General features: G+C 24.2%; 35 protein-coding genes, 1 tRNA gene and 1 pseudogene. 2 read left to right on the top strand and 35 right to left on the bottom strand.

Features of this window, described 5'->3' with window-relative positions:
* The 35 genes from AB668_RS03280 to AB668_RS03110 form a co-directional block, all read right to left on the bottom strand.
* Positions 1 to 1,506 (bottom strand): IS1634 family transposase (locus AB668_RS03280; RefSeq protein WP_050517606.1); only part of this gene is annotated, 1,506 nt, incomplete at its 3' end.
* 210 nt (positions 1,507 to 1,716) lie between these two features.
* Complete coding sequence (locus AB668_RS05835; protein WP_050517605.1) at positions 1,717 to 3,102, bottom strand: transposase; 1,386 nt, start codon at positions 3,100 to 3,102, stop codon at positions 1,717 to 1,719.
* A gap of 193 nt (positions 3,103 to 3,295) precedes the next feature.
* Positions 3,296 to 3,967 (bottom strand): 5'-methylthioadenosine/S-adenosylhomocysteine nucleosidase, encoded by a 672-nt coding sequence (gene mtnN / locus AB668_RS03270; protein WP_152908047.1) that lies wholly within the window; start codon positions 3,965 to 3,967, stop codon positions 3,296 to 3,298.
* Positions 3,960 to 5,066 (bottom strand): nicotinate-nucleotide adenylyltransferase, encoded by a 1,107-nt coding sequence (locus AB668_RS03265; RefSeq protein ID WP_050517604.1) that lies wholly within the window; start codon positions 5,064 to 5,066, stop codon positions 3,960 to 3,962. The genes mtnN and AB668_RS03265 overlap by 8 nt, the downstream gene beginning before the upstream one ends.
* A gap of 26 nt (positions 5,067 to 5,092) precedes the next feature.
* Positions 5,093 to 6,010, bottom strand: coding sequence for an MSC_0882 family membrane protein (locus AB668_RS03260; protein WP_152908046.1), 918 nt, complete (start codon positions 6,008 to 6,010; stop codon positions 5,093 to 5,095).
* Between the two features lie 3 nt (positions 6,011 to 6,013).
* Complete coding sequence (locus AB668_RS03255; protein ID WP_050517603.1) at positions 6,014 to 6,280, bottom strand: TIGR04561 family membrane protein; 267 nt, start codon at positions 6,278 to 6,280, stop codon at positions 6,014 to 6,016.
* 91 nt (positions 6,281 to 6,371) lie between these two features.
* Entirely contained in the window at positions 6,372 to 7,115 is a 744-nt protein-coding gene (nadE, locus tag AB668_RS03250) for an NAD(+) synthase (protein ID WP_050517602.1), read from the bottom strand.
* A 1-nt stretch (position 7,116) separates the two neighbouring features.
* Entirely contained in the window at positions 7,117 to 8,418 is a 1,302-nt protein-coding gene (gene obgE, locus AB668_RS03245; RefSeq protein WP_050517601.1) for a GTPase ObgE, read from the bottom strand.
* Positions 8,419 to 8,455: 37 nt separating this feature from the next.
* On the bottom strand, positions 8,456 to 8,767 hold the full coding sequence (locus tag AB668_RS03240; RefSeq protein ID WP_050517600.1) for a hypothetical protein: 312 nt from the start codon (positions 8,765 to 8,767) through the stop codon (positions 8,456 to 8,458).
* Positions 8,760 to 9,512: a DUF3196 family protein gene (locus tag AB668_RS03235; protein ID WP_050517599.1), complete on the bottom strand. Its 753-nt coding sequence runs from the start codon at positions 9,510 to 9,512 to the stop codon at positions 8,760 to 8,762. Before AB668_RS03235 ends, AB668_RS03240 begins: the two co-directional genes overlap by 8 nt.
* A gap of 55 nt (positions 9,513 to 9,567) precedes the next feature.
* Positions 9,568 to 9,644 (bottom strand) — tRNA-Arg (locus AB668_RS03230).
* Positions 9,645 to 9,698: 54 nt separating this feature from the next.
* Positions 9,699 to 11,309 carry a hypothetical protein gene (locus tag AB668_RS03225; RefSeq protein ID WP_050517598.1) on the bottom strand — a complete coding sequence of 537 codons (1,611 nt, stop codon included), beginning with the start codon at positions 11,307 to 11,309 and terminating at the stop codon, positions 9,699 to 9,701.
* 9 nt (positions 11,310 to 11,318) lie between these two features.
* Positions 11,319 to 12,656: a methylenetetrahydrofolate--tRNA-(uracil(54)-C(5))-methyltransferase (FADH(2)-oxidizing) TrmFO gene (trmFO, locus tag AB668_RS03220; protein ID WP_050517597.1), complete on the bottom strand. Its 1,338-nt coding sequence runs from the start codon at positions 12,654 to 12,656 to the stop codon at positions 11,319 to 11,321.
* Positions 12,656 to 14,500, bottom strand: a complete 1,845-nt coding sequence (locus tag AB668_RS03215) for an ABC transporter ATP-binding protein (RefSeq protein ID WP_050517596.1) — start codon at positions 14,498 to 14,500, stop codon at positions 12,656 to 12,658. Before AB668_RS03215 ends, trmFO begins: the two co-directional genes overlap by 1 nt.
* A 15-nt stretch (positions 14,501 to 14,515) precedes the next feature.
* Positions 14,516 to 16,387 (bottom strand): ABC transporter ATP-binding protein, encoded by a 1,872-nt coding sequence (locus AB668_RS03210; RefSeq protein ID WP_050517594.1) that lies wholly within the window; start codon positions 16,385 to 16,387, stop codon positions 14,516 to 14,518.
* A 119-nt stretch (positions 16,388 to 16,506) separates the two neighbouring features.
* Positions 16,507 to 17,280: a DNA-processing protein DprA gene (locus tag AB668_RS03205; RefSeq protein ID WP_050517593.1), complete on the bottom strand. Its 774-nt coding sequence runs from the start codon at positions 17,278 to 17,280 to the stop codon at positions 16,507 to 16,509.
* Positions 17,281 to 17,283: 3 nt separating this feature from the next.
* A complete protein-coding gene (locus AB668_RS03200) occupies positions 17,284 to 17,589 on the bottom strand; it encodes a single-stranded DNA-binding protein (protein ID WP_004427016.1) in 306 nt (101 codons plus the stop codon).
* A gap of 108 nt (positions 17,590 to 17,697) precedes the next feature.
* Positions 17,698 to 18,672 (bottom strand): Pr6Pr family membrane protein, encoded by a 975-nt coding sequence (locus AB668_RS03195; RefSeq protein ID WP_050517592.1) that lies wholly within the window; start codon positions 18,670 to 18,672, stop codon positions 17,698 to 17,700.
* Between the two features lie 110 nt (positions 18,673 to 18,782).
* The gene (locus AB668_RS03190; RefSeq protein ID WP_050517591.1) at positions 18,783 to 21,044 is read right to left on the bottom strand and encodes a RelA/SpoT family protein; all 2,262 of its coding nucleotides are present in this window, start codon (positions 21,042 to 21,044) and stop codon (positions 18,783 to 18,785) included.
* 59 nt (positions 21,045 to 21,103) lie between these two features.
* A complete protein-coding gene (locus tag AB668_RS03185; protein ID WP_050517590.1) occupies positions 21,104 to 21,616 on the bottom strand; it encodes an adenine phosphoribosyltransferase in 513 nt (170 codons plus the stop codon).
* Between the two features lie 15 nt (positions 21,617 to 21,631).
* Positions 21,632 to 25,723, bottom strand: coding sequence for a protein translocase SecDF, variant type (locus AB668_RS03180; protein WP_050517589.1), 4,092 nt, complete (start codon positions 25,721 to 25,723; stop codon positions 21,632 to 21,634).
* Between the two features lie 102 nt (positions 25,724 to 25,825).
* A complete protein-coding gene (locus tag AB668_RS03175; RefSeq protein ID WP_050517588.1) occupies positions 25,826 to 27,361 on the bottom strand; it encodes a YitT family ABC transporter in 1,536 nt (511 codons plus the stop codon).
* A gap of 87 nt (positions 27,362 to 27,448) precedes the next feature.
* Positions 27,449 to 28,819: a DEAD/DEAH box helicase gene (locus AB668_RS03170; protein WP_050517587.1), complete on the bottom strand. Its 1,371-nt coding sequence runs from the start codon at positions 28,817 to 28,819 to the stop codon at positions 27,449 to 27,451.
* A 2-nt stretch (positions 28,820 to 28,821) separates the two neighbouring features.
* Positions 28,822 to 29,613: a Nif3-like dinuclear metal center hexameric protein gene (locus tag AB668_RS03165; protein WP_050517586.1), complete on the bottom strand. Its 792-nt coding sequence runs from the start codon at positions 29,611 to 29,613 to the stop codon at positions 28,822 to 28,824.
* Positions 29,600 to 30,277 carry a tRNA (adenine(22)-N(1))-methyltransferase gene (locus AB668_RS03160; RefSeq protein ID WP_050517585.1) on the bottom strand — a complete coding sequence of 226 codons (678 nt, stop codon included), beginning with the start codon at positions 30,275 to 30,277 and terminating at the stop codon, positions 29,600 to 29,602. The genes AB668_RS03165 and AB668_RS03160 overlap by 14 nt, the downstream gene beginning before the upstream one ends.
* A gap of 2 nt (positions 30,278 to 30,279) precedes the next feature.
* Positions 30,280 to 31,713 (bottom strand): sigma-70 family RNA polymerase sigma factor, encoded by a 1,434-nt coding sequence (locus tag AB668_RS03155; RefSeq protein ID WP_050517584.1) that lies wholly within the window; start codon positions 31,711 to 31,713, stop codon positions 30,280 to 30,282.
* A 3-nt stretch (positions 31,714 to 31,716) separates the two neighbouring features.
* Positions 31,717 to 33,534, bottom strand: coding sequence for a DNA primase (dnaG, locus tag AB668_RS03150; protein WP_050517583.1), 1,818 nt, complete (start codon positions 33,532 to 33,534; stop codon positions 31,717 to 31,719).
* Between the two features lie 39 nt (positions 33,535 to 33,573).
* Positions 33,574 to 34,944, bottom strand: a complete 1,371-nt coding sequence (locus tag AB668_RS03145) for a glycine--tRNA ligase (RefSeq protein WP_050517582.1) — start codon at positions 34,942 to 34,944, stop codon at positions 33,574 to 33,576.
* A gap of 133 nt (positions 34,945 to 35,077) precedes the next feature.
* The gene (locus AB668_RS03140) at positions 35,078 to 35,668 is read right to left on the bottom strand and encodes a hypothetical protein (protein ID WP_050517581.1); all 591 of its coding nucleotides are present in this window, start codon (positions 35,666 to 35,668) and stop codon (positions 35,078 to 35,080) included.
* A 77-nt stretch (positions 35,669 to 35,745) separates the two neighbouring features.
* Positions 35,746 to 36,534, bottom strand: coding sequence for a DNA repair protein RecO (gene recO / locus AB668_RS03135; protein WP_050517580.1), 789 nt, complete (start codon positions 36,532 to 36,534; stop codon positions 35,746 to 35,748).
* Positions 36,534 to 37,439 (bottom strand): GTPase Era, encoded by a 906-nt coding sequence (gene era / locus AB668_RS03130; protein ID WP_050517579.1) that lies wholly within the window; start codon positions 37,437 to 37,439, stop codon positions 36,534 to 36,536. Before era ends, recO begins: the two co-directional genes overlap by 1 nt.
* Entirely contained in the window at positions 37,432 to 37,938 is a 507-nt protein-coding gene (gene ybeY / locus AB668_RS03125; protein WP_050517578.1) for an rRNA maturation RNase YbeY, read from the bottom strand. The genes era and ybeY overlap by 8 nt, the downstream gene beginning before the upstream one ends.
* Positions 37,939 to 37,963: 25 nt before the next feature.
* Complete coding sequence (locus tag AB668_RS03120; protein WP_050517577.1) at positions 37,964 to 39,793, bottom strand: cysteine peptidase family C39 domain-containing protein; 1,830 nt, start codon at positions 39,791 to 39,793, stop codon at positions 37,964 to 37,966.
* Between the two features lie 30 nt (positions 39,794 to 39,823).
* Positions 39,824 to 40,375, bottom strand: a complete 552-nt coding sequence (locus AB668_RS03115; protein ID WP_050517576.1) for a DJ-1 family glyoxalase III — start codon at positions 40,373 to 40,375, stop codon at positions 39,824 to 39,826.
* A 72-nt stretch (positions 40,376 to 40,447) separates the two neighbouring features.
* Positions 40,448 to 45,886 (bottom strand): ABC transporter permease, encoded by a 5,439-nt coding sequence (locus tag AB668_RS03110; RefSeq protein WP_050517575.1) that lies wholly within the window; start codon positions 45,884 to 45,886, stop codon positions 40,448 to 40,450.
* 214 nt (positions 45,887 to 46,100) lie between these two features.
* On the opposite strand from AB668_RS03110, the gene AB668_RS03105 reads away from it, so the two are divergent.
* Entirely contained in the window at positions 46,101 to 48,611 is a 2,511-nt protein-coding gene (locus tag AB668_RS03105) for an MOLPALP family lipoprotein (RefSeq protein ID WP_050517574.1), read from the top strand.
* A 164-nt stretch (positions 48,612 to 48,775) separates the two neighbouring features.
* Positions 48,776 to 49,202: pseudogene (locus AB668_RS03100) on the top strand (IS1634 family transposase); the annotation flags it as partial.

Genomic DNA, 49,202 nt, shown 5'->3' with positions numbered 1-49,202 from the left:
TCTATTTTTACCTTGTAATCCTAATCTAGAATTCAAAAGGTAAACTACATAATTTAAAAACACTAAAGATACAAAACATAAACAAATATATCCAACAATATGATTTCATGTTGATAGATACATTGGACGAAGTGACAATTTACCTTTTAACGTTTTAAAATTAGATTCAATTTGTCACTGTTTTGAATATAAATTTACAATATCAACTACAGATAAATCAGTTCTATTTGTTTCATAAACATAATATCCATCGTATTTTTCATCTTCATTTATTTTTGCTACATCCAATTCATAAAAAGCACCTTTATTTATAGGTTTAAAAAACTTATATTTTTTTGAACCAGCTAAATTGTCATAAGAAACTAAATTATCTTTATTCATCTTTTTAATAAAATTTTGAACCAAGATATCTCTATCATTTTTATCTTTTATTGCACGTTTTTTACTAAAAGTTATTATCTGTTTTCTGAAATGACCGTTTGGTCGTTTTTTATTGTAAAAAGAAGCTATATCACGAACTTTATATTTAAAAGAACCATCAGTTATATAATTTTTTTCATCTAAAACGTATTCTTTAAACTGTTTGCTACCAGCTTTCATCTTATAAGAAATTATATAGTTTCAATTTTTAGATTCTAAGAATCTAATATTTCTATTAACACTCATACATTTATCAGCAATAATAGTTACTGTGTTTATTTCATAAAGGCCTGCAATTTCAAGCATAAAGGGAATAAATGTATTTGAATCAGTGCTATTTCCAGGAAAAACTTTGTAATGTAATGGAATTCCGTTTTCATCGGTTGCCATTCCTATTACAATTTGATCTTCTTTGAATTTTCCATCCTTTGAATAACCAGGCTTTTTAAACCCTTCTCTTGAAAATGTTTCAAAATATGCGGTTGTTGCATCAAATCACAAAACATCGATTTTTCTATTTGTATTATCACAAATCTTTTTATTTAAATTTTTTAGGATTTCATCTTTGTTTTTAGCAATATAGTCTAACGATCTATAAAATGAATTTTTTGAATGAGTATCTATTCTTTCTTTTTTTATTGTTTTGTAAGTGTTAAATACGCTAATCGGATTTTTAATTCTTTGATAAATTAATTGCATAATAACATCTTTTAGTGTTGTTGATCTTGTAGTAGAACAATTATCAAAAATATCGAAATAATCAAAGAGTTTTTCAATAATCTCGTAACCTTTATACCTTTCTATAACCTCTTTTTTCAATGATTTTTTCTCTTTGAAGATTTCATCTAATTTTGTTTTAGCTTGTTCTTTTGTTCAAGATAGTGGGAAGTTTGCAATAATTGCTTTAATCACAGTTAGCGGATCATCGTGATATTCTTTCAATTCATGTAAATAACCATAACCAAATCTGAATTCATACCCCTTGTTATCTCTTCTCGACACCCCAATTGATAAATATTCACCCTTCTTAACTCTTGCTATTGATGTTCTTCATTGTCTTTTTGTATCTTTTCTTGACTTTTTCATATTTCTATTATATCATATTTAAGCATAAAAGTATAGATATTTATATTTTTTTAAAAAATATAGCTACTAAAAACGTGCTGTTTTTGTAACTAAGTGGGAAACGTAGGATAAGAGACAGATATTCTAATCGTGAAGATCAAATAGTGAGTTAAAAAAGGTGGAATTTTCTTTCTTTCCACCTTTTTGTTTATTTAAAACTTTCCCAAAAAATTAACTATATAAGACCTTGTTTATTATCTCTTCATTCTTTTTAGCAACTCTTGTTAAGTATCAAATATCAGGTTTATCTGGTATTTGAACTTTTTTATATTGTTTAAAAATTTTCATTATTTCTCTATATGTTTTAGTTTTAAATAAACCTGCATCTTCAAATTTATTTTTAATTCTATAACCAATAATTAATGTAAGCATATTGATAAATTCATCTGCATAAACACTTAAATCATCATGAACTTTAACTGAATCAAGTTCCAAAGTGTTTTTGTAAAAGTCATTAACAAGTTCAATTTCCCATCTTTGCTTATACATATTCAAGGCTTCTTGACATGCTATGTCTTGGTCAGAAACATATGCAATAGTGCCAAATTTGTGTTTCATTTTGTCATATCTTTCTTTTGAGAATTTTTTGCTTGACATAAAGTCGTGTTCTTCTTTGAATGCTCTTTTAACATCTCTAAAACAATAATAATATTTGTCTTCATAAAATACTTTTTTACATCATGTTGGATTCTCTTTATCGTCAAGTTTTTCTGACATATTATAAGCATCAATTTTATCTAAAATTTTCGAGGATCTTTTTAAAGGGTGTATAAAACCAATGTTTGCAAAGCGTTCATTATTCATTGCTTTGTCACCAATTACAATTCCTTTTGTTATACCTGTTTTTTCTAAGAAATAAGGAAAACTAGTGACATCTACACAATTTCCGGGATATGGAAGAGAACAAATTACATCTTTTGTCGATACATTGAAAGCAACTATAATGGATATGTTTTTACTGTTTTTAATTTTTGATTTGAAAGAAAAGTCATTTAAAGAATTAATTCTACTATTATTATTTTTTAACATCCCATCAATAGCAATTCTGTTATCATAATCAATTTTTTTAACTCTGTTTCTAATGAATAAAAGCGCTTTTCCATAATCAAGACCAACTGATCTTAGAAATTTAGAAATATTATTTTTACTTAGTTTTAAGTTTTGAAATTCATTAGAAATAAAAGATTCTTCGTATGTTTCTTCTAAGTTGCTATATGATATTTTTGGATTTATAGAACGTAATAATGAAATTGCATACAAGTGATTGGCAAAATCTGATGTATAAACTTCTTTTAGATCACTTAAAATATCTTGTGAAACCGATTTAGCTAATTCATAATCACCATAATATTTAAAGCTAATCTCCTTTTTAATTCCTTCTTTTTTAATAAACTCACCATCAATGATGTGTCCTATCACTTTACCCTCTTTTGGTTGGTTAGAACCGTTTTTTCTTACACAACCAACTCTTTCAATTACAGCTCATTTTGAACCAGATTTTTTAATTACAGTATTCTTTGGTCTTGGAACTTGTCGTATCTCTAGTGGTACTACCATGTTAACCTCCTATATAGTTAATTATATAGTTAAATTATAGCATAATTAAGTAAGATTTTAAAATATTTTTTATAAATTTCTGGAATAAAAAACGAGATATTTTAATTAAAATCTCATTTTTTATGCAATAACTGCTTTTTTATTATATTTTAAGATGTTTGTATAGTTAATTTATGCGGTAAACTTTTGTTTATTATAAAGTTATTTCCTTTATAAATTCTCAGATTAATTCTGAAGCTTTTTTAATAAAATCTTTGAATTGTAAAGAATTAGGTTTTTCTTCAAATAAAACATCACTAATAACTTTTACTGAAACAATATCTTTTTCAAATAGTCTTGCTGTGTGAAAAAAACCTGTACATTCCATATCAATAACATCAATATTTTCATCTATTTTGTTTATAAATAAATCAACGTGTTTTTTATTACATATAAAAATATCAGATGAGGCAATATTAACTTGACTAACAATTCTATTATTTTGTTTTACATGTTCAAATAGTTGATTGTTTTGTCCAAAAAATTCTTCCATTTTTGGAACTTGACCATATTTATACCCAAATGCAGTTGCATCAGCACAAGAATAAAATGCTTTTTTTACAATAACAAAATCTTGTTGTTTTAATGATTTATTTAATGAACCACAAGTTCCTATATTTAAAATTTGATCTATATGATATTTTGATAAAATGTATGATAATCCAACACTAGCATTAACTAACCCTATTCCTGTAATTGCAAATAATATATCGTTTGATTCATATAATTTAACAATTTCATTATTTTCTATTAATTTAGTTGATGAATGTAAAATAGATTGTTCTAATTCTTCATACATTGCACTTATTACTAATTTTTTACTCATTAATTTCACCTAAATAATGTTTAACTGTTTCTATTAATTTTAATCCTATACTATTAATTCCGTGCTTTTTAATAGCTACTTTATATTGATTTTCTAATAAAGTTTTGAAACCTTTTTCTAAATCTTCAAAACATAATTTACGAAGTTCTTCAACACCTTCATAATCTCGTTCGACACTTATTTTATCTGCACAAAATACAATCATATCTAACATAGACATATTTTTGCTTCCAACTGTGTGATTAAAAACAGCATTTAAAATTTCTTCATCTTTTATTAATCAATCGTATTTTAAATGTAAATACCCTGTATAAGAATGTCAAACCGGAAAAGGTTCATTTAATAACTCAGGTAAATACTTATTCAAATATTGTTCTTGTTTTTCTTTATCTCATCTTTTTGTTATATCATGTAAAGTTCCTGCTACCAATGCTTTTTGTGCATCTACATTTCATTTCTTAGCTAATTCATATGACATTTGTCCAACATTTTTACAATGAACATATCTTTTTTCATCCATATGTTTTTCTAATCTTTCATGCATATATAACAAGTTAAGATTTGTGTAATTATTTATTTCTGGTATTTGTTTATCTAGATTTATTAAGTTTCTAATATCAGTTGAAGATAAATTATTGTTTTTGAAATCAAACATCTCTAAATCGTATTTTAAAGCAATTTGTTTATTATAATTATCGCTTCTTTTAAAAACTTTAAATTTAATTAATTTAATTAACTCATCAAAATTATTTCATTCTTCGAATCGATCTAATTGATCAGATCCCATAATAAAACAAAATTCATATTCAGGATATTTTTCAATCATATACGAAACTGTTTCGTATGTTTGAACAGATCTGTTAGCTTTTATTTCATAATCATTTATAAAAATAAAATCATATTTATTTTTAATAATTTCTAACATAGCCATTCTATGTTCAACTGAACTATTTTGCTTTGATTTAAAAGGATTTAAAAAAGTTGGTATTAACCAAACTTGATCAAAACCTAATTTTTGATAACATGCTTTAGCTATATTTACATGATCTGTATGTATTGGATCAAAACTACCTCCAAATAATGCAATTTTCTTTTTCATCATTGATCACCTTTAAAATTAGTTATTTATTGTGTAAGAAAAGGAATTAAAGATAGTCTTTTTTTCTTTCTAATTAACATATAAGGAATAAATACTATAAATAATACAATAGCTAGTATTATAAAAAATACAATAAGACATTGTTTATTAGCTTGTTTTTTTGATTCTTTAATTTCTTCTGAAGATAAAATTTCATAACCATAATATGAAGAGATATTTCCTTTTCTTCATTTAATTGAGATTAATGAAAACACATGAAATAAAATTGTTGCTATTAAAATCACTCCAACAATAATAATTTCAGAAATAATTTGTTCTTTATTTTGACGTTTAAATATTTCATTAATTCCTATCATTATTCCAAGGGTTAATGATCCATATAAATAAATAGTTGAACATAATCAATTTATATAAATTGGTCCTTTAATTAAGTATCTATAATGTTTAATTAAAAAGAATGGTATAGTGTCTTTTCCTATTAATAAATTTGTTTTATAAGTTCTAACACCTAATAAAATTTGTCTATAATCAACTAAACCGATAATCAAAATAATTAAACCTATAAAACCAACAATTCCCATAAGAATAGGATTAGGAATATATGCTTTATCAATACCTAAAATATCAGTTTTTTCATTAGCTGTAAAATAAACTATTAAAAAAAATGCTGATATAAGAACTAGTAAAATCCCTATTAATTGAATACCTAAAATTCTATATTTTTCCATTCTAATTTCTTTTGCAATTTGATCAGGCATTTCGACATTATCTAATTCTTTTCTAGAAAATTTAGGAAGTAACAAAGGGTTTTTATTTTGTGATGAAGTTTGATCGGTTAAATTATGTTGTTGAGTATTAACTGCTTCTTTTAAACTTGTTTCAGTAAAATGATTCTCATTTAACAAATTAAAAGAATCTGTTTTTTTACTTGTAATATCATCCATAAACTAAACCCTTCTCTCTTCTTGTAATTGAGATTTTTCTTGTTTTATATTTTCTATAATAGAAACTATTTCATCATCAATGTAATTCAATTGTTTTTGAATTTCTGTTTTTTTTAATTTTGTATTACTTTTTCTTCTTCTAAATGAAACAAATAAGATTATTAAATAACCCATCAGTGTGAAACAACCTATAAAAATAAAAATAGATAAAATTGTTATAAAGTTTACATTAATACCAAAAATTTCAATACCTGAAGCATATAGTATCATGTAAATCACTTCCGTTTCTAAATTTATTTTAACATGTGAGAAAAGTTAATATTCTAATAGTGTTAATAGATTTCTAAAAAGACTAGTTCAACTAGTCTTTTCTATTGTATGGTTTAGGAGCTTTGGCAATATTTCTTTTATGCTCGCTAATTTTATGTAAATAATCTATTCTTTCTTTTAGTTTTGGATCTGAATTATTTCCTAGTAGATAACTATCAATTTGATCATAACTAAATCCAATTTCAGCTTCATCTGTTTGATTTTCTCATAATCCTGCTGTAGGTTGTCTTGTAATAATTGATTCTGGTACATTTAATAATTTTGCAGCTTGTTTAACTTCTGATTTTAATAAATGAATAATTGGAACAAGATCAACTCCGCCATCACCAAATTTTGTAAAGTATCCTATGTGTCATTCATCTAAATTATCAGTTCCTAAAACTAAATATTTTTTAGTTTGAGCTATTGTGTATAAAGTTGTCATTCTTAGTCTTGCTTTTGCATTTGACATAGATAGCAAATTAGGTTCTTGATCTAAGTTTGAAAAACTATTTTTAAATATATCAAATGTAGGTTTTAAATCAACTTCTACATTTTTTAAATCACATTGTTGAACTAATTCATTTGCACATTTATAGTCTTCATCACTTGAATAAATTGGCATCCATACAGTTAGATAGTTTTCAGGGAATGCTTTTTTAGCTAAATTAGCCACAACAGCTGAATCAATTCCACCACTAATTCCAACCACAACACCATCAGCTTTAGCTTCTTTTACAGATTGTTGGATAAATTCAACTAAATAATTTAAATAATTTTCTAATTTATTTGACATATTAATCCATTCACTCCAATTCATAATCAAACACTTTAACAAAATCACCTTTTTTTATTCCACGTTCTTCTAACGTTTTATAAACACCTGTGTTTTTTAATTTTTCATTAAACATTAATAAGTTATCATCGGTTCAAATAGGGAATTTTTGATATATTTTTAGAATAGTATCACCAGAAATTTCTCATTTTCCATTTCCTCTGTTGATTACTTGAATATCTGGTTTTTCTTCTTCTAGTGTATAAATTGCAATATCTTCATTTGATTCTTGATTTTCCATTTCTCATAAAGGAATATCTTTAGCATCTTTTAAAACATCATAAATCTTAAATAAGAATTGATCGATATTTTCTTTTTTTAATCCTGAAATTTGTACGGTGTTTTTATCTTTAAAATAATTAATAATTCTTTCATCTAACATGTTTATTTGAGCTTCATCTAAATCCATTTTATTTAGAACAATAATTTCAGGACGTTTTTCTAGATTTAGATTATATGCAGTAAGTTCTTCTTTAATTAATTCATAATTTTGAATTACATCTTCAGTTCCATAATTTCCTGACATATCTAAAACATGACAAATAACTCTACATCTTTCAATATGTTTTAAAAATTGATGTCCTAGTCCTTTTCCTAAACTGGCTCCTTGAATTAATCCAGGAAGGTCAGCTACAACAAATGTATCACCATTTTTAGTTCTAGCAACACCTAGTTGTGGGTTTAATGTAGTAAATGGATAATCTGCAACTTCAGGTTTTGAATTTGATATAGCTCTTAATAAAGTTGATTTTCCTGCATTTGGTTTTCCAACAAATCCAACATCAGCTAAAACTTTTAATTCTGCTTTGATTTCAAATTCTTGACCAGGTTCTCCTGCTTCAAAAATAGTTGGAGCTTTATTTCTAGAGTTTGCAAATCTTGCGTTTCCTCTTCCACCTTTTCCACCTTTAGCAATCATAACTAGTTTTTGATCTTTATTAATATCTGCTAAAATTTCACCAGTTTTTGAATCAAAAAGTACTGTACCAACTGGAACTTTAATGATTTTGTCATCACCTTTAGCTCCATGCATGTTCTTTATATCACCTTTTATACCGTCTTCAGCTTGATATTTTTTTTGTAATTTTAAATCAAGTAATGAATGTTTTCCTGAATCACCTTGAAAATAGACTGATCCACCATTTCCACCATCTCCACCATTAGGACCACCATTAGGAACAAAAAGAGCATGATGAAAACTAACCGCACCATCTCCACCTTTTCCAGCTTTAACAACAAAATTGGCAGTATCAATAAATTTCATTTTAAACACCTCTTTTTGCTTCTATTATCTACTATTTTTATTCTTTTTCTGTTAAATTGTTTCAACATTCTCAACATAAAAATGTTGCAATATCATTATTAAAATTTTGCTCTTCTAACGACTCTCATTTAATAATTTCTTCTTTTGCTATTTTTTCAACTTCTTTATCAGTTAAGTTACAGTTTTTATCTTTTAACAATCTTCCAAGTGGAGTTGGACTATTTTTAACAACAAATTCAATTTCTTGCTCATCACACAACGAACAAGTTATACCAAATGCTTGACTCATTACATAATTATAATCATTAAATTTCTTGTAATTATTAGAACTAAAGTTTATTTTACTCATCTATAAAAGCACCACTTTCTTTTATAACTTTTAAGATTAAATTTACTTTATCTTTATTAAATGATATCTTAGTTTTTATTTGTTCAAAATCTAAATTGATATTATTAATTTCGTATGTAGTATATAAAACTGCAACTGCTATTTCATTAATCTCATCTAAATCAATATTAGGAAAACTATTCAAAAAGTAAGAAAATAAAATTTGTTTTGACATTTCAATTAAACTAGGATTTTTATCAGTTATAAATTCAATTAATTTATTTTCTATTTTTTCTATTTTTCAATCAATTGACTGAACATCTATTTGACTTGGATTAATAATATATTCTTTATCTTTTAAGACTTTAAAATCAATATTAATGTCTTGTTCTGATAAGGCTAGTAGTAAAAACGTTTTATTATCGTTGCTATTATTTTTAGAGATTAAATATTTTTCTACATCTTCTAATAGTAATCTTATATTAACTGAAGCTAAATTCTTTATCGCTATCATTTGTTGAATAGTATCTTTTGAATTTAACATTTCTCTAATTTTATCAATATTAAAATTTCTATTATTTTCAAACAAGTTTTTGTTTTGTTCGGTTCTAATTATTTTTAAATATTTTAATAAATCAGATTCAACATTTTCAGGAATATAAGGCATAGAAAGTTCAGTATTTATTAATTTTAATGCATTTTCAAAATCATTATCATCAATAGCTTTTTTGATATCACTTAATAACTCATCGTAAAAGTTGCTCATATAATCTCCTTATATAAAAAAATTCATGCCTAAGCATGAATGTTTGTTTTCGAAGTGGTGCCCACGAGAAGGCTCGAACTTCCGACCTCACGCTTAGAAGGCGCGTGCTCTATCCAACTGAGCTACATGGGCAATTACATATATGAATATACCACATTCATATATGAAGTCAAATATATTTTTAAATTAATTTTTAAAATTTTCTAATTTATTTAAAATGAACAGTGTGTCTATGAAATTTTCATTATTTTTATTTCTATTATAAGCATTTAATAGCTTGCTAACTTGAATTCTTATACTATCAATATCTTTTTTATTATAAACAGCGACCTGTTTTTTATATGGACCAAACGTAATAATATAATACTTCAATAGCATCTCTCATGAATAGTTAAATCTTTTCGCAGTTTTAGGAGCAAGCACTAACATTAGTGAAATTATTTTTAACATAGTAACTAATTGAGATTTTTTATTACTTAAATCATTAAGTGAATAATCTTTTTTAGTCATTTCTTTAAAAACTTTACCATTTAAATCAATATTATCAATACTATTTAATAGATCTGTTTTTTCATATAATTCATCTTGGTTTTTTTGATATAAATTTAAAGTTTTAACTAGTGAGATTTTTTTTCTTTCAATTAAAAATTCACCAATTTCATAACTATCTTTTTTTAGCATTTCTATCATTTTTAAATAATTAATAGCATATAAAGCTTGACTTAAAAAATCAACTATTCTATCAGTATCACACACAAACTTAGAATAATCTTTTAATTTAGAAATGTGTTCACCAATCTTAAATGGATTATAATCTTTAAAATTTACAGGCGATAGAAATTGATCAGGTTCATCTTCTTCTAAAGTTTCAATAAATGTTTGATTTGAAGTTTGTTCATCTGAAACATTAGCTGAATCTTTTTTTAAAAATAAGTACATGTAATTATATAAACTGTAAAATAGATCTTTTCCATCATCTAAACTACATAATGATTTAATTTTTTCTTTTAAAAATAACGCTGTAAATTTTGATAATTGAAATAATAATTTATATTTTTTATCTAATGAGAATGTTGTTCAATTAGATTGTTTAAAGTTAATTAAAAATGCATTAAACTCTTCATCAAATTTTAAGTTTTCAATATCAGATTTGTAGTAATTGTATTCTTCTGGTGATAAAGGTCTTCCTTTGTTAAATGTTTTTGATATTCGTTCTTTAGTATAAAAACTTTTAATATTATTAAACATTTCACTTTCATTTGTAATATCAATAATTATCATTGTTACAAATAAAGGATAAGCTGCACCAAAATAAACAATTTTTTCATTACTATCTATTAAGTTATAAATAAATTTATATTTTTTAGCAAGTTCTATTAAAACTAATGATAAAGAGTAATTGTTGTTATTTAAAACATTAGAATTTATAAATGAGTTGTTTTTAATGTAAGGTAGTGCTATGTTTGAAATAATGTAAAAAATCTCTTCTTTATCTTGAGTTGATAATTCTTCTTTATATAAACTTTTTTTCTTTGTTTCAGAATTAATGTATTTAAAAAATAATAAGTAATTTTCAGTTATATATTTAGATATTTCACTTATTTCTGATAATTCAATATCATTTAAAGTTTTAGATTTTAAATTTTGATAGTTAAATAAACCAAAATATGTGATTTCAAAAATTTCATCAATTTTTTCTTTCATAGACATATTAGGGTTTTTAAAATTATTGTTTTGTAATAGTTTATTTTCTTCATTAAAGTATGTTCAATATATTGAATAACTTTTAACAGCCATAAAGATCACCTATTCTTCGATTTTTTTAATATATATTTGCATATTTTCTAAAGCTCTATCTGAATATAATTTCTTTTTATTTTCTTTGATTTGTTTTTTAGTCATATTAGAAACTTCTAAATCTTTTAAGATACCTCAGTTGGCTTTCATTGGTTGGAAGTTAATTGGTGAAGTATTATGAATATAATGTAATAATGCTCCTGTTACAGTTGTATCATCTGGAATAATTAGTTCTTTATTTTCTAATAATCTAGAGATATTAATACCAGCAATTAAACCACTTACACAAGATTCAACATAACCCTCAACACCAGTGATTTGTCCTGCAAAAAAGATATTAGGATTAGATTTTAATTGTAAAAATTCATTTAAGACTTTGGGAGAATTAATAAAGTTGTTTTTATGCATAACACCATATCTTATAAATGTAGCGTTTTCTAGTCCTGGTATCATTGAAAATACTCTTTTTTGTTCAAGTCATTTTAAATTAGTTTGAAAACCTACTATATTATATAAACTATCTTTAGCATCATCTTGACGAAGTTGAACAACAGCATAAGGTTTAACTCCATCTGGTCTAGTTAATCCTTGTGGTTTTAAAGGACCAAATAATAAAGTTTGTTCTCCTCTTTTTGCCATACCCTCAACTGGCATACAACCTTCAAAATATTTTAATTTACTTTCTTCTTCTAAGTGTCCTATAGCAATTTCAGCATTAATTAATTCATTGTAGAATTTTTCATACTCTTCTTTAGTCATCGGACAGTTTATATAATCTTGACTATCACCTTTGTCGTATCTATTTTGTCTAAATGCAATATTCATATCAATAGAATCTTTTGTAACAATAGGTGCAACTGCATCAAAAAAGTAAAAGTCATCTTTTCCTACAAGTTCATTAATTTGATTTTGTAAACCCTCTGTTGTTAAAGGTCCTGAACAAATTAAAACTATTTGATCTTTAAATTCTTTTAAATCGGTTACTTCTTTGTCATAAATAGTAACGTTTTTATTTTGTTTTAAAGTATTAGTAATAAATGATGAAAATTTTTCTCTATCTACTGCTAAACTACCACCAGCTGGAACTCTTGCAAGCTCTGCTGATTTTATAATTAAAGAATCTAACATTCTCATTTCTTGTTTTAAAGTTCCAACAGCATTATTTAAATCATCACTTCTTAGTGAGTTAGAGCATACTAGTTCAGCAAAATCATCTAAAACTTGTACTGAATTTTTCTTTACTTTTTTAACTTCATAAAGATTTACTTTATATCCTCTTTTTAATAATTGATAAGTAGCTTCGCAACCTGATAATCCAGCTCCAATAATATTTATAATTTTATTCATTATTCCATCAATCCCGCTTCATATAAATTTCTAAAATGACCAGCTTGTTTTTTAAGTTGATCAAATGTTCCTTGTTGAACTATTCCACTACCATTAGGACCTAGTACATAAATTTGATCAACGTTTTTAATTGTTGTTAGTCTATGAGCAATTGTAATACACATTCTTCCTTTTATCAACTCATCTAGTTTTGATTGAATTTCTTTTTCAACAACATTATCTAATGCACTTGTTGCTTCATCTAAAATAATAAGATCAGGGTTTTTTAAAAATACTCTAGCTATAACTAGTCTTTGTTTTTGACCACCACTTAGTATAAATCCTCTTTGTCCTAAAACAGTGTTATATTGATCAGGTAAACTCATAATAAAATCATGAAGTTCTGCTTTTTTACATGCTTCAATAACTTCATCATCAGTTGCATCAAATTTAGAATATTTAATATTATCAAAAAATGTTCCAAATAGAATTTGAGGATCTTGTTCAACATAACCAACTTTATCTAGATATGCTGGTAAATTTATTTTATCTAAATCATATTTTTCATTAATTAAAATTTTACCTTGACTAGGTGAATAAAATCTTAAAAGTAATTTTGCAATTGTGGATTTTCCTGCTCCTGTTTGACCAACAAATGCATAACTTTTACCCTTTTCAAATTTTAAACTCATTTTTGGTAAAACTATTTGTTTAGGTTTTTTAGGATATGAAAATGCTATATCTTCAAAAGTTATACTATCAATTTTTGATATTTTATAACTTTTTTTATTTGGAGATATACTTGGTTTTGGATCAGTTAGTTCACTTATTCTATCAGCGGCATTAGCTGCAGCTGTTGCCGTTTTTAAGCTTGGAATTAACATTGAAACTGCTCCAATTAATGATGAAAGTAATGGGAATGCTAAAGAAACAGAAACTTCTAGATCGTGATTTTGAATTGAACTATTTAAAAACTTAATACCTAAAATTATAAATACAAGAGGCATTAATAATCTAATACTAAATCCTAATCATGTACTTAAAGTTGCGTTTGAATAATTAACTTTTGTTAATTTTTCTTCATAATTTTTATCTTTTTCATCTAATCTATTAATTTCATATTCTTCAGTACCAGAAGATTTTATTAAAGAAATATTATTTACTCGATCAGTCATGTCTGAGTCATTTTCTCTTTTGGCATCAAATGAAAGAATCATTTTTCTTCTCATATCAATGAAAAATCCAACACCTAAAACATTAACTACTAATAAATAAATTAATGAAATTGTAGCAACTAAATGCTGTTGTTCAATAAATAGAATTGTAATTGCAGTTGTTGAAGCTACTAGAGAATATATTAAATTAGTCATAAATTGTTGTACACCTAATGATACTTTCTGAGTGTCTCCAACTAATCTTGTTAAAATATCTCCAGAAACATGATCAAAATAGAAATCTACATCTTGATCGGTCAATGCTTTTAAAATTCTAACACGTTGCATAACTTCTATTTTTGCTGAATACAATACAATAGTAAAGTTAGTAAAATATTCAACTACTAAAATAATTGCCAAGTTAACAGCTAATACATACAATCATTGAGTTGAACTTAAAGAAATAGAGTTAAATAAACTAACATTTTCTGATTTAAGTAAGGCTTCAAGCATTTTTGCTGAAAATAAAGGAAGAACACCTGATGAAAAAGCATTTAAAGCAGTAATTAAAACACAACTTCAAAAAATCAATGGACTTTTTTTAGCAAATTCAACATTCATTTTAAAAAACATTCCAAGTTTTTTAATTGTAAATTTTCTTTCATTATCAAAATAAATTTTCTTTTTGATATTTTTTAATTGTTTTTTCATGTTTATTTCTCCTTTCTACACATCATATTTTGCAAATCCTGCATCATATAGTTTTTTAAATTGACCTTCTTGTTTTATTAATTCTTTAAATGTCCCTGTTTGAACAATACCTTTTTTAGGTTCTAAAATAATAATTTGATCAACATTTTTAATTGTTGAAAGTCTATGAGCAATAGTTATACTTGTTCTATTTTTCATTAATTCTTCTAATTTAGATTGAATTTCTTTTTCAACAACATTATCTAATGCACTTGTTGCTTCGTCTAAGATTAATATTTTTGGATCTTTTAAAAACATTCTAGCTATAACTAATCTTTGTTTTTGACCACCACTTAATATAAATCCTCTTTCACCAATAATAGTTTCATACTCATCAGGTCAGCTCATAATCAAATCATGTAACTCAGCTTTTTTACATGCTTCAATAACTTCATCATCAGTTGCATTAGGTTTTACATATTTAATATTATCTAAAATAGTTCCTAATAATAATGCTGGCTCTTGTTCTACATATCCAACATTATCTAAATAACTAGGTAAGTATAAATCTTTAATATTTATATTGTCATTAATAAAAATTTCACCTGAACTAGGATCATAAAATCTTAATAATAATTTTGAAATAGTAGATTTTCCTGCTCCTGTTTGACCAACAAATGCATAACTTTTACCTTGTTCTAATACTAAATTAAAGTTAGGTAAAATTACATTATTTGGTTTAGTAGGATAAGCGAAATTAACATCTTTAAAAATAATATTTCCTTTTATTTCATCGATTACAATACCTTGTTTATCTAATGAATGATTATTAATTTCATTTCGAATACTTGTTATACCATCAATACGTCTTGCTGATGAACTAGCTTGTAACAACCCACCAATTGCTCTTAAAAACATCATAACAGGACCTATCATCATACCAGCACACATGATCATAGGACCAATTAATAGTTTTAATTGATTTAAATCATTTTTATAAATAAATGAAGCAATCACAATCATTGCAACTTGAATAGTATTAATTCCAAAAAATAACACTGACATCATTGAAGCTTGAGAATAACTTATTTGCTTATATTTTTGATAATACTTTTTATGAACATCTACAAATCTTTGTTTTTCATATTCTTCAGTACCACTAGCTTTAATTAATTTAATAGTATTAATTCTATCTGTTACATCACCATTAATATCAGAAATAATTTTTCTTAAATTAAATATTAATTTTCTCATTGGAATAAATGAAAAAACAAACATTAATCCTAAACTTAAATAAAGCCCAATTAAAACAAGACCTACATATAAAGTTGTTGTTGCAAATAAAGCAATTATTGTAAAAATTAAAGAAAAGAAAGCTACTAATAAGATATTTGGAAAAATCGCAGCTTGCATACCGATTAGTTGTGTATCAGTTACAACTTTAGTTAATATTTCTCCTGTTTTTTTATCAAAATAATAAGACATATCAGCAGAAATCAATTTTTTTGATACTTCATGTCTTAAATCGATCTCTATTTTTTTACCTAATTCAGCTCCAAAAAAGTTCGAAACATAAGTAAAAACTCCGCTTAATATTAAAATTATTATTCAAATAACTAAAACAATTTGTCAACTTAAACCTCATCAATCAGAAGGAGTAAAAGCATTATTTCTTTTGTGCATAATTGAGTATTGAAATTGTTGTAATAAAAATGGATTAAAAGAAGAAAATCCAGCAGATAAAATTGAAGTAATCACTAAAATAGCTGTTCATTTTTTATAAATTTTCATATATTTTATTAGAATAGCTATAAAGTTTTTATTACCTTTATTTAGTGAACGTCTTTGATCTGAAATTTCTTTATCTGATAAAACATTTTCTTTATCTTTGTTTTTATACACTTTCATAAAAACCTCCTTGTCCATAAGTTAATTTTAACATTTTAAGTATAAAAAAATCTCTTAAGCTATGTGCATTAAGAGATTTAAAAACATTAAGACACTTTTTAGTATCATAAAGTTAAAATTTAAAGTTCATTTAAAATATCATCTAAGTTTTCAACTAGTACTCCGTTTTGTTTAATAGCTAAATTGTTTGCTTTAAATTTACTATTAACTCTTTCTGGAAACACATAGAATTTATTATCATCTTCTGTGCATAAATCTAAAACTGACTGAATAGAAATAATCTCTTTATTTTGACAAATTATAACAGCATTTGCTAAGCCGACTAATGTTCTTGAAATAGAATCATTTTTTGTATAAATATCACTTATTTTGTTATTTATTTGATTATCAGAAAGTATTACTGAGTTATTATAGTCATTAATTAATTTAAATATTTCAGTATTATTTGTTTTTAAATTATTTATAGATAAATCAGTAAGTAAAATAAATGAGCCTTTTTGATCAATGATATATTTAATAACTTCTATAGAAAAATCGTTGTTATATCTAAATAAGATTATTTTGTTATTTGTAATCAAATCATCTATTAATTTAAATACATTTTTCTTACCATAAGCATCAACTGTTGAATCTAAAACTAATGAAAAGATTTTACTTTTAGACTTTGTTAAATTTATATTTCCTTTGTAAAACAGCACAAAAGGAGGTCTTATAATATCTTTTAAATGTTTAGGATAGTTATGATCTACAAGTGATATAAAATCAGTTTCTAATTTATCGGAAATATTTTCTAATGTATCTGGTGAAATTTGTTCTTTATTTTTTAAAGCATTGAAAACTTTTTCTCAATTGTATTGATATTTTAAAGTAAAAAATAATAATATATTACGCATCAACTAGTTTAAATATAAAATTCTATTAGCAAAAATTTCATTTCTCACATTAGTTAAATCGTTATTAGAAGTAAATGATTGAATTCTTCCCTCAATTCCGATTACTGCTTGATCGTGTAATAAAAATTCATCATCAACAGTGTTAGATCATGCTTTAACATTAATATAATCAACACCATCTCCTTCTTTTACTTTATAAGGTTTAGGTACTTTTACAACAAACTTATATAGTTTTTTATCTCCATCTTTTGAAGTGTATGCAATAGTAGCGTCTCCTTCTAACTGACCAATAATATTTACTAAATTCATAATTTCTTTCCTTTCTTTTATATGGTTCATTATAGTATTAGGATAAAATTTAAAAAATTTACCTTAAAATAAAAAAAACTCTATTTTTAAAATAGAGAATGTTAAATATTAATTAACTTGGGTAGCTAATTCTTCAAATTGTGCTTCTTTTGAATCTAAATTAAAATTTCGTTCAAATCTTTTATTAATAATTTTTCAATAAATAATTGAAGAACAAATTGTAATCATACAAATAATAAAAGTTGTTGCAAAGAATATAAATATTCCATGTACACCTAACACATTAGAATTGAACACTTGAACAAAAAAGTAAGGAAATGATGCAGAATCATCAGCGCTTGCTCCACCAAAAATAGCAATAGCTCCTCTTATAATTGCAATCACACCATATAATACTAAGACAATAACCGATATTGATCACACTCTGTATAAATTCTTTTTATCTGAAAAGTATTTTTGATCGTGATCAATAAAAAATAAGTATGCTGAGATCGTTATTAAAGGACTGATTATATGAACAATTGTATTTTGCATTAATTCTCAGTTGTTTAATTTGAACTTGTTTGTTGCAATACTTACTGGAAATAGAATGAAATTATAAATTATAAATGTAACTGTTATAAGTAATGTTATTGTAAAAGTACTATCAGGTGATAAGAATTTTAGTTTTTTGTTTTGTTTATCTATTGTAACTGCAGTTAATATAAATCAAACAGCAACTAAGATATTACTTATTGTTGTAAAAAATGAGAAGAAATACATTGCAAATTCAGAGATATTAAATGAAATTCTATTAATTAGTCCCTTATCATCTAAATATATTGAACTTCAGTTTAAAAGTTTTTTTGCATTACTAAATTGTTGAAAAATTAAATCTTTTAATTGTTCAGAAGTCATATGACCATTTTTTGAAATAAAATCATTAATTTGTTGATTAATTAATGAATAATTAATTACTGAAATTATAAAAGCTAAAAGTATTGTTGTAAGTAAAAATGTTCCAAACAATAAAAAGTATCAAAATTTTAACGTCTTATATTTACTTTTATTTTCTAATATTGAATTTTTAATTTTTATTTTCATGATAACCCCCTTTTAATATTTAGAAATTTTAATTTAATTTTTTATAGTTTTAATAATTATATACTCAAAAATGATAAATTAATCTGGAATATATACTCAAAAATGATAAATTAATGTTTTTGTATCTTTTTATTAGAAATAGATCTTTCTACTTCTCTAATTCCTGGAATTGATTTTAAAGCTAAAATCATTTGATTTAGATGGTTGTGATCTTTAACTTTTACAGTTATTTCTCCTTGAGCTGATAATGTTTTTTCATCAGTAATAATTTTTGCATTTATAATAGAAGTTTTTAACCCAGATAGAATTTTACTTATATCATAAATTAATCCCGATCTTTCGACTGCAAAATATCTTAGTTTTGTTGTATATGTACTTTGCTCAACAATAGCTTCATTTCACTGAACTGATACTAATCTTGATTTAATACTTGATCAATCTAAACTGTAACATTCTTTTAAATGAACTTTAATTCCATTAGTTTTAGTTACAAAACCAACCACTTCTTCATAAGGTATAGGCATACAGCAACTAGCAATAGTTGTTTTCATATTTGTAATACCATCAACTAAAATATCATTTTTAATATTTTTATCATAAATAACTTTAGATTTAATACTATTAAATACTTCATCATCTTTAGAATAATCTTGTTTTAAATATACTTTTTCAGCAGCTTGAATGGTAGTGTATTCACCTTTAACAACATCTAATAAAAACTCATTTAAATTAGCATAACCCATTTCTTTTACAATTTGGGTTGATTCTTCAACACTATTTTTCTTTCATCTTCAATCTTTTTGATTAATATAAGCATTAATATTTAATTCTGCTTTTTTAATAAGTTGAAGTTGTTGTTCTTTTTTATCTTTACTTTCTTCGTTTAATTTATTATTTAAGAATTTTTTAATTCTATTTTTAGCAGTAGAAGTTGCTGCAATTTTTAATCATTCATAAGTAGGCTCTTGCTTTGGTGATGTTTTAATCTCAACAACTTGTCCTGATTTTAGAATGGTATTGATAGGACTAAATACTCCATCAATTCTAGCTCCAATTGTTTTTTCTCCAATTTCAGTATGAATTCTATAAGCAAAATCTAAAACAGTTGATCCAAAAGGTAAAGTGATAACAGCTCCATTTGGAGTTAACACATAAATTGAAGAAGTAAACACATCCTCTTGGACTTGTTGTTCAATACCGTCATTATCAAAATCTAAAATTCTACTAAAGATATCTAGTTTTTGATCGATATCTTTTTGACGCTTAACTACATCAACAATTTCTCCTTCTTTATATCTTCAATGAGCGGCTGCTCCAGTTTCAGCTATTTCATCCATTTCTTGAGTTCTAATTTGAACTTCAAAAATATGACCTTTAGAATCAGATAGTGTTGTATGTAATGATTGATAAACATTGTTTTTTGGAGTTGCTATATAATCTTTAAATTTACCTGCAAGAGGAACATATTTTTGGTGAATGAAACCTAAAATTTTATAACAGTCATCAATAGATTTAGTAATAATTCTAATTGCTAGTAGATCTGTAATTTGCTCAAAGTTTTTTCCAAAGATATTCATTTTTCTATAAATTGAATAGAAAGTTTTAGGTCTTCCAAAAATGCTAATTATTTTAATATTTTTTTCTTTTCTTAAATATTCATCTAAATCACTAATGATTTTATTTATGGTTTTCTGTCTTTCTAAAATATCATTATCAAATAATTTTTTGATATTTTTAAATTCAGTTGGATTTAAAATTTCAAACGATCTATCTTCTAGTAAAGATTTAGCATTTTTCATCCCAAGTCTGTGAGCAATAGCTGAATAAATTTCTAATGTCTCTTTAGCTATTTCTTTTTGTTTTTCTGGTCTTAAATTAGATATTGTTAATATATTGTGAAGTCTATCAGCAATTTTAATAATAATAACTCTTATATCTTTTGCCATTGATAGATAAAGTTTTCTTAAATATTCTGATTTCAATTGTTGACGTTGTTCTTTTGCAAAGAAACTAACTTTAGTGACTGATTCAACTAAATTAGCAACTTCTTGACCAAACTTTTCAACTATTGTTTCTTTTTCAACTGGTGTGTCTTCTAAAACATCATGTAATAATCCAGCAATAATAGTTGATGGACCCATTTTTCATTGAGATAAATAATAAGCAGCAGAAAGAGGATGATAAATATATGGATCACCATTTTTACGTTTTTGTTCTATATGAGACTGATAACTAAAATCATAAGCTTCTTTTATTAAATCTAATTCTTTTTGATCTTTTATATATTTTTTAACTTCATTTAATAGTTCATCAAAACTTTTAATCTCTTTATAATTAAATGCTGTAGCTGATTGTTTTGCTGTTTGAGACATATTATCACATCCTTATATATACTTATTATAAAAAATTAGGGGCAAATTCCCCTAACTTTTTAGTATTTTATTAGTTTTTGTAATTTATACTCAGAGAATAATTTTTCATCATGTAAGAAAGATAAGTCAATTAAGAATGAAATTCCTTCAACCTGAGCACCGTTTAATTTAACCAATTCAATAATCGCATGCATTGTTCCACCAGTAGCTAGAACATCATCTATAATAACTACTTTATCACCAGGTTTTAAATCACCTTTATGCATTTGTTGATGATCAACACCATATTCTAAAGCATATTCAACATCATAAACTTCTCTTGGTAACTTGTTAGGTTTTCTTACTAATACAAATCTAGTATTTGATGCATAAGCTACAGCTGAAGCGAATAAGAATCCTCTAGCTTCTGGAGCAACAACTACATTAGCACCAGATTCTTTTACAAATTGAGCCATTTGATCAATTACATTTTTAAATGCATCAGCATCATTTAATAAAGGTGTGATATCTTTAAATACTATTCCTGGTTTTGGGAAATCTTTTACATCTAAAATATATTTTTTTAAATCCATAAATTATACCTGCTTCTAGTCATTAATTCCTACAATAATTTGTTCTTCTTGAGAAACTCTATAATTTTGAACAAAATGTTTGTATCCTAAAATGTATATTATACGTTTTCTTTCTAATAAAATTCATAAAGGTAGTGCAATTACTAGTGAAACTAAAGTTGAAGTTAAAATACCAATAATAATTGTTACACCCATACCAATAATTGAAGGCATACATAAAGAAATAATTAATGCATAAGTTATATAAATAACTGTTACTAATAAAGTTCTGTTTAATCCAAATGTAAAGACATTTACAAACACTTCTTTTAAGAATGAATTGTTGCTTATTAATGAATCTAATTGTTTATCAGTACGTTGTTTATTTTGTTTTACAACTGATTTTATTTCTTTTCGTTTTAATTTGTATTCCTTATATGATTGATTTTCTTTTTTACTAAATATAAATTTATATTTTCAAATCATAACCAATCATAATTTTTGAACTTTATTTTTAAATCCTAGTTCTTGAATTTTATCATTTACTTTTTGTTTTAATAAAGTTTTAAACTCTTTACGAACTTTTAATAAATTTTCTCTTATTTTATGTTTTATAGCCCTGATTTCTGCAGAAACATTAACTTCTTTATCAAATACTTCACTAAATGCTTTTAAGCTCTTAGCTCTCATAATTGATTTACCTTTTCCAAGTATTAATACTGAAGTAATAACAGCAAAACTTAGAATTGCTAATACAGCACCTAATATTTCAATTCCAACAGGAACTCTTAAAACAACTACTAATGAAACTACTAATAATACAGTTAAAGCAACTGATAATGCCAAAGCAACAAAATAAGTTCATTTAAATCTAATTATCATATAAACTGATAAAGCTATTAAAGCAATTCCAAACACGATTGCCATTTGTTTAATTTGACCAAATGAAGTGTAAGGTGTATTGATTAAGTTAATAATTCCTTCATCAGATGAGTTTCTAGAGTGATCATATCTTGGTGTAGTAGCATCAGGATTACCACTGAATGATTTAAAGTTATATAAAAATCTTTCAAAAACATTAACTAAAGTTTTTTCTTTTAAGTTGGTAATTCTAAATGAAACTCATGGTAACTCATTAGCTTCATTTGTTTTTGACAGAATATCAACAAAGTTTGAACCATATTCAATTTGAAGTTTTAATTTGTATACATTTGATGGATCACTACTTCTTGAGTTTCATAAATCAAAGTGTCTATCATCAAAGATTTTTTTGAATACTCCAGAAGTTACAAATGCAGATCATTTATATTTTTCTGAATTTGATAATTCATCATAACTTCTATTATTAAATTCAGTTCTACTAATGAAATTATCTTCTTGTATTTTGTAATCTAATAACTCTTTACCCATTTGTCTGATTCTATTTGCACGGTTAATATCACCGTTGCTAGATTCAGTACTTTGATATTGTATGAAAATAGAATCAAATCCATTATAAATGTTATCAATTTGGTTTCCATACATTGTAATTGAAACACTGTTTCCAAAACTTACATTATAGTTTGGACCAACTGAGAATCCTAAACTTATTCCTAAAATCATAAAGATCATAAAGAATATAGAAAAGATTTTATTTACATTAAATATTTTTCTTTGGTTTGATCTATTTTTTAGAGTTGATAATTCTTCTTTAGTTGATTGAGTATTTAATTCAGCTAAAATTAGATCTCTTTTAATTTCTAAGTCTTTGATTCTTGATTTTGCAAAGAAACTAAAGAATTTATTATTTTTAGTTCTTTTAATAATTTTTGCAATTTTTTGATTAATAGTAGAGATTTGAACTGCATCTTTTTTAAGTTTTTTATCTTTTCTTTGTAAAATATTTTTTTGTTCAAGATCTTTATAGAAGTTGTACTTATCTTTTGCTTGTTTTAATTTAGCTAAATCTTTAGCAGTAAGTTTTTCTTTTGAATTTAAGTTTTCAATCTTAGAATTGTAGTAACTTACTCTAATATCATTTAATAAACTTGACTCATAGTTTCTTTGTGTGTTGAAAGGTAATAATCAAGGATAATTAGTAAATAATTTAGCTTTTATTGATAATCAAGTTAATATACGTAAAGTAACAATTGCAAATACAATTACAATTAATATACTAATAACTCCAATTGTAGCTATACTTTTTAAAGCACCACTTCCTAGAATAAATAATAAAATGTTAGGAATTAATATAATAAATGATGCATCTAATAAAATTGTTAAAGTATCTTTATTACTAATCTTAAATGATGATTCAGGAGAACGTTTTTCAGCATGAATATTTTTCTTGAATGCTTCAAAGTAAATAATGCAAGTATCTAAAACAAGACCAACACTAATAAATAATAAAGTTAATATTTCTGGACCAACTGATATTGAGAATACTATAGGTAATAACAATGTTAAAGAGCCTGATATTGCTGCGATTATAATTGCAAATAATCCTAATAATCTATATGCAAATACCATAAATATCATTACAGCTAACGATAGAATTGCTAAGAACACTATAGTTACATATAACATCAATGGTGTTATTTCTTCTTCATTTTCTTCTATTGATAGAACTTTAAATTCATATCCTAAAGAAGTTTGAACAATATCAGAAACGATTTGTTTTGACATTGTATAGTTAGCAACAGGAATGTAAAGTTTAGTTTCATTTTCCTTGTTAGTAACAAGTGTTGCTTCATTAGAACTAATTCTTTGTAATTGAGCATTAATTTTTCCGTTATTTAATAAAACTTGATCTCTGAAAAGACTTTGTTTTAAGTTTTTATTAACAACGGTGTTTTTATCTGCAATAGTTGTCTGTCTGAATAAAACTTCTTTCATCATTACAGATATAATTTCACTAGTAACTTTGTAGTATGGACCAATAGTAGAAGCACCGCTTAATGAACGTATACCAGATGTAGCTTGAATTTGATTAAAGTATTTTCCTACTACATCATTATCATCTTTATCGAAATCGTTTGCTTTAGAGTTTGAATCATATAAATATTTATTTGTTGAGTTTATGAATTCAAATTCGTAATCTTGTGCAATATTAGTTACATTTTTTAAATCGTTTTGTCCATATAAAACATGTTTTAAATCTACAAGATCATCAATTCCACCTTCAGAATCGTTTTTTCATCATTTCTTGATGTCTTTTCCTACTAAACTGGCTTTAGCATTAACTCATTGACCGGTACTATTTTTAATTTTGTAATTAATAGCAAATAAATCTATTAATGCGTTCGCTGTTTGTGTATCTTCTGCACCTTTTGATGAAATTCGTTGTCTTACTTGTTTAATTATTTCATTTAAATAAACATTTAAAAATTTATTTTTATTTACATTTGATTCTGATTGATCAATATGAACATAATAACTTCTTAATCTAGATAACACACTACCCATTGAAGTTATCATTGTCATTGGAGTGTCTACTGGTTTTTTATCTTTATTATCACCTGATGCACCTAGTAGTTTTTTTAAGTACTCTTTTTCGATCTTAAAAGTAACAAATGGAGCATTTCTTGTTTGAGTATTACCAGGTTGTAATGATTCATCTGCTGCTTTACCTAAAAATTCATCAATTGATAATTTATTTTTAATAGGTTTATTAAAATTATCTTTATTAAAAATTCCATCTACACCAGCTTGATCCATCAATTTTTCATTAAAAAGAAGATCTTTGTAATCACTATCTAAAATAAACAATCCACCAGCTTGTTCTATAGATTCTTTAAAAAGTGCTTGACTATTATTATAGTTAGCTTTTGGTGATTTTACTAAAACACGTGATTTACCACTTTGTTCAATTTCAACTGAAGTATTTGAAAAAGGTGATAATTTACTTTCTATTGCTTGAGCTGCTTCTTTTGAATTTCCATTAGGTAATCCTTTATCATTATCATCTTTTTTAGTTTTATCAAAAACACCCACTAAAGCTTCAAAACCTTTTGAGAATTTTGAACCTGGACTAATATTTTGAACAACCTTATACGTTGAAACTCCAATACCACTAACTAAAGATGCTAATAGTAAAAATATAGATGATAGACGTAATAATTGTTTTATATTAAATACTCTTTTTTTCACATCTTTCACCTCTCTATTACATTATTATTTATTAATAAAAATTGTTTTTTTTATAAAAATTAAAGAAAAACACATACTTATTATAGCATTTAAGGAAATATTTTAAGCATTGAAATTTTTTATATTTTTTCTTTTTGAATCTTTTATCATCTTATCTTTTGTCATAATAATTGAATCGTGTTCAATTTTTTTAACTATTTTTTTATTTTCGATAACTTTTTGACATAAAGTCATTTCAAATTTCTCATTATCTAAAGAATAATTGAACTGTCCCTTTACTTTCATAGTTTTAATAAATGAAATATTCATATTAGGATCGGTTTGAACAAGTTCGTGTTCTAAGATTTTTCAATCAACTAAGCTAATTGAAATCATAACAACACTTTGTTTTACTAAAGCAAAATTTTTTCTAACAGTTTTATTTTCAATAATATTAATATCATTTCTATATCCTAATTCAAATAAACAATCTTTTACTTGTTCAGGTTTTGAAGTGTTTATTAAAATTGTAATAATTTTATTTTTTGGATATATTTTATCAATAACTATCCCTTGAATAACCATAACAATACCTGAAGCAAATAATGATGGTCCAAAAATAAATTTAAATTTAATTGTTCAAATCATTGAATCATCATAACCTGTAAATTTAGCATTAGATGCAATTATTCTGGCAATTTCTTCTTTTGTTATACTCATATTATTTTCTATTCTTCAATTATCAGGTAAAAATAAAACACTCCCTGGATTTTTACTAAATAGACCACTGTCAAAAGCTTTTTGATACAAAGCTTTAAATTTTTCGTCACGTAGCACTCTTATTGTAGATAATTTCATATCTGGATCAATTAATTCAACTGATAAGTTAATTGTGTTTAAAACAATAACAAGGGCTAAAATAATGAAATTGATTTTCATATTAATTGTTCCGATTTGTTTGTTATATTTTTTAGAAACATAATAACTAATAAAATCAGTTCCAGCAGTTGAAGAACCAACAATATAAGTTAATGAATAACTAACACCTAAAAAAGCTCCACCAAAAATTGAAAATACAAACATTCAAATAGTTGAAGTTCATTCTCCTGGAATTGAAGAAATTAATTTATAGTTAGAAATTACATGAAACTCTCTTGGATTGACAACTGGAATAATATTTAAAATCTGATCTCAAAATAAACTTAATAAAATATATAAAATAGAAGTTAAAGTAAATTTCAATCCTACTTTTATAAATCCAAAAATAAATAAAGGGAAATTGATTAAAAATAAATAAACGAAAAATAAACTCGATGAATTCAAAACATTGCTTGCTTGATCACCTTTAATTAAATTAGCTGTAGTAATAGCAAAAAAACGAGCAAAACTAGATAAACCACCAGGAAATAATCCAGCATCACCAGTTGCAGAAATAAAATAATCTATTGAAATAGTAGTCAAAAGACTTGCAAGTGTAATAACTAAAATATCTTTTCAAAAATTTCTTTTAAAATATGTTCTATTTTTTATAGATCTTTTTTCTTTTTCAAAATTCTTTTTATAGATTTTTTCATATATTTCAGTTTGTTTTAATTGATTAATTTCATCAGCACTCATATTAAATTTTTCTTTAGTTTCTGAATAAATTATTCTTTGCATACGCTCCCCTTTTTCAATAATGTATATGCATTGTAAATTTAGTTTTCAATGTAATATATTATAAATTATAAAATAAGAATTATTTCATTAATCGAATAATTCTTGTCTTCTTTTCTTATATTTTTCTTTTTTAATTTTTTCAATACTTTCTTTAATATGTTTACGTCTTATTTTGCTTTTAACTTTTTCTAATTCTTGTTTTCTTTTTTTTCTATATCCTGGTTTAACTTTTTTATTTTGATATTTACTTATTATTTTTTTAGATTCAGGATCTAATTCTTTATAACTAGTTTTTTTAGTTTGTTTTTTAACTGTAATATCAATTAGTTGATTATCTACTAATTTTTGAATTTCAAATTCAATTCCTTTTTTAGTTAGTTCATCAATTTTATCTTTGTTTTTAGCATTAAAAATAACATAGCTTATACCAGTTAATTTATTTCTTCCAGTTCTACCTGATCGATGAACATAATAATTTAAATCTTTTGGTAGATCTATAGAAATAACGTGACTTACACCTTCTATATCAACTCCACGACTAGCTACATCAGTTGCAACAACATAATTATATTCATGATTTTTAATTTTTTTAAGCATAGCCATTCTAGTTCTTGGTTGAAGATCACCGTGAATTTCGCCAACTCTAGTAATGTTGTTTTTTCTTAGTATATTTACAATATTTTTAACTTCTTCTTTTTGATTAACAAATATTAAACATAAAAATGGATTTATAGAGTTAATAATCTTAGTTAAACTTTCTTCAGTTTCGCGATTTTTAGTATCAATTAAAATATGTTTTACATTATTTGATGACGGTTTGTTGTTTGAATCATCAATAAAACTAGCATTTTGTACATATTTTTTAGCAAATATTTTTAATGGTTCACTTATTGTTGCACTAAAAATTCCAATTGTAGGATTATTATTAATTTTTGACATTAAATAATCTACATCTTCAATAAATCCTAGATCAAAAATCATATCACACTCATCAATAACTACATATTTTGCAGTAGTTAATCTTAATTTGTTTTGATCATATAATTCTTTTAATCTAGTTGGTGTTCCTACTACAATTTGAGGTTGGATTTTTTCTAGTTGTTCAATACTTTTATTAATATCTTCTCCACCAATAAACATACCACAACTTAAATCAGGATTGTTTTTAGAAAATATTCTTACATTTTCATAAATTTGTTTAGCTAATTCTCTAGTTGGTGTAACTATTACAGCTTGAACATAACTTTTTTCTCTAAAAACAGTTAAGTCTAAATTATTTAATATAGGTAATAAAAAACTATGAGTTTTACCTGTACCAGTATGAGCTAAAGCAATTACATTTTGATATTTTTTAAATAGTGGAATTACTTTTTGTTGTATAGATGTAGGGCAAATAAACTCAATTTGTTCTAAAGTGCCATTAATATATTTTTTGAATCCAAAATCTGTAAATTTCATAATTACACCTTCTTTCTAGTTATAAATTGGTTGTTTATATCATAAGTTAAAATTTCTAAATCATTAAATTTATTAGCTAATTTATTTTTAATATCATCAACAAAATAATTTTCCATATAATGACCAAGTTCAACTAAACAAACATTATTATCATTTGCATAAATTCATTCATTTCATTTTACTTCACCTGTTATAAAAACACATTTTTTCAATGAGTTATATATCATAGTTGAAGCTCCAGATCCTGTTGTGATATACATTTGATTTGTTTTTGAGTTTAAATCAGTATTTGAATTAAATCTGATTGATTCTGAATTAAAGATTTTTGATACTGATTTGATTAGATCTTCAATTTTAATTTCTTTTTTGAAATAAAAAATATTAGATTCATTTTCATAACCATATTTTTTATATTTTTTTATTTCAATTTCTTTATTGATAATTTCAGTTAAATTTTGATTTGAACTAGCATCATAATTTGTATGAATAGAAAATACAACAATATTGTGTTTAGTTAGTTTTTTGATCATTTCTTTTTTAATAGGATTTTGTTTTTCTTGTTTTAGTTCTGCAAAAATAAAAGGATGTCTTGAGATTATTAAATTAACATTATTTTTAATAGCATATTCTAAACAATCATTAGTTAGATCTAAACAAATTAAAACTTTATTTACGTTAAAATTTGCATCCAAAGGTTTTTTATTAAAAATTTGAAAACCAACATTATCTCAATCACTTGCTTTTTTAGGATTGAACTTTTTGTCTAAATATTTTGTTATATTAACTAATAACATTTATATATTCTCCTATTTGATCTATTTGAGTTTGTATTTCTTGATTTCTTGGATTTGAAATATCGATTTGTTTTAAAATACGTTTTAAATTATTTACTTCATTTTTTAAGAAACTTATATATTGTTGATCATTTATGAAAAATGATTTATCACCAAATCTAATGTATTGTTCATCTTTTAAATTTGATTTTAAATTTTTATCAATAACTGCAATTCAATAACAATGATTATCTTCAACAACAAATTGTTCGTATGATATTTTAAAATCTTTATCAACTGTTCATTTTCTAATTTGAGAAATCTGAGTATTAGAACAAATTATGTATTTTGAAATTTTTTTATGATCTTTTGATAATACATCTAAAATAGTTTGAGAACCTAATCCACAAATAGTAACTATATCAATATCATCAATTAATGGATCTAAAACAAATTCAAGCCCATTACTTAAAATTGTAAAAATTTGGCTATTAAAACCAAATTTTGAAATATTTTCTTTTGCTGATTGAAGTGGCTTTTTATTTAAATCACAAGCATAAACTTTTTTTGCTTTTTTATTTTTAACTAAATAAATTGGCAAATATGCGTGATCAGTTCCAATATCAGCAACTACATTAGCATTATCAATTAATAAAGAAACAGATTTCAATCTCTTACTAATCATAATTAACCTTTATAGAATTCTTTTAAAGTTCTACCTGATTTATTATTTGAAGATGGTTGTTTGAATCTTCTAATTGTTTTAGATTCTATTTGTCTAATTCTTTCTCTTGTAACAGATAATTCTTTTCCAACTTCTTCTAAAGTTTTTGGTGAATCATATTTACTTAAAGCAATATTGATAACTTTATTTTTGAATGTTCTAACTTTTTGAATAGGAGTATCTAAATGAATATCTAAATCTTCAATAGTTTCTTTTAATTTTTGGAATTCAGGATCATTACATTCTTCAGCTAATCTTAATAAAGTTCTTAATTTAGTTGGGGCAATTCCATAACGCATTCTAATAACTTTTTCTTCTCTTGGTGGCATGTCTTCGAATGTTTTTTCTAACACTTCTTTTAATACTTCTTTTTCAGTATATTCACTTGGTGAAATCATATCTTTATCTTCAACAAAATCACCAAAATGTGTGTCATCTTCATCACCAAAAGGTTTTTCTAAACTTACCGGTTCAATTGAAATTTTTTTAATTTCAACAACTTTTTCAGCTGTCATTCCTTCACCGATTTTGTTAGCAATTTCTTCTGAATTTGGCTCACGACCTAGTTCTTGAGTTAATTGTCTTTCAACTCTTGCTAATTTGTTAATTGTTTCAACCATGTGAACTGGAATACGAATTGTTCTTGCTTGATCAGCAATTGCTCTTGTTATTGCTTGACGAATTCATCAAGTTGCATAAGTTGAAAATTTAAATCCTTTTTCGTATTCAAATTTATCAACAGCTTTCATTAAACCGATGTTTCCTTCTTCTATTAAATCAGCAAAATCTAATCCGCGATTTAAATGTTTTCTTGCAACTGAAATAACTAATTTTAAGTTAGATTCAATAAGTTTATCTCTTCCTTCTTTAACTTCTTCAGGATCAGATGAGTTAATCATTTTTGCATATGTTATTTCTTGTTCTTTAGTTAAAATAGGAGCTTGTCCAATTTTGTAAAAGTAAGTCTTAATTATATCTTGGATTTTAGTTTCGTTACTAATTGCACCTACTCTATATTTCATATGAGTTGAAGTTCTAGCTGTTTTTTTACTTCTTAATGCGTCTTTTTTGGCACTTTGAAAACGAGTCATTAATTTTTCATCTTCATTATCTAAATCTTCATCTTCATAAGTTTCTTCAATATCATTTAATTCTAAATCTAGCTCTTCTTCATCTTCTAATAAATCACTAAAAACTATTCCTTTGCTTTGGAATAATTCTAATAATTTTTCATACTCATTATCACTTGCGTTAGGAAAAATGTTTGTAAATGTTTGTTGTACATCTTCTGAAGAAACAGTATTATCATTCTTTTTAGCAAAATCTAGAGTATAGTTTATAAAATCTTGAATTGAAGTTATCTTTTTTAATTCTGATTTGTTATTAAATTTCAACATCGTTTAGCCCCTCTTATTACTTTTAACAAGCCTTTGAATGCTTGCATAAATTTTCTTTTTGTCATCTGTACTTGCTTTGTGCATTTTTTCTTTTAATTCTTCAACTTGAAGTAAAGTTCTAAAAGATTCTATTTTTGCAAAAGCATCTTCTAAACCTTTTTTCATAATAGGTTTCATCAACATTTCATCGTTGATTATTTTTTCTTGTTTTTCGTTAAAGTCTAAAATATTGTATTCTTTTAATAGATCTAATGCTTGTCTTGCATTATGACCTTTATATCTATCTGAATTATAAAGTTTGATTAAAGTACTTGTTGCATGTTTAATATCTGGATTTATCATTTTTTCAATATTAAAATTTATTTCATTTATAAATTCATCACTATGCAATAAAGAAACAAAGATTTTTTCTTCAGCCATTAATGCTTGTTTAGCATAAATATCTTTCTTGCTAATAGGTTTATTATGTTTTTTGTTAATTACAATATCGTTGTTGTTTTTTTGTACTTTTTCAACAATATACTTATTGTCTTGTTTTGTATTAATTTGTCAAATACTTTTAATAGCATCTAAAGATAAATTGGTTTTTTTACAAACCTTATTAATAGCCATTTCTTTTAATACATCACTTTTTACTAATCTAGAAAATTCATAAATTTGTTTTATAAATTTTTCAACTTCAATTGGATCGTTTTTATTAGTAAATTCTCATAATTTATCAATAGCATAATCTATTGGATGAACAGCATTATCTATAATATTTTTTACATAATCAATTTTATTTGAATTAATTAATTCATCAGGATCTTGATTAGTTTGGTTATTAACTATATAGATATTCAACCCTGTTCTTAATAAGTCTTGACTAGCTTTTAAATTAGCTTTAACTCCCGGTTTATCTCCATCTAAAAACATTAAAACATCTAAGTTGTGCTTTTTAAATATTTGAATATGGTGTTGACTTAAACTAGTTCCCATTATTGCAATAGCATTATTAATTTGAATTCTACAAAGAGCAATAACATCCATAAACCCTTCTAAAACAATAATTTTTTTATTCATTCGACTTGATTTTAAAGCCGTAGAAATATTGTATGCAAGTTTAGATTTTTTAAAAACTTTATTTTCTTTACTATTTAAATATTTTGGTTCAACTCCACTTGTATAACTTCTTGCACTAAAACCTATAATGTTATTTTCTTCATCTTTAATAGGAAAAATAATTCTATCAACAAAATAATCTTTTGTAAATTCTTTTTCAATTATTCCTAAACCTGATTTTTCAATATCTAAAGTTGAATAACCTTTATCTAATAATTTTTGAACTAAATTAGTTTTTTTAGAAGCAAATCCAATTTCAAATTTTTTAATTTCATCAATTGAGATGTTTCTTTGATTCAAATATTTTATTCCATCTTGACCTAAACTAGAAAATAATGTTACTTTAAAAATTTCATTAGCTTCATTATTGATTTTAAAAATTATTTCTATTTCAGGATCTATTTTAGGAGTTTTATAGTCTTTTAACTCTTCTAATTCTATGTTTGAAATATCGCAAATTTTTTTAACTGCAGAAATGAAATCTATTTTTTCATATTCTTTTACAAAATTAATTACATTTCCGCTGGCTCCACAACTAAAGCATTTATAAATTCTTTTTTCAGGAGAAATAGTTAAAGAAGGGTTTGAATCATCATGAAAAGGACAAATGCACATATAATTTCTTCCTTTTTTAACTAAATTAACATAAGAAGAAATTATAGAAACGATATCAACTTTATTTACAATATCATCTATTTTTTGATTTGATAACATTTTCATTTGCCAAACCACCCCTATATTTAACTGATTGTTAAGTTTTTATTTAAATTGTTCATTAAAAAATTGTTTTAAATCTTTTATAGCAACTCTTACTTGTTGCATTGTATCTCTATTTCTAACTGTTACTTTTTGATCTTCTAAACTTTCAAAGTCATAAGTTATAACAAATGGTGTTCCGATTGCATCTTGACGTCTATAACGTTTTCCGATGTTTCCTGTATCATCATAAGTTGTATCGAAATCTTGTAATAATTCATTGAATAATTCTTTAGCATTATCATTTAACTGTTTTGATAAAGGTGTAACAGCAATTTGGTAAGGAACTAAAGTGTAAGGTAATTTCATAACAATTCTTGAGTTGTTTTCTTCTAATTGTTCAATATTAAATGACTCTCAAAATACAGCTAACATCATTCTTTCAACACCAACACTTGGTTCGATAACGTGTGGAAGAACTTTTTTATTAGTTACTGAATCTAAAACTGTTAAATCTTCACCTGTTGCTTGTTGGTGTGCATTTAGATCAAAATCACCACGATGAGCGATTCCTCACAATTCACCTCAACCAAATGGGAATTTATATTCAACATCACTTGTTTGTTTTGAATAGTGAGCTAGTTCATCTTTTTCATGTTCTCTTATTCTATAATTTTGTTTATTGAATTCTATTTTTTCAACTAAGAATGTTTCTACTTGCTTACTTCAATAATCAAATCAATCAGTATTATCAGTTGGATCAAAGAAAAATTCCAATTCCATTTGTTCAAATTCTCTTGTTCTGAAAATGAAATTTCCAGGAGTGATTTCATTTCTAAATGATTTACCAATTTGACCTATTCCAAATGGTAATTTTCTTCTAGTACTTCTTTGCGCATTTTTAAAATTAATAAAAATACCTTGTGCAGTTTCTGGTCTTAAATAAACAGTAGAAGATTCATCTTCTATAACACCTTGACTAGTTTTAAACATTAAAGCAAATTGTCTAATTGAAGTAAAATCGGTTTTATTACACTTAGCACAAACAATTTTATGTTTACTAATAAATTCTTCTAATTCAATATTATCCATACTTCCAGTGTTTACTGATGGATCAAATTCTTCAATTAATTTATCTGCTCTTCATCTACTTCTACAATTTTTACAATCAATTAATGGATCTTTAAACCCATCAATATGACCAGAAGTTTTTCATACATTAGGATTTAAGATTATTGAACTATCTAATCCTACATTTAAAGGATTTCTTTTAACAAAAAAGTCTCATCATGCTTTTTTTAATTTATTTTTAACTTCAACACCTAAAGGACCATAATCTCAACTATTTGCTAATCCTCCATATATTTCAGAACCTTGGAAAACAAAACCTTGAGATTTTAAATGGTTAATCATTTCCTCTATTGTTTTTGTCATAGCTATCTCCTTTTAATAAACTCAAAATCAAATTAAAATATATCTTATTTATTATAACATTTTATAGAATGGTAAAACACCAATTATTTCTATAATTGGCTTTATAACTACTAACTAAATATTTTTTAAAATACTATTTTATTAATTTGTTAAGATCTTTTAGTTTTGTTTCTAAAATTTCGTGTTCTTGATTTATTTTTTTATGATCATCACAAGCAATGAAATAAGTTGGTTTGTATTCAGTATAAGATTTTAAATAAGCTTCTAAAAATTTAACTAAATCTTCAGCTGCAGTATCATCACTAGAAGAATAAATTTTACTATTATCAGCAAACATATATTTTTTATAATCTTCATACTCATTTAAATAACCAAAATTATCATCAATATAATTGTTTAATTTTGATAGATTAACTTTCATATTTTTAATATTTTCTTGATAAATATCTTGGCATTTATTGCATTTTTTATATTCATTTTTTATTTCAATTAATTTAGCTAAAACTTTTTGTTTATTTTCAATAACTTTTAATTTAAACTCTTTTTCAGAATCCAATTTAGCTCTTTTATTAATATATTCAGAGTTTATTGAAATATCTATATTATCATTATTGCTATTATCATTTGTTTTAATTGGTATAGCAACTTGAGTTGATTTATCATCTTTTTTAACTTGATTATTTTCTTTTAAAAATAGTTTTTTAAGTAATTCAAATATTTTCATAATTTCTCCTTTTAAAGCAAGTTTACTATTTCATTATATTACACACAAGATCTATTAAAATTGTCTAACTAGTTATTTTAAAATTGAGAAGCTAATATTTGATTAGTAAATACAAAATCATCAAATTCTTTGTACTTATTTAATTCATACATACTATTTGTAAATATACCAACTTGATCTTTATAATAATTTAATAAAAACTTTGCTAATATCATTAAATGATTTTCTCCAACTTTTCTTTCTATTGATTGATTAAAACTATTAGTTGAAACAAATCTCAAATAACTAGCTAAATCATTATTAATAAAAATAGAATCATTATAATAACAATATCGACAAACCATACAGTAATTATTAAAATTAATACCAACCATATTATCTTTTAAATTACAAAATCCACAATTAGATAAATCTAGTTTATATCCAATAAAATTTAGAAAATAAAACATAAACAATACTGTTATTTTAAAAGCTTGACTTGGATTTGTATTAATAATATCAATAGATGTTTTTAACATATTAAATAGTTTAAAATTCTTAACATTATTATCTAATGTATTTACTAATGAAGTTATTAAATTTGCATATAAATATAAATTATAATCTTTAGTTATATTTAAGTGCGAATCTATTAGTGTACCTTTTTTTAACTTAGATAAATTGAATTTATTTCTTGATTTAAAAATTTCAAATTCAGATAAAGATAAATAATTAATAGAATATTTGTTTTTGCTTACACTTTTATTAACACCAAGAGTAATAAAACTTAATTTTCCATACAAATTAGAATAAACAGTAACTATTTTATCAAAATCTTGAAAATCAAAACTATCTAAAACAATAGCTTGAATGTTTTTTTCACTCATTAGTATTTATCCTTGTCATAACCCATTTTTTTAATTAAACTTGCAGAGTTTCTTCAGTTTTCTTGAACTTTAACAAACAGTTCTAAATTAACTGGTTTTTCAAAAATTTCTTGTAATTGTTTTTTTGATTTATATCTAATGTCAGAAATTTTTGAACCTTGTTTACCAATAATAATTCCTTTTTGAGATTGTCTTTCGACTACAATTGTTGCAACTATATTAATTTCATCTTCATTCTTTTCTAATTGATCAATTAAAATTGCAACACTATGTGGAACTTCTTGACCAGTTTTTAATAAGATGCTTTCTCTTATAATTTCTCTTATTGTAAAACGTTCTGGTTGATCAGTAATAGTATCATCATCATAAAATTGGAAATTAGTTTCTGGTAGATATTTAACAATTAAATCTAATAATTTATCAATATTAATATTTTCTAAACTACTTGTAATGATAATTTCATCAAATTGATTTTGATAGGTATTTCACTCATTAGCTTTTTGAATAAGTTGTTCTTTTGTAACACTATCAGCTTTAGTGATAACTAAAATTTTATTAGTTTCAAGATTTTGAATTTGTTTTAATAAAAACATATCATTTTTACCAATCACTTCATCAGCAGGAGCTAAAAATAATAATACATCAACATCTTTTGTGCTTTTTAAAGCACTAGAATTCATAAATCTATCTAATTGTCTTTTACTAGTATGAACTCCAGGAGTATCAATAAAAACAATTTGATATTGATTTGGTTTTGTATAAATTCCTTTAATGTTATTTCTTGTTGTTTGAGCTTTATTTGTGACAATTGAGATCTTTTGTTTCATTATTCTATTTAATAAAGTAGATTTTCCAACATTTGGTCTTCCAATAATTGAAACAAATCCTGATTTAAAATTAATCATGTTCATTCTCCACTTCTAAATAATCATCTTCTGTAAATTTAATTTCATATTCTAGATTTGATAGTTTTAAAATTTTATCCTGTAGATCAAACATAACAGCTTCTTCATCTTCTTGTTCGTGATCATAACCTAGTAGGTGTAAAAAACTATGAACAAATAAAAATCCCATTTCTTGATCAATAGTGTGATTGTATTTAACACTTTTTCTTTCAGCTTCAGTTAAATTAATAAAAATATCTCCTAATTCTCTAAAACCTAGTGTTTTTATTTCTTGATCTGTCATTTCAACAGGAAAACTAGTAACATCAGCAATATAAGAATGATTTCTATATTGTTTATTTATTTGTTGAGATTGATCATCATCAACAAAAGTAATAGATAATTCAACATCATAATCAAATTTAAGAAAATCATAAGCTTTTGTTAATAGTTTTAAACCAAAATTCTCTCAGTTTTTCATATCAACTTCTGTATTATTAAAATAATTAATCTCTAACATAAAACAACTTCCTTTAATGACTTAATTATACTTGAGTATAGTTAAAAGTTGTAATCATTCTTGTATTAGAATTGTAATTTTCAAATAATTTTAAAACATTTTCAATATCTTGTTCTTCTATAATTTCAAAATCATCATCTAATAAAACATACTGACTATTTAAATAAAAAATTCTTAATAACTTAATAATTTCATATTCTTTTTTATTTAGATCATAACTGTTTATTATTTTGATTAGATTTATGTTGTATTTTGTTAAAAGATTTTTAATAATCTCGTTTTCAAAAATGTTTTCTGTATTTTGACCAACAATAATATTTTGAAAAATTGTTGAATAATTAATATTAATATCATCTAAATTTTTAATATGCTTTTTAAGAGAAAGTTTTGAAATATTTTTAATATTTATATCATTTATTGAAACTAAAATATGAGCAATTTGATTAATATCTTTGGTTAGTAAATTTAATTTATATTCATTTGAAATAACGTTAATTTTATTGTTAAAAACAAAGCTTTTATTATTAGATAAATCTCTTAATTCAAAACTATTAATATCTTCAAATTCTTGATACTCAATTTGACTTTCATAATTTTTAAACTTAATTGCTATTTGTTTATATTTAGAATAATTTTCTACAAAATAAATAACTTTTTTTAGATCATTGCTATGAATTGATTTAAATAAAATCACAATAATCAGTAAACTAAATTCTAAATAATTAAACTTTAATAATTTTCAACTAACAAAATAAATAACTAATAAACTTATCTTTTCAACTATAGAAAATCACAAATTTAAAATATCTAATTTAGTTTGATCTAAACTGTTAATTGTTTTATAAATATTTTCTTTATCAAATAAGCTATTTTTATTAAATAAACTAGATACGAAATTGGCTTCTTTATTTTCTATTGATTTATTTTCATTAATTGTTTTATAAATAAAACTTATTGTTAATCATATTAAATCAAAAACTAATAGTACTAAAAATATACTTTTATTAACATAATAAACAGCAAATAAAATTACAATTGAACTTATAAAACTTGAAATTAAACTTAAAAAATTAAGTGTTTCAAAACTAGATAAAAATTTAATTTCACTATAACTATTAACTAAATCTAATTTAGTATTATTTTCAATTAGATAATTATAAAATAGTTTGGTTTTTTTAATTTTATTTTTCTTATATAAATTGTTTAAAAGTATTTTTGAAATTTCACTAATAATTATGTTAATTAAAAATATAAACAAAAAGTATAAGTAAATAGAAATTGGATTTTGTTTATTAAAAAATGATGATGAATAAATATATAAAAATCTCATTTCTAAAACAACTAATAATACTGAAAATAGATTAATTAAAATATAAGCAATACAAGTTAAATTAAAGTTATAAAAAATAGATTTAATATGATTATAATTTGCTAGAAATTGTCTTTTATTAGATTGAAAAATTAGAATATAGCCTGTAAAAATTTTATAAAAATCATTATAAGTAAACTTTTCTTTTTTAGTTTTACTTGGATCATAAACTATTAAAAAATCTTTTTGTTTTTCAACAACAACAAAATGCATTAACCCAGTTTGATTAACAACTTGAGCTAGATAAATTTGTTGATTGACTTGTTCTAGATCTTGTTCTATTTCTAGTGCTGTTGATTTTAAAAAATATTTTTCACTTAAATTATTAATATCAAAAAAACTTAAAGATTCATCATTATAATTGTTTTCAACTTTAAGACGATCTACATCATAATTTTGATTATAACAATAATTAATAACCATAGCTAGACATGCTAATGAACAGTCATTATTTTGTGTTTGTTTTACAAGTTTAATAAAAATCACCTCTAATAATGTATTAGAAGTGTTTTAAAATTATTTACCTAAAATTACTAAATTATTTTCTAATTGTTTACTTATTTGTTCACCTTTTAGATATCTAACTAGTTCTAATCCAAATAAAATAGCAGAACCCATACTTGCACCTGTAATAATATTATTTTCAGTTGCAAATGCTTTTTTTACATAATTACTATTTTCTAAAAATTGATTACATCCTGGAAAGTAACTAACATTTTTATTATCTAATAATTTTGTTTGACCAATAATTTGAGGAGCTGCACAAATTGAAGCAATTAATTTATTTTGACTATTGAAATGTAAAATTTGATCAATCATACGCTGATTTCCAACTAAACTCATAACTCCACTTCCACCAGGTAAAAACATTCCATCATAATCATTAATATTAATATCTTTTCATAATTTATCAGCTTTAATTGTAATACTATGAGCTCCAGTTACTTCTAAATCATTAGTTGTTGAAACTATATCAACTACAATATCAGCACGTTTTAAAATATCACAAACACTAACTGCTTCTGTTTCTTCAAAACCAGGATTTAAATACATAATAATTTTTTTCATATTCTAATCTCTTTTCTATTTATTCTAATTATAATAAAAAAAGCTAAACAAAATTGTTCAACTTTTACTCTCTTAGTCTGTTGTTTCTTTTAATAATGACGCAGGTTTTTTCTTTCTAATTTTATTTGATGAAACTAGAAGAGATCCTACAAATGAAATTCCCACAATTGCTATACTTGTAAATAAAGTTCATAATGCAAATCCATATGGAATCGCAAATCCAAGTCTTGTAATAATCGTAATTACTATTGATATTATTGATCAAGTCAGAATTGTTGAACCTATTCAAACTAATAAACTTAATATTGATACTGTTCCGAAAGCATACTTATTAATTGAAAATGTTGAATATCCTAAAGCCTTCATTAGAGTCATAAACTGTTGATATTGAGAAACATAAATATCTCCAATTAACATAACAAGTAATGCTGAAGTTACAATAACTGTAATAATTAATAACATACCTATTGAAATAGCAATAAATGTAACTTGATCGATAAGCTGTTTTGAAGTTTCTAATAATGTTTGATTTTTAACCATAGATCCAATATCAAATGATTGACTTGGTGCAGCTGAACCTGTACCAATTAAATAAGATCCATTATATCAAATTGGTGGAACAAAGCTTATACCACTAGTTAATTCTAAAGGTTCAGATGCAATGTTTGAGTATTTTGAATTATGTCACATCATTTGTGATTCTTTAAAAATATCTCCATCAACAAATTTCATAGCTTCAAAGAACTTATCACTAGAATTTGAGAATTTTGAAATTTGATTAAATTCAAATCTATCAAAAGATGAAATTATATCGTTTTCGTCTTTTTTTCCTGCTTTTATGACACCATCTTTTTTATTAAATAAGTTGTCTTTAATTCCTATTTTTTTACCTAATGAATAATTCATTACTAAATTAGCTAAACCTTGATCTACAAGAGTTAATTTACCATTATATGAATCAAGTACATCAACTGGTGTTGCTTTAATTTTTAAATCACTGTTTTGGTATTTAACTTTAGTATTTTTTTGCATAATAGCAACATCTATTCCACTTCTGTTAGCTGAACTTGTTGATTTTGTAATTCAGTTTAAAGGTTTTGATAAGAAGTTATCCGCTCCTGTTTTAACTACTTTATCACTAGTGAAAGTATATCTTAAATCATAAGGTCTAATCATTAAGAATTTTTCATTATCATTTTTAATAGATCAAGCATTTTTTACACTTTCAGGAACATTTTTTGCTGGTATATCTTTTCTATATCATTTTTCTTCATCAGATATGTTTGAATCTTTTTTAGAACTATTATTTGCATTAATAATATCATCAACATTAATAAATGATTGAGGAATATATAATTGAATATTTTTATATTCATAATAAGGTCTTATATAAGATGATTCAATACCATTAAATGTAGCATTATAAATAAAATCATCAAACATATAAGAATCTTCTTTTAGTTTTTGATCTTTTATAACTTCACTTGTATTATCTTTTAAATCATTATCATATTGGATTTTAAAAGTAATTTTATTGTTATCTAAATTATAAGGATCTAATCATCTAGCATCATCTTGAGAAGTAACCCCTTCTCTTCCAATTCTACGATTTTGAATTTTTGAACCGTAATCTTTTTGTAAATTATTTTTATAATAATCAGAATTAATGAAATTACTATCATCATAAATTCATGCATATTTTGGAATTCGAATATATCCTTGCTCTTTATTAGTTTTTATAAAGAAATGTTGATTTGATGTTGAGATATTTTCAATACTTTTTTTCTTAGATAATCCATAAAAAGCAGCAGCTTGTTTATTTGGAATAATTGGAATATTTAAAGTATTAGTTTGTTTATCATAATATTTAAAATTAGTTTTTGAATCAACTATATCTTCAGTTTTAATTCCTAAAAATGCTTTTTGAATTTGTAATAAAGTTTGATAATCAACAAATAATTTTTTATTAGCTTCTTTTTTAAATTCAAATGCAGTTTGATTATCAGAAATTCCAGTGAAAGAAATATCTATATCTTTATCATTAAATGTAGCATTAGTATCAACTACAGTTGAAGGTGTTTCTTTTTTAGGAATAATTTTATCAATGTTATATCCAATTGCAAATTGTTCTTTTCTTGAAAGACTTTTTTGTAAGAATGAATTTACATAAGGTGGTAATCCTAATTTAATTGCATCTAAAAGTCTGTCTTTTCAATCTCCATTACTTGATCCACCTTGTCGTCCTAATAAAGATGTAATAACTTGAGAAGCCATAATAGTTATATTATCTGTAGTATTTTTAAAAGTAAGAGATTTATTTAAATCATCTCAAGCTTTCGAAGTTTTCTGATCTGAATATAAGTTATATTTAGAATTTAAAATTACTCCTAATATTTGATCAATAACTCCAACAGAAAATTGAGAACCTACAACATTATATAAATTATTACCAAAAAATTCAGTAAAGATTAAATCAAGTCCAGTTGAATCTGTTACAGGTTTAGATTCGTCTTTTTTAATTTCATTGTTTGTTGTCGACTTATTTGTTTTAATTGTTGATTTGTTATCTTTAAATTTATCAATATCAGTTCTAAGTAGTCTTAATAAGGTTCAATTAAGCTTGTTTTCACCTGAGTAAACATATTTAGAAAAAGGTGTAACATCATATGAACTAGATGCATAAAATGATGGATCTGAATAATAATCTAAAACATCAGGACCAATTTTAATACTTTTTATATCTTCATCCAATTGATCTTGACCATGTCAATAAGCAATAGATTTTTTAGTTAAGGGCGAGTTGGTAACATCATCTAAAAACTTGTACTCATTAGCATATTTAATGCTATTGTAATATGCTTTTTTAGTAGTAAAAGCAATTGAAGGAATAGCTAGTCCTGTTGAAATAACAAAAGTTGAAACTCCAACAACTGTAGATAGTAAAATAATGTTTTTCTTACCTGAACTTGCTAAAGTTAGACTGAATTTAGTTGAGAATTTAGCTTTTTTAAATCATGAGTTTTTCAAACGATTAATTAATTTAGATGAAGATCATTTTTGAGTTACTTTTAAAATATCTATAACACTTTGTTTTGTAATTAAATAAGAAGTTAAAAGTGAAACTGCTCCACCAATAAATCCGAAAATAAGTAATGAAACTATTAACGAAATCGGTTCAATAGTAAATTGATATAATGGAAGACTAAAGTAATTAATAAATAGGTGAATAAATCCAGATTGAGTAACTAAACCTAAAACTCATCCTAAAGGAACAACTGTTGAAACAATAATTAATGAATAAGATAAATAAGTTACAGATATCATTAATGGTTCTGTTCCTAATGCTTTTAAAATACCAATTTGTTTTGCATTGAAATGAATAGTTTTTCTAATACATATTATTAAAGCAATAACTGTGATTATTGAAACTATAATCGCTGAAACTAAAGTGATTATTTGATAAGTGCGAATAACTTTAGGTTCAATTGTTCAGTTAAATCTTAAATTTGAACTATTAAAATCAGTCAAACTCAATCAAGTGTTGAATTCTGTTTGTCCATTACTTTTTTGTGCAACTACAGAATCATAAATTCTAGCAACATCATTCATTTGAAATGCGTTAAATAAGTTTTTTGAATTTCGAATATTAAAATTTTTATTTCTTCTTAAAAAACTCATCTCATAACCTTTTGAAGTTTTGTTGGATTTTGTTTCAGATGTTCTACTTAATATATTTCTAATTGTTTGTGATCCTGCATAAATAACTGCTCCTAATTTAGACTGAGGAATAGGAAAATCTGGATCAGTTGAAGGGAAAAATGAATAAGCATCAGTAGCATATCCAGTAATTGTTAAGTTAGATGATTCAACTTTAATTTGATCACCAATTTTATAATTGTGTTCTAATGCGTATTGTTCTGAAATTAAAACTTCACCATAACGTGGCATTCTAGCTCCAGCATTTTTATTCAAAATAGTTAGATTTGTTGTATTTGTCTCAGTTCTATTATTATCTAAAAATACCATCCTAACTCTAGTGTTTGAAATATAGTCATAAGTAAAAATTTCTCTTCTAAAACTAATATCATATCCACTAGCTAAAGCAGTATATCTTAAATGAGCTAGTCAACAATCATGAATAAAATCAATATTATCACGAATAATACTATTAGGTTTTGAAACGTGATTATCAATTGAATCTAACAAAGCACCACTAAAAATAGGTCTAGTTTGATGATAAATATCAACTTTTTTAGTTAGTGATTTTGCTTGACCATTATCAGTAATTAATTTAAATAATGAGATTTCATTAATTTTAGGTTCAATATTAGTTACAACTGTTTTACTATTTGATTGATCTTTTACAGTATCAGCAATAACTACATTAGTCATTCCTCTCATACCTAGTTTTATAATTTTTGCATTAAAATCTTCAGAATCTTTTGTGATAATTGTATATTTGTTTTCTTCTACAACTGTTTTATCTATTTCAAAATTATTTAGATAAGGTTTATTTGTTTCAGTTTTATTAATAATTCAACTAAATCCTTCAGTTGTACCATTGAAATGATCATCAGTTTTAAAATTATCATCAATTTCTTTGATATCTCTTCCAACTAAAAAATTATAAAAATCGTTTCCTTTATGTTCTAATTTTTCATTTTTTTCTTCAAAATTTTGAACAAGAGGTTTAAAAATATCTAAATATATTCTTCAAGTTATATGTTCAATAAGAGTATGAACAGCTGTGTAAACATAAGAAAAAAATTCTTTTTCTTCATCTGAAAAAGTTTTAAACAGTTCTATAACCTTTTTTTGACCTTGTTCTGAAGTAGATCAATTTTTATCAAATCCTTTAATTTCAATTTGTTTAATTTTTCTAACAGTTTCATTAAATTTGTCTTTATCTACTGCATTTAAAATGTATTTACCAATAACTGTATCTTTTAAATAATCAACATTTTGAATATTATTTATTAATTCATTATATTTATTAAAAGAGAATTGAGTAGCATAAAAAGTTAATTGTCAACTTCAAGCTGATGGTAACTTATCTGTATCAACTTGAGTTATATCTTGAAAAAAACTTGCAAATACTTTATCAGCGAACATTTCAGTTATTAAAGTCTTTTCATTTTTAGTATTTTGTAAAGCTTGTTTATTTAAAACAAAATTTAAAAATGAAGTATTTTTATCATTATTTTTTTTATTGTAATATGAATTATCTGATACTAAATCTAATAAAGGAAAAACTGATCTATCAGTTGCATCAGTTGCATCTTGAGAATCAATACCTATTTGATTAGAGCTTACATAATCAAATTTTTTAACGTTATTAACTATATTATTATATGTGTGATTTATACCAGAACTTAAAGTGATTGAAGTTGATAAAATAAAAGACGCTAAAAAAGAAAGCAGTAAAATGATAATAAATTGTATTCTAAATTTAAATACACCTTTAACACCCTGCTTTAAAAGTAAGAAAAAATTAGAAATATTTTTATTCATCTTTTCTCAACCCCCTTTTTAGAAGTTATACCTTACAATAATAACATTTTAAAAGCAAAATATATACAATATAGTTTCAATTAAATTTTGATAATGTGTGAACTATTATGAATATTATTCGATAGCTTATATTCCAGATATTTAACAATTATTTATATGTTATAATATGAAATAGATTTTAAAATAATTTTACTAATATTTGGGGTGAGCAGTAATGAAAAAACTGATATCGGTTTTAACTACAACAAGTCTTTTAATATCTTCAATAAGTACGATATCATGTACATATACAAGAAACTTTACATATGATGTAACAAATCAAATGAAAATGTATATGGACATTTCATCAATAGCTGCTCAATCTGCAATTTTATCTTCATCAGATAGTGATGATAAAAGTTTTGGAAATATTAGTACTGATTATTCACTTCAAACATTTGCTCAAACTGAAATTAAAAATCTATTCAAAGGTCAATCATTAAATTTAATGAATAAATTTGTATTAGATAAGAATAAAAGAAAAGATGATAAATTAACATATGAAAATCAATTTAAATCTATGTTCGGTGATTTATCTAATAAAAGATGAACTGAAACTTTGAAAAATATAATGCCAAAGATAAATACTCCAAAAACTCCAAAGTTTAATTGAAATGATAATAAAACAAAAACTACAGCTAATAGTTTAATTTCAACATTAACATTAATTTCAGGTGGTTTAGCTATTGCTTCTGATGACATGACCGCTCAACAACAAGGTTCAATAATTGGTAATGTTTTAGCAGATAAAAATGGTTTATTAGAATCAACAGTCTTTACTAAAAAAGATGGAAAAACATTTTTTTCAGATTTAATTAACACATTAAATAAATTTACTGATCGAACAAAAGAAAATAATAAATCTAATACGTTGTATATTGTTTATGATTTGTTAAAACACGCTACAGATAATCCTGCTTGATTAAATGATGTAAAAAATTGTACAAAAATAACTGATATTTTATCTAATGCTTCAAAAGTGTTTTGAGATTCAATCATCATCAAACCTGAAGCAGGAAAAGAACAATCTATAGATTGAATGAATGTTGCTAAAAAAGGTATTGATTTATTAAAAGCAGTTGCTGTTTATCAAAAAGCAATAGAATCTAAAGAAGAACAAATAACACCTGAAAATTACAATAGTTTTTCTCCTACAAAAATTTTTAGTACAACAATAAGTAATTCAGAATTTTTAAAAAATATATTAGATCTAAAAATAGAAGACGTTTACAAAGAATTTAATAAAGATATTGATAAAATAAAACAAAACATTAATTCTATTAACATAAAATCAATCTTAAACTTTATGAGAAGTAGATTAACAACAGATGAAAATGGTTATAATCTTCAAAAAGTTCTAGTTTTATTATTTGGATCACCTGATGAAAACAATATAAAACAAGCACCTATATTTTCGAATTTTTATCAAAGAGTTAATGAGATTAATATATTAGCTAAAGTTGAATTACCAGAAGTATTAAAACCTATTCTGCCTATTGTGCAATTTCTAATTCAAAACGAAGTTTTTGAAGGACTTATTCCTGCTTTTCAAAAAGATTTAGTAGACCAAGCAAAAACTCAAGAATTTAAAAAGAGTTATGCAAAGATAAATGAATTGGTAAAGATAGCTATTTTCGTAGCAGGGATATCAGGTAAACTGCAAAATGCTGATAAAATAAGTGCATTTTTACTTGGTCAAGGATGAGAAGAATTTGTAAAAAACCCATATGTTGCATTATATAAAGGAGAAAACTTCTTTAATGATGTTTTTGCATTAATAAACGAAATAAAAGGTGTTGATTTCATACCTGATGAAATAGCAGAAAATCTATTAAATATAAAAACCGTATTAAATGTAAAACTAGATAAAATCATTGATTTTGTAGCTAAAAAAATAAATAAAGATAAAGGTATTGATGGACTTCAATTCTTATACGCATTAAGAGATAAAACAATTCATGAAATAATAGATGATATATGCAATTATTTTAAAGTTGACGATAAAGAAATAAAATACATTCTTAATTTATTAAACATTAAAGCTTTAGTTGATAGAATATTTAATTCAAATATAACTTTAACTTTTAAAAATAAAGAACAAAATGGTCAATCATTTAAAACTAATAATTCAATTTCTACCATTATTACTTTACTAGGTTTAACTGAAAACAACTCTGATAATGTTTCATTAGAAATTAAAGATAATAATGTATTCTCACCTCAAGACATAGATCAAATTAAAAAATCAGTAGAGAATAAAAAATATGCTTTAGCTGGAACTATAATGTTAGGATTTAATCCTAATCATCCAAATAAATTTGTTGAAAAATCAATTCTAGAAGCATTATCTTGATTATTTGGACATCGCGATCCAAAACAAGACTTAGACACAAACACTACTAGAAAAACAACTAAAGCTTTAATTAATTCATATCTTGATTTAGTTAATTGATTTACAAATGAATCAATTGCTAAATATGAAAAAGACAACTTATCAGGTTCACTTGATCAAAATAAATGAAAAACTAATTTTTTAGGTATTGAAGGAGACATAAATAATCCTTCTGAAATAGTGACAATAAAATATGAACTATCTTATGGTAATAAAAAATATAATATAGAAGTTTCAAATAGTACTGATATTAATGAATCCTGAAAATTCAAAAAGATAGAACTAAAAGATTAAAATAAAAACTTTCTCGCTGAGAAAGTTTTTTATTTCTTGTTTTTCGTCTTATTATCCTACGTTTCCCACTTAGTTACAAAAACAGCATGTTTTTAGTAGCTATATTTTTTATAAAAAAATATAAATATCTATACTTTTATGCTTAAATATGATATAATAGAAATATGAAAAAGTCAAGAAAAGATACAAAAAGACAATGAAGAACATCAATAGCAAGAGTTAAGAAGGGTGAATATTTATCAATTGGGGTGCCGAGAAGAGATAACAAGGGGTTTGAATTCAGATTCGGTTATGGTTATTTACATGAATTGAAAGAATATCACGATGATCCACTAACTGTGATTAAAGCAGTTATTGCAAACTTCCCACTATCTTGAACAAAAGAACAAGCTAAAACAAAATTAGATGAAATTTTCAAAGAGAAAAAATCATTGAAAAAAGAGGTTATAGAAAGATATAAAGGTTACGAGATTATTGAAAAACTCTTTGATTATTTCGATATTTTTGATAATTGTTCAACTACAAGATCAACAACACTAAAAGATGTTATTATGCAATTAATTTATCAAAGAATTAAAAATCCGATTAGCG

The sequence above is a fragment of the Mycoplasma sp. HU2014 genome (assembly GCF_001199495.1).
GTDB lineage: Bacteria > Bacillota_I > Bacilli_A > Mycoplasmatales > Mycoplasmataceae > Mycoplasma.
The sequence above is the reverse complement of the archived record's forward strand: the minus strand, read 5'-3'. Positions and strand labels throughout refer to the sequence as shown.